Source organism: Salmonella sp. SAL00653, assembly GCF_046552515.1.
Lineage (GTDB): Bacteria > Pseudomonadota > Gammaproteobacteria > Enterobacterales > Enterobacteriaceae > Salmonella > Salmonella enterica.
Map to the genome: position 1 here is coordinate 172,106 of NZ_JBGDTY010000005.1, position 55,957 is coordinate 228,062.

Sequence of the window (55,957 nt, forward strand, 5' to 3'; positions counted from 1 at the left end):
TGCCTGACGAGCCGTTTATTGATACTGCGGGCCTTAACGTGGTTGTGCTGGGCGGCGGTGACACCGCAATGGACTGCGTACGTACGGCGCTGCGTCATGGCGCTGCTAACGTCACCTGCGCTTATCGCCGCGATGAGGCAAATATGCCGGGGTCGAAAAAAGAGGTGAAAAACGCGCGGGAAGAGGGCGCGAACTTTGAATTTAACGTTCAGCCGGTTGAGTTGGTGCTGGATACGCACGGGCGCGCCAGCGGTATTCGCTTTTTGCGTACGCGGCTTGGCGAACCGGATGGTCAGGGGCGACGCCGCCCGGTACCTGTACCGGACAGCGAGTTCGTGATGCCGGCGGATGCGGTCATTATGGCGTTTGGTTTTCATCCGCATGGTATGTCGTGGCTGGAATCGCATGGCGTGAAGGTGGATAACTGGGGACGTATTGCCGCCAGCGTCGAGAGCGAGTTTCGTTACCAGACGTCCAACCCGAAAATTTTCGCCGGCGGAGATGCGGTGCGCGGCGCCGATCTGGTGGTGACGGCGATGGCAGAAGGCCGACATGCCGCGCAGGGGATACTCGACTGGTTAGCTAAATAAGCATATTTGTAGGCCGGTTAAGGCCTGGAACGGTTAAATGATTGAGTGATAAAAAATCTTAAACTTATTGGCTAACCTTACTCCGTTTGCAGAAATGTTGACGCTCGCAGGGCTGGACGCCCTGCGATAAACATTTTCCCGTCGGGTCGACGTTTAACAGGCCTGATGAGGCCAATCTTAGTATTGAAAATAGAGTGTAAATTGAAGGAAGGGACGCTATCAGAATCCCTTCTTAGAGCCTATCCCATTAGGGCTATTTTACTTGCCATTTTGGACCTGGGCAGTGCTCGCCAAAACGCATTAGCGTTTTGAACGCCGCTAGCGGCGGCCCGAAGGGCGAGCGTAGCGAGTCAAACCTCACGTACTACGTGTACGCTCCGGTTTTTGCGCGCTGTCCGTGTCCAAACTGGCTGCGCCAATAACGCCTACAGAGATAGGCTCTTAATTTTTATTTTAAGGAACCATATATCTGGTCAACAATCCAGCCATACGTCGCCGCAGGTAATAATCCACTGACAAAAACATTCGGATTCACTTTAGGATTTGCTACCGGCGAGTGCGGCCTGTTACCTAAAATCACAATCGCCATATGATTAACCGGATCGATAGACGTCAGCGTTCCGGTCCATCCGGTATGTCCATACGTTTGCGGACTGGCTAATACCCCGAACGTGGGGGTCATTGAGGCGTTGCCGTTAACGCGCCACCCCAGACCAAAGGTAGCGTCTTCTGGCGAGCGGCGAGTAAACTGCGCAACCGTTTTGTCGTCGAATAGCTTCACGTTACCGTAGCCGCCCCCATTGAGCATGACTTGCATTAACACAGCCATATCATGGGTGTCAGAAAACAGTCCGGCGTGTCCTGAAACGCCGCCCATTGAGTACCAGGCTTTTTCATCATGCACCTGGCCCCATAGTGTATTGGTGCGAATATTGGGGAAATGAATCACGCCGTCACGCGTGTTGCCATGTAGTTCCGTTGCGGCGATTTGCGGCGGCGTGAAGCCTTTCATCAGCGGGTTAAAGACGGTATGTTTTAATCCGAGCGGTTTATAAATGGTGGTTTCGACGTAGCGATCTAATGGCATTGCCGTTATCGATTCAATGATAAAACCAAGAATCATATAATCCACGTCGCTGTAGATATGCTTCGACCCAGGTTGATATTCCAGCGGTGTCTTTTTAATCATCTCCAGAGTAGTGCTTTTACTCTGTGAGAATAATTTACCGGCGACGTTTTTATTAGGATATTGTGGGTCGGCAGGAAAGCCCGCGACGTGATGAAGAATATCAATAATGCGGAGTTTATCTTTGCCTTTTATTTTATCCCCTGGCATATCCTTAAAGCCGGGGATATATTTTGATACCAAATCATTGACATCTATTTTTCCTTCATACACTAGTTTTTGCAATGCGAAGTTAGTGGCATACATTTTTGTGTTTGAAGCCAGATCATACATCGTGTTAGTGGTCGCCCGAATGGGATGGGCTAACAGTGTGGAACCGTCATATTTTTTGGCATAGCCCCAGGCTTTTTGTAGAACAATATGATTATCTTTTATCACCAGAAGATTGATGCTGGGATATCCGGCATCAATTTGATTTTGAATCCAGCCATCAAGTCGGTGAAGTTTTTGGCTATCAAACCCTACCTGATCAGGGCTCGCGGTGGTCAATACCGGATACTCAACGGCAAAAGCTGAAAGGGAAAACGTCAGTAGAACCGTCGCAACGAGAGTAAATTTCATGATGATTCCCTCAGTCTCACTCCGGCCGTCAAATCATATCGCGAGCATGGACTCTGCGGCCCGGAGAAGCAGAATATGGTCATGGCAGTGACAGAAAAATATGGCTGTACATCCGTTCAGTCGGCATTAAGGATTAACCCTTCAGCAGACAAAACCGACCTCACGGCGTAATATTAATGCTCTTTTTACACCCTGGAGCCAGCATGTCGCAAACCATTACGCTTATTAAGGATAAAATTCTTTCTGATAATTATTTTACTCTGCGCAACATTACCTATGACCTGACCCGTCGTAATGGCGAGGTTATCCGTCACAAGCGTGAGGTTTACGATCGCGGGAATGGCGCAACCATTCTGCTTTACAACTCAACTAAAAAAACCGTGCTTCTGGTTCGCCAGTTTCGCGTGGCGACATGGGTCAATGGTAATCAAGACGGTATGTTAATTGAAACCTGCGCTGGCCTGCTTGATAACGACGAGCCGGAGGTCTGTATCCGTAAAGAGGCCATTGAAGAGACAGGGTATGACGTTGGCGAGGTACGCAAGATATTTGAGCTGTATATGTCGCCAGGCGGCGTCACGGAGCTGATTCATTTCTTCATTGCCGAATATCATGATAGCGAGCGCGCCAGCATCGGCGGCGGCGTGGAGGATGAAGAGATTGAGGTGCTTGAACTGCCGTTTTCCCGGGCGCTGGAAATGGTGCGCTCAGGCGAGATTCGGGACGGTAAGACCGTGTTATTGCTTAACTATTTACAGACGTCTCATCTAATGGACTGAAAAAAAAGAAATATATTTCTTTACACAAAAAAGACCAATCCGATAAATCTGATTGAGAACCCTGAGGCGCGCAAGGAAGATACCGCCTTAGCTGTGTTGTTCTGAATCTGGGGTTATTCCGTTCATGCGCTACCGCGTTATTCTTTTTTGTCTGTTTGGCCTGTTGCCGGTCCAGCTACTGTGGGCTGCGCCAGCGCAACGGACTTTTTCCGACTGGCAGGTCACCTGCAATAACCAAAATTTTTGCGTAGCGCGCAATACTGGCGAACATCATGGGCTGGTGATGACATTAAGCCGCAGCGCCGGGGCGCGTACCGATGCGGTACTGCGTATCGATCGCGGCGGTTTGGCTCCGCCCGACGCTAAAGAAGCCGCAATTGCGCCTCGCTTATTGCTGGATGGCAAACCGCTTTCGTTCAACAGTCCACACTGGCGCGTGTCGCCCTGGCATCTCATGACCGGCGATCCTGCCACCATCACCGCATTTTTACAGACGATTCAGGATGCGCAGGCCATCACCTTAAAAAACGGCGTTCAGACGCTTTCGCTGGCGGGATTAAAAGCGGCATTACTGTTTATCGACGCGCAACAAAAACGTGTGGGCAGCGAAACCGCCTGGATTGAAAAAGGAAACGAACCGCCGCTCAGCGTGCCCCCGGCGCCGGCATTAAAGGGGATCGCCGTGATTAATCCAACGCCCGTACCGCTGAGTGAGGAAGAACGCGACGATCTGCTGGACTACGCAGCATGGCGGGTAAACGGCATTCGTTGTTCGCTTGACCCGCTGCGTCGCGAGACGCAGGTCAGCGCGTTGACGGATGATAAAGCGTTATTGATTGTTAACTGCGAAGCCGGCGCCTATAACACTATTGATCTCGCCTGGGTAGTTTCACGCAAAAAAACGCTCGCCTCGCGCGCCGTACGTTTGCAGCTGCCGTTTAATCGCGGCGTCGAAAGTAATGACATGGAGTTGATGAACGCTTTCTTTGACGAGAAAACGCGCGAGCTGGTGACGTTGGCGAAAGGGCGGGGGTTAACCGACTGTGGTATCCAGACGCGCTGGCGTTATGATGGCGATCGTTTTCGTCTGGTACGTTATGCCGAAGAACCGAGCTGCGATAACTGGCATGGGCCGGATGCCTGGCCTACGCTGTGGATCACGCGTTGAATCCTGGTTGTTATCCCCTTTTCAGAATAGGGATACACCTATTGAGGTTTCATTTATGGTATAGAGATTGCTATGTTACGGTGGGATTGTTACTTTACCCGATAGCCTCACCACAGTAGGAAATAGTATGAAAATAAATAATGGCCCCGTATTATGCCCCCATTGTGGCTGCCTGAGCGCTTATTATGAAATAGATCGGCTGGCGGCGATAAGAGAAAAAGTGAATAAAGAAGGCGGATCAGCGGCGTGGGATTCAACATTGCAGGCGCATAAAAAAAAGGCCTTTTGCCTGATGTGCCATAAATCCATTGATGAGGTCGTCATCGGGCAGTCAGATGCGCCTGAGTCTACGAAGTAATTTTGCACAGCCTACAGAACAGGTCTGCAGACTGCGCAAAGTCTGTGTTGCTAACGCTCGCCTTAGCCTTTGATGTTCAGCACCCGGCGGGCTTTTTCTACAATATTTTCCACGGTAAAGCCAAAATACGGGAACAGTTTGTCAGCCGGGGCGGATTCACCGTATCCCGTCATGCCGATAATTGCGCCTTTTAGGCCAACATATTTATACCAGTAGTCGGCTATACCGGCTTCCACCGCGACGCGGGCGGTCACGTGCGCCGGTAGCACTGATTCGCGATATGCCTCGTCCTGCGCATCGAAAATATCCGTTGAAGGCAACGACACCACGCGAACGTTATGCCCCTCGCCAGTCAATTTTTCCGCCGCCTGGAGGGTAATTTCCATTTCCGATCCGGTAGCGATCAGAATGATATCCGGCTTGCCGCCGCTATCTTTCAGAATATAACCGCCGCGAGCAATCGCTTTCACCTGTTCCGGCGTGCGTTCCACCTGCGCCAGATTCTGTCGCGAGAGAATCAACGCCGTCGGCCCGTGCTGACGTTCAATGGCCAGCTTCCAGCCGACCGCCGCCTCAACCTGATCGCAGGGACGCCAGGTGCTGAAGTTTGGCGTTAAGCGCAGGCTCGCCAGTTGTTCCACGGCCTGGTGCGTCGGGCCATCTTCGCCCAAACCGATGGAGTCGTGGGTATAGACCATAATCTGCCGGGCTTTCATTAAGGCCGCCATACGTGCCGCGTTACGCGCATATTCGACAAACATCAGAAACGTGGCGGTATACGGTACAAAGCCGCCGTGGTGGGCGATGCCGTTGGCAATGGCGGTCATGCCGAATTCGCGCACGCCATAGTGGATGTAATTACCTGCCGGATCCTCTTTCAACGAGGTCGAACCTTTCCAGATAGTCAGGTTGCTCGGCGCCAGATCCGCCGATCCGCCCAACAGTTCCGGCAACAGGGGACCGTAGGCATTGAGCGTATTTTGCGATGCTTTACGGGTGGCGATTTTGGCCGGATTAGCCTGCAAGTCGTTAATAAATTTTTGCGTGGCGGACTCCCATGTCTCCGGCAGTCCGCCGCTCATCCGGCGGGTAAACTCCGCGGCCAGCTCAGGATAAGCCTTCTCATAAGCAGCAAACTTTTCCTGCCACTGCTGCTGCGCTTTCTCGCCTTTTTCACGGCCATCCCACGCGCGGTAAATCTCTTTTGGGATCTCAAACGCCGGATGATGCCATCCCAGCTTCTGGCGGGTCAGCGCCACCTCTTCTTCGCCCAGCGCCGCGCCGTGCGACTCCTCCTTCCCGGCTTTATTCGGCGAGCCAAAACCTATCACCGTCTGACAGATAATTAGCGAAGGTTTGTCTTTTACGCTCTGGGCTTCGAGAATGGCTTTTTTCACCGCTTCCGGATCGTGCCCGTCAATGTCATGTACGACATGCCAGTGGTAGGCTTCAAAACGTTTGGCGGTATCGTCGGTAAACCAGCCTTCGGTTTCGCCATCAATGGAGATGCCGTTGTGATCGTAAAAGCCGATCAGTTTGCCCAGCCCCAGAGTACCAGCCAGCGAACACACCTCATGCGAGATCCCCTCCATCAGACAGCCGTCGCCCATAAAGACATAGGTGTAGTGGTCGACAATCTCATGGTCCGGCCGGTTGAACTGTGCGCCTAACGTACGCTCGGCAATCGCCAGCCCGACGGCATTCGCCAGCCCCTGGCCCAGCGGTCCGGTGGTGGTTTCAACGCCGGGCGTATAGCCAATCTCCGGGTGACCTGGCGTTTTAGAGTGCAGTTGACGGAAGTTTTTTAACTCCTCCAGCGGCAGGTCATAACCGGTTAAATGCAGCAGACTATAGAGCAGCATGGAGGCGTGACCGTTGGAAAGGATAAAACGATCACGGTCATACCAGGTCGGATCGGTGGGGTTATGTTTAAGAAAATCGTTCCATAGCACTTCAGCGATATCCGCCATCCCCATCGGCGCGCCGGGGTGCCCGGAATTGGCTTTTTGAACGGCATCCATGCTCAGCGCACGAATCGCATTGGCAAGGTCTTTACGGGACATAAATCACTCCATGCAAGGTTTATAGTTTGGCGGCAAGCAGGTCTTCCAGTTTGCGCTGGTCAACGGCAAAAAGACGGATACCTTCCGACAGCTTCTCTACGGCCATCGCGTCCTGATTATGTTCCCAGCGGAACTCCGCTTCCGTCATTGGCGTAGGACGGTGGAACATCTGCGAGGAAGGCACCAGTTTACGGATTACCGGTTCTTCTTTTTCTTTCAGCTCTTTAAGCAGGTTAGGGGAGATAGTCAGTCGATCGCAGCCGGTTAGCGCGAGGATTTGCTCAGTACGGCGGAAACTTGCGCCCATCACGATGGTTTCATAGCGATGCTGTTTAAAGTAATCGTAGATATTGCGTACCGATTTCACGCCGGGATCTTCCTCCACGACATACGGCTCCAGCGGACTACGCGCCTGATACCAGTCGTAAATTCGGCCCACGAACGGAGAGATTAAATAGACGCCCGCTTCGGCGCAGGCGCGCGCCTGGGCAAAAGAGAACAACAACGTCAGGTTGCAATTAATGCCTTCTTTTTCGAGCTGTTCGGCGGCGCGAATACCTTCCCAGGTCGCGGCGAGCTTGATCAGAATGCGTGATTTATCAACATCCTGCTGCTGGTAGAGATCCACCAGATGGCGTGCTTTCTCGATACTTTTTTCTTTATCGAACGATAACCGCGCGTCGACTTCAGTGGAGACGCGACCGGGAATACTTTTCAGTATTTCCGCGCCAAAATTGACCGCCAGTTTATCGCTGGCTGCCGCAACCTGTTGTTCCTGCGTACCGCCGTGTTTTTTTCCCCAGGCAATCGCATCCTCAATCAAATGACCATACTGCTCAAGCCCGGCGGCTTTCAGCAGTAAAGAGGGATTTGTCGTGGCATCCTGCGGCTGGTAGTGGCGGATGGACTCGATGTCGCCGCTGTCGGCGACGACGGTAGTGAATTGTTTGATGCCGTCTAGCTGGTTCATAGGAAATACTCCTTGAAAAGTAAAGTGTTAGATGAGTGTGTTGATTCACACTTCTGAAAGATTGATACACTACATAACCAAAAAGCATAGCAGACAGGCATGGTATTGCTGGTATAAGCAGGTAACATGGCCGTTATAAGTTGATAACAAACTCTTGCGCCGCATCGTGATAGTTTGCAGACCTTCAAAGTTTGTGTTGCGCAGTACGGTGATAATGTGCGGCGCACCAGGCCGCGTCACTTTTTGAACGATACGTGAAAGGAACAACAAGATGGATGAGCAGTTAAAACAAAGCGCCCTTGATTTCCACGAATTTCCGGTACCCGGTAAAATTCAGGTTTCTCCGACTAAGCCCCTTGCCACCCAACGCGATCTGGCGTTGGCTTACTCGCCAGGCGTGGCGGCACCCTGCCTGGAAATCGAAAAAGATCCGCTGGCAGCCTACAAATACACCGCGCGCGGCAACCTTGTCGCGGTCATTTCCAACGGTACAGCGGTGTTGGGGTTAGGCAACATCGGCGCGCTGGCCGGCAAGCCGGTCATGGAAGGCAAAGGCGTTCTGTTTAAAAAATTCGCCGGCATCGATGTGTTTGACATTGAAGCCGATGAGCTTGACCCGGACAAATTTATCAACGTGGTCGCGGCGCTGGAGCCGACCTTTGGCGGCATTAACCTCGAAGACATTAAAGCGCCGGAATGTTTCTATATTGAACAGAAACTGCGCGAGCGCATGAACATCCCGGTTTTCCATGACGATCAGCACGGAACGGCGATCATCAGTACGGCCGCCATTCTTAATGGTCTGCGAGTCGTAGAGAAAAATATTTCCGACGTACGGATGGTCGTCTCCGGCGCAGGGGCGGCGGCAATCGCTTGTATGAACCTGCTGGTCGCGTTGGGGATGCAAAAGCACAACATCGTGGTGTGCGACTCTAAGGGCGTTATTTACAAAGGCCGTGAGCCGAATATGGCGGAGACCAAAGCGGCCTATGCGGTAGACGACAGCGGCAAGCGCACGCTGGATGAGGTCATTGACGGCGCGGATATTTTCCTCGGCTGTTCAGGCCCGAAAGTGCTGACTCAGGAGATGGTGAAGAAAATGGCCCGCGCGCCAATGATTCTGGCGCTGGCCAACCCGGAACCGGAAATTCTGCCGCCGCTGGCGAAAGAAGTGCGTCCGGACGCCATCATCTGTACCGGTCGTTCCGACTATCCGAACCAGGTGAACAACGTATTGTGCTTCCCGTTTATCTTCCGCGGCGCACTGGACGTCGGCGCGACGGCGATCAACGAAGAGATGAAACTGGCGGCGGTCCGTGCGATTGCCGAGCTGGCGCACGCCGAACAGAGCGAAGTGGTGGCCTCGGCCTATGGCGATCAGGACCTGAGCTTTGGGCCGGAATACATTATTCCGAAACCGTTTGACCCGCGTCTGATTGTCAAAATCGCTCCGGCGGTCGCGAAAGCGGCAATGGATTCCGGCGTGGCGACGCGCCCGATTGCTGACTTTGATGCCTATATCGATAAACTGACCGAGTTTGTCTACAAAACCAACCTGTTCATGAAGCCGATCTTCTCGCAGGCACGCAAAGATCCGAAGCGTGTAGTGCTGCCGGAAGGGGAAGAGGCGCGCGTGCTGCACGCAACCCAGGAGTTGATAACCCTGGGGCTGGCGAAGCCCATCCTGATCGGACGTCCGAGCGTGATCGAAATGCGTATCCAGAAACTGGGGCTACAGATCAAAGCGGGCGTTGATTTCGAGATCGTGAATAATGAATCCGATCCACGCTTCAAAGAGTACTGGAGCGAGTATTACCAGATCATGAAGCGTCGCGGGGTAACTCAGGAACAGGCGCAGCGTGCGATGATCGGCAACCATACGGCCATTGGCGCGATCATGGTGCAGCGTGGGGAAGCGGATGCGATGATCTGCGGCACCATCGGCGACTACCATGAGCATTTCAGCGTCGTGAAAGCCGTCTTTGGCTACCGTGACGGCGTGCATACGGCAGGGGCGATGAACGCCTTACTGCTGCCAAGCGGCAACACTTTTATCGCCGACACTTATGTTAACGAAGATCCCACGCCGGAACAGTTGGCGGAGATCGCCGTAATGGCGGCGGAAACCGTTCGCCGCTTTGGTATTGAGCCGAAAGTCGCGCTGTTGTCGCACTCTAACTTTGGTTCCTCAAATTCGCTGTCCGCCAGCAAAATGCGCGAAACCCTTGAGCGGGTACGCGAACGAGCGCCCGATCTGATGATTGACGGTGAGATGCACGGTGATGCGGCGTTGGTGGAAAGTATTCGTAATGACCGGATGCCGGATAGTCCGCTGAAGGGAGCCGCCAATATTCTGGTGATGCCGAATATGGAAGCCGCCCGCATTAGTTACAACTTACTCCGCGTCTCCAGTTCCGAAGGCGTCACGGTCGGCCCGGTCCTGATGGGCGTGTCTAAACCGGTACATGTATTAACGCCGATCGCCTCTGTACGCCGTATCGTGAATATGGTGGCGTTAGCGGTAGTTGAAGCGCAAACCACGCCGCTTTAATAACGCATTACTCTCTCTTCTGGCGCAGGTTCTCCTGCGCTTTTTTTATGCGCCGCTGGGCTTCGCCATGGTATGAAAGGCTCGGGTGGGGATATTCTGGAACCTATTGCGTTACCCCTACTTATTTCACTGAATCTGTACTATGCACAAATCGAGTGATACGCATTATTTTTATCAATAGTAGTAATACAAAGAATAGCCGGTGGGTATTTATTGCGGAACAAGCTTAAATTCAGAATGACGCCTGAAAATGTGATGCACCACGATATTTATCGTTAACACCTTCGACAGAAGTCCCTTTTATTTTCTTTCTCTTAGTGATCTACCTCACCTTTTACATCACCTTGCCGAGTTTTGTTATTTACTCCGACAAAAAATTGCCACGATGACGGCAGTTTCAGTGGAGACGGTGAGCAATGAATAAAGAACGCATTATTCAGGAATTTGTGCCGGGCAAACAGGTCACGCTGGCGCATCTCATTGCGCACCCTGGTGAAGAACTGGCGAAAAAGATCGGCGTTCCCGATGCTGGCGCGATTGGCATTATGACCTTAACGCCGGGAGAAACGGCGATGATCGCTGGCGATTTAGCGATGAAGGCTGCGGATGTACACATCGGTTTTCTCGACAGATTTAGCGGTGCGCTGGTGATTTATGGCACCGTCGGCGCAGTAGAAGAAGCGCTATTACAGACGGTCAGCGGGCTGGGGCGATTATTAAACTTTACCCTGTGTGAGTTAACAAAAAGTTAATTGGTGGCGGTAATGAAACGTATTGCTTTTGTCGGCGCGGTCGGTGCCGGAAAGACAACGCTTTTTAACGCGTTACGGGGAAATTATTCCCTCGCCAGAAAAACGCAGGCCGTGGAATTTAATGATCATGGCGATATCGATACGCCGGGTGAATATTTTAGCCATCCCCGTTGGTATCACGCCTTAATTACCACGTTGCAGGATGTGGACACGCTGATTTATGTCCACGCGGCAAACGATAAAGAAAGTCGCTTACCTGCCGGGTTATTGGATGTTGGAACCCGTAAACGACATATCGCCGTTATCAGCAAAACGGACATGCCGGATGCCGACGTCGCCGCTACGCGGCAGTTGCTTTGCGAGATTGGGTTCCGGGAGCCGATTTTCGAGCTCAACGGCCACGACCCGCAAAGCGTGCGGCAGTTGGTGGATTATCTGGCGGCTCTCAGTGAACAGGAGGAAGAGGCAGGTGAAAAAACTTATCACAGCTAACGATATTCGTGCGGCCCACGCCCGCGGCGAACAGGCGATGTCGGTAGTGCTGCGCGCCAGCATTATTACCCCGGAGGCTCGCGAAGTGGCGGAACTACTGGGCTTCACGATTACCGAATGCGACGAGTCCGTCCCGGCATCCACATCGGCGCAGGCGTGTAAAAGCGAAAGCCAGCGCATTCGGGAAGCCATCATCGCGCAGCTCCCGGAAGGGCAGTTTACTGAAAGCCTGGTGGCGCAATTGATGGAAAAAGTGCTGAAGGAAAAGCAGTCGCTGGAACTGGGGACGATGCAGCCGAGCTTTACCTCCGTCACGGGTAAAGGCGGCGTGAAAGTCATTGACGGCAGCAGCGTGAAATTTGGCCGCTTCGACGGCGCCGAACCGCACTGCGTCGGCTTAACCGATCTGGTTACAGAGCAGGACGGCAGCAGCATGGCCGCCGGGTTTATGCAGTGGGACAACGCCTTTTTCCCGTGGACGCTGAACTACGACGAAATCGACATGGTGCTGGAGGGTGAACTGCACGTACGCCATGAAGGCGAAACCATGATTGCCAAAGCCGGAGATGTCATGTTCATCCCTAAAGGCTCCAGCATTGAATTTGGCACGCCAACGTCCGTGCGCTTTCTGTACGTCGCCTGGCCTGCAAACTGGCAATCCGTATGAACGATTTCATCACCGAAACGTGGCTCAGAGCGAATCATACGCTCAGCGAAGGATCGGAAATCCATCTGCCCGCTGATGCACGACTGACGCCCTCGGCCCGGGAGCTGCTGGAAAGCCGCCGCCTGCGCATTAAGTTTCTGGATCCGCAAGGCCGGCTGTTTGTCGATGATGACGAACAGCAGCCGGTACATGGCTTAACCAGTAGCGATACGCACCCACAGGCCTGCTGTGAACTGTGCCGCCAGCCGGTGGTGAAAAAGCCCGATACGCTGACCCATCTGACGGCGGACAAAATGGTCGCCAAAAGCGACCCGCGCCTCGGCTTTCGCGCCGCGCTCGACAGCGCCATCGCGCTGACCGTGTGGCTACAAATCGAACTGGCGGAACCCTGGCAGCCGTGGCTTTTCGATATCCGCTCGCGGCTGGGCAACATTATGCGCGCCGACGCTATAGATGAACCACTGGCGGCGCAGTCTATCGTCGGGCTGAACGAGGATGAGCTGCATCGGCTTTCCCACCAGCCGCTGCGCTATCTCGACCACGATCACCTGGTGCCGGAGGCCAGCCACGGTCGCGATGCGGCGCTGCTTAATCTGCTGCGAACCAAAGTCCGCGAAATGGAAACCCTCGCCGCACAAGTGTTTATTACCCGTAGTTTTGAGGTCTTGCGCCCGGACATTTTACAGGCGCTGAACCGTCTCTCCAGTACGGTTTACGTGATGATGATTTTGAGCGTGGCGAAACATCCGCTGACGGTCGCCCAAATTCAACAACGGTTGGGAGAGAAGCCATGATCATTGAACGCGCCCGCGAACTGGCGGTACGCGCCCCCGCCAGAGTCGTCTTTCCCGATGCGCTGGACGAACGCGTGCTGAAAGCGGCGCATTACCTGCAACAGTACGGTCTGGCTCGCCCCGTTCTGGTCGCCAGTCCGTTTGCGCTGCGTCAGTTTGCCCTGAGTCATCGTATGGCGATGGATGGCATTCAGGTCATCGACCCAGACAGCAACCTGAGTATGCGCCAGCGTTTTGCGCAACGCTGGCTTGCCCGTGCCGGAGAAAAAACGCCGCCGGACGCAGTGGAAAAGCTTAGCGATCCGCTGATGTTCGCTGCCGCCATGGTGAGCGCCGGTGAGGCTGATGTGTGTATCGCAGGCAACCTGTCGTCAACGGCGAACGTGTTGCGCGCAGGGCTGCGGGTGATTGGCCTGCAACCCGGGTGCAAAACATTGTCGTCTATTTTCCTGATGCTGCCGCAGTATGCCGGTCCGGCATTAGGGTTCGCCGATTGCAGCGTAGTGCCGCAGCCGACGGCGGCGCAGCTGGCGGATATCGCTCTCGCCAGCGCCGACACCTGGCGGGCCATTACCGGCGAAGAGCCGCGCGTGGCGATGCTGTCATTTTCAAGCAACGGCAGCGCCCGTCACCCCAATGTTGCCAACGTGCAGCAGGCGACAGAGCTCGTTCGCGAACGTGCGCCGCAACTGCTTGTGGACGGTGAATTGCAGTTTGACGCCGCTTTCGTACCGGAGGTCGCCGCGCAAAAAGCGCCTGACAGCCCGCTGCAAGGCCGCGCCAACGTGATGATTTTCCCGTCGCTGGAGGCGGGCAATATTGGCTACAAAATCGCTCAGCGTCTGGGAGGCTATCGCGCTGTTGGGCCGCTAATTCAGGGGCTTGCCGCGCCGCTTCACGACCTCTCCCGAGGCTGTAGCGTGCAGGAAATTATCGAACTGGCGTTGGTGGCAGCCGTGCCGCGCCAGGCTGACGTGAGCCGCGAACGCAGCTTACACACACTGGTTGAATGAACGGTCCCGTTCTGGACCCCTTTAATGAGAGGAAAACACGATGGAAGCATTAGGAATGATTGAAACCCGGGGCCTGGTTGCGCTGATTGAGGCCTCCGATGCGATGGTAAAAGCCGCGCGCGTGAAGCTGGTCGGCGTGAAGCAGATTGGCGGTGGCCTGTGTACGGCCATGGTGCGTGGCGACGTGGCGGCGTGCAAAGCCGCAACCGATGCTGGCGCCGCTGCGGCGCAGCGCATTGGCGAGCTGGTCTCCGTACACGTGATTCCACGCCCGCACGGCGATCTGGAAGAAGTGTTCCCGATCAGCTTCAAAGGCGACAGCAACATTTGATGGTAGGCCGGATAAGACGCGCAGCGTCGCCATCCGGCATGAATGCGCGCCATTGCCTGATGGTGCGCAGATTCAAGGCCTACGACCCAACGGGCAATCCATGGAGGCGGATATGAAACTGGCAGTCGTCACAGGACAAATCGTATGTACCGTCCGCCATCAGGGACTGGCGCATGACAAATTGCTGATGGTGGAAATGATCGATGCCCAGGGCAACCCCGACGGGCAGTGTGCCGTCGCTATCGACAGTATCGGGGCGGGAACCGGAGAGTGGGTACTGCTGGTCAGCGGCAGTTCCGCACGCCAGGCGCATCGCAGCGAATTATCACCGGTCGATCTGTGCGTCATTGGCATCGTCGATGAAGTGGTGGCTGGCGGGAAAGTGGTTTTCCATAAATAGGACTGAACATCATGAATCAACAGGATATTGAACAGGTGGTGAAAGCGGTACTGCTGAAAATGAAAGACAGCAGCCAGCCGGCCAGCACTGTTCATGAGATGGGCGTTTTTGCCTCCCTGGATGACGCAGTGGCGGCAGCAAAACGGGCCCAGCAGGGGCTGAAGAGCGTGGCGATGCGCCAGCTTGCCATTCATGCCATTCGCGAAGCGGGCGAAAAACACGCCCGAGAATTAGCGGAGCTTGCCGTCAGCGAAACCGGCATGGGACGCGTTGACGATAAATTTGCTAAAAACGTGGCGCAGGCGCGCGGCACGCCGGGCGTCGAGTGTTTATCTCCGCAGGTGCTGACCGGCGATAACGGCCTGACGCTGATTGAAAATGCGCCTTGGGGCGTGGTGGCCTCGGTCACGCCGTCCACCAATCCGGCGGCGACGGTGATTAATAACGCCATCAGCCTGATTGCCGCAGGCAACAGCGTCGTGTTTGCCCCGCATCCGGCGGCGAAAAAGGTCTCTCAGCGGGCAATCACCCTCCTCAATCAGGCGGTGGTCGCCGCCGGCGGCCCGGAAAATCTGCTGGTCACCGTGGCGAACCCGGATATCGAAACCGCCCAGCGGTTGTTCAAATATCCCGGTATTGGCCTGCTGGTGGTGACTGGCGGCGAAGCGGTGGTGGACGCGGCGCGTAAACATACTAATAAACGCCTGATCGCCGCCGGTGCCGGTAATCCCCCGGTGGTGGTGGATGAGACCGCCGACCTGCCGCGCGCTGCACAATCCATCGTTAAAGGCGCGTCGTTTGATAACAACATCATCTGTGCCGACGAAAAAGTGCTGATTGTGGTGGATAGCGTCGCCGACGAGCTGATGCGTCTGATGGAAGGTCAGCACGCGGTGAAACTGACCGCCGCTCAGGCCGAACAGCTCCAGCCGGTGCTGCTGAAGAATATTGATGAGCGCGGCAAAGGCACCGTCAGCCGTGACTGGGTCGGTCGTGACGCGGGCAAGATCGCCGCAGCCATCGGCCTGAACGTCCCGGATCAAACGCGCCTGCTGTTTGTGGAAACGCCAGCTAACCATCCGTTTGCCGTCACTGAAATGATGATGCCGGTACTGCCGGTGGTGCGGGTCGCCAACGTTGAAGAAGCCATTGCGCTGGCGGTCCAGCTTGAGGGCGGCTGCCACTACACCGCGGCAATGCACTCGCGCAATATCGACAATATGAACCAGATGGCGAACGCCATTGATACCAGTATTTTCGTCAAAAACGGTCCGTGCATTGCTGGTCTCGGACTGGGCGGTGAAGGCTGGACCACCATGACCATCACCACGCTAACCGGCGAAGGGGTGACCAGCGCGCGTACCTTTGTGCGGCTGCGTCGATGCGTGCTGGTGGATGCGTTTCGCATTGTATAAGGGATGACTCATGGCGCACGACGAACAACTCTGGCTCACCCCAAGACTGCAAAAAGCGGCGGCCCTGTGTAACCAGACGCCCGCCGCCAGCGATACACCGCTGTGGCTGGGCGTCGATTTGGGCACCTGCGACGTGGTGTCGATGGTGGTCGACGGCAACGCCCAGCCGGTGGCGGTGTGCCTTGACTGGGCCGACGTTGTGCGTGACGGCATCGTCTGGGATTTCTTCGGTGCCGTCACCCTCGTGCGCCGCCATCTCGACACCCTTGAACAGCAGCTCGGCTGCCGCTTCACCCACGCGGCGACCTCGTTCCCACCGGGTACTGACCCGCGTATTTCGATCAACGTGCTGGAGTCTGCTGGGTTAGAAGTCAGCCACGTACTGGATGAACCGACGGCGGTGGCGGATCTGCTGGCGCTTGATAATGCAGGCGTGGTGGATATTGGCGGCGGCACTACCGGCATTGCCATCGTCAAACAGGGCAAGGTGACTTACTCCGCCGATGAAGCCACTGGCGGGCACCATATCTCCCTGACGCTGGCGGGCAACCGACGTATTCCCCTGGAAGAGGCGGAACAGTACAAGCGCAGCAACGCGCAGGAGATTTGGCCGGTAGTGAAGCCGGTGTACGAAAAGATGGCGGAAATCGTCGCTTGCCATATTGCCGGGCAGGGAGTGACAGATTTATGGCTGGCGGGCGGTTCCTGTATGCAGCCGGGCGTGGAGGCGTTATTTCGCCAGCGTTTCCCGGAGTTACAGGTGCATTTACCGCAGCACAGCCTGTTTATGACCCCGCTGGCGATAGCCAACAGCGGGAGAGCGAAAGCGGAGGGACTCTATGCAAGCTGAACTACAGACGGCGCTGTTTCAGGCATTCGACACCCTGAATCTGCAACGGGTGAAAACGTTCAGCGTACCGCCGGTCACGCTGTGCGGACTTGGGGCGCTCGGCGCCTGCGGCCAGGAAGCGCAAGCGCGAGGCGTAAGCCATCTGTTTGTGATGGTCGACAGCTTCCTGCATCAGGCGGGAATGACCGCGCCGCTGGCACGCAGCCTGGCGATGAAAGGCGTGGCGATGACAGTCTGGCCGTGTCCGCCAGGCGAGCCGTGCATCACCGATGTTTGCGCGGCGGTGGCGCAACTGCGTGAGGCGGCGTGCGACGGCGTAGTGGCCTTTGGCGGCGGTTCGGTGCTGGACGCGGCGAAAGCGGTCGCCCTGCTGGTGACTAACCCTGACCAGACGCTGAGCGCCATGACCGAGCGCAGTACATTACGCCCGCGTCTGCCGCTGATTGCGGTGCCGACCACCGCCGGAACCGGTTCTGAAACCACCAACGTGACGGTGATTATCGACGCGGTCAGCGGGCGCAAGCAGGTGCTGGCACACGCGTCACTAATGCCGGACGTGGCGATTCTTGATGCTGCCGTGACCGAAGGCGTTCCGCCAAACGTGACGGCGATGACCGGTATCGATGCGTTGACGCATGCGATTGAGGCCTACAGCGCGCTCAACGCCACGCCGTTTACCGACAGCCTGGCGATTGGCGCGATAGCGATGATTGGCAAATCGCTGCCGAAAGCCGTGGGGTACGGCCACGATCTGGCGGCGCGTGAAAATATGTTGTTGGCCTCCTGTATGGCGGGAATGGCCTTTTCCAGCGCCGGTCTGGGGCTGTGTCACGCGATGGCGCACCAGCCAGGGGCGGCGCTGCATATTCCGCACGGCCAGGCCAACGCCATGCTGCTACCGACGGTCATGGGCTTTAACCGGATGGTTTGCCGCGAACGCTTCAGTCAAATCGGTCGGGCGTTAACCAATAAGAAATCGGACGATCGCGATGCGATTGCGGCGGTGAGCGAGCTGATTGCCGAAGTGGGCCAGAGCAAACGGCTGGCTGACGCTGGCGCCAAACCCGAACACTACAGCGCGTGGGCGCAAGCCGCGCTGGAGGATATTTGTCTGCGCAGTAACCCACGCACCGCCACACAGGCACAGATTATCGACCTGTACGCGGCTGCCGGGTAATGCCTGTAGGCCGGATAAGGTGCTCGCACCGCCATCCGGCAATAACACGGCGTTAATGCCGGAGGCGACGTAAACGTCTTATCCGGCTTACAAATCAAAAATGACAGGGAGTAGGGGCTATGGGAATTAACGAAATCATCATGTACATCATGATGTTCTTTATGCTGATTGCCGCCGTGGACAGGATCCTGTCGCAGTTCGGCGGGTCGGCGCGCTTCCTCGGTAAATTTGGCAAGAGTATCGAGGGGGCTGGCGGCCAGTTTGAAGAGGGCTTTATGGCGATGGGCGCGCTGGGACTGGCGATGGTCGGTATGACCGCGCTGGCGCCGGTGCTGGCGCATGTACTGGGGCCGGTTATTATCCCGGTATACGAAATGCTGGGCGCGAACCCATCCATGTTCGCGGGTACGCTGCTGGCCTGTGATATGGGCGGATTCTTCCTCGCCAAAGAGCTGGCCGGCGGTGATGTCGCGGCGTGGCTATACTCAGGGTTAATACTTGGGTCGATGATGGGGCCGACCATTGTGTTCTCCATTCCGGTGGCGCTCGGCATTATCGAACCGTCTGACCGCCGCTACCTGGCGCTTGGCGTACTGGCGGGTATCGTCACCATTCCCATTGGCTGCATTGCGGGGGGATTGATCGCCATGTACTCAGGCGTGCAGATCAATGGTCAGCCAGTGGAGTTTACCTTCGCGCTGATCCTGATGAACATGATCCCGGTATTGATTGTCGCGGTGCTGGTAGCGCTGGGGCTGAAGTTCATCCCGGAAAAAATGATCAACGGTTTCCAGATTTTCGCCAAATTTCTGGTGGCGCTGATCACCATCGGTCTGGCGGCTGCGGTGATTAAATTCCTGTTGGGCTGGGAGTTGATTCCGGGACTCGACCCGATCTTTATGGCGCCAGGCGACAAACCCGGCGAAGTGATGCGCGCCATTGAAGTGATCGGCTCTATCTCCTGCGTGCTGCTTGGCGCGTATCCGATGGTGCTGTTACTGACCCGCTGGTTTGAAAAACCGTTGATGAATGTCGGTAAACTGCTGAACGTAAATAATATTGCGGCGGCAGGCATGGTAGCGACCCTGGCGAACAATATCCCCATGTTCGGCATGATGAAGCAGATGGATACCCGCGGCAAAGTGATTAACTGCGCATTTGCCGTCTCTGCGGCGTTCGCGCTGGGCGACCATTTAGGCTTCGCCGCTGCCAACATGAACGCCATGATCTTCCCGATGATTGTCGGCAAGCTGATCGGCGGCGTGACGGCGATTGGCGTGGCGATGATGCTGGTGCCGAAAGATGACGCCGCCCAGGTGAAAACCGAAGCGGAGGCGCAATCGTGAACACTCGCCAGCTACTGAGCGTCGGTATCGATATCGGCACCACCACCACGCAGGTGATCTTCTCGCGCCTGGAGTTGGTTAACCGTGCGGCGGTGTCGCAGGTGCCGCGCTACGAATTCATCAAACGCGACATTAGCTGGCAAAGCCCGGTCTTCTTTACGCCCGTGGATAAGCAGGGCGGTCTGAAAGAGGCCGAACTTAAAGCGCTGATTCTGGCCCAGTATCAGGCCGCAGGCATCGCGCCTGAATCGGTGGACTCAGGGGCTATCATTATCACCGGCGAAAGCGCCAAAACCCGCAACGCCCGTCCGGCGGTCATGGCGCTCTCGCAGTCGCTGGGCGACTTTGTGGTCGCCAGCGCCGGGCCGCATCTGGAATCGGTCATTGCCGGTTACGGCGCCGGAGCGCAAAGCTTGTCTGAGCAGCGGATGTGCCGGGTGCTGAATATTGATATCGGCGGCGGCACGTCTAACTACGCGCTGTTTGACGCGGGAAAAGTCAGCGGCACCGCTTGCCTTAACGTCGGTGGTCGCCTGCTGGAAACCGACGCTCAGGGGCGCGTGGTTTATGCCCATCAGCCGGGGCAGATGATTATCGATGAGGTGTTCGGTTCGGGTACTGATGCTCGCGCCTTAGCTGCCGCACAGTTGGGACAGGTGGCGCGGCGGATGGCGGATCTCATCGTCGAGGTTATCACTGGCGCGCTCTCGCCGCTGGCGCAATCGCTGATGCAAACCGGGCTGCTGCCCGCCGATATTACGCCAGAGGTGATCACCCTTTCCGGTGGGGTAGGTGAATGCTACCGCAACCAACCTGCCGATCCGTTCTGCTTTTCTGATATCGGGCCGCTGCTGGCGACCGCGCTGCATGAGCACCCGCGTCTGCGCGAGATGAACGTGCAGTTTCCGGCGCAAACCGTGCGCGCCACGGTGATTGGCGCGGGGGCCCATACGCTCTCGCTTTCCGGCAGTACTATCTGGCTGGAAGACGTCCAACTGCCGCTGCGCAACCTGCCGGTGGCGATCCCGCAGGATGACGCCGATCTGGTGAACGCCTGGCGGCAGGCGCTTCTCCAGCTTGATCTCGACCCGCAAACCGACGCTTACGTGCTGGCGCTTCCCGCCACGCTTCCGGTGCGTTACGCCGCATTACTCACGGTCATCAACGCGCTGACGGCTTTTGTCGCGCGTTATCCCAATCCACATCCCCTGCTGGTGGTGGCCGAGCAGGATTTTGGTAAAGCGCTGGGCATGTTATTGCGCCCATAGTTACCGCAACTTCCGCTGGCGGTCATCGATGAGGTGGTCGTGCGGGCGGGAGACTATATCGACATTGGTACGCCTCTTTTTGGCGGATCGGTTGTGCCGGTGACGGTGAAATCACTCGCATTTCCTTCCTGAGGGAACGACTTATGAAACTAAAGACCACATTGTTCGGCAATGTTTATCAGTTTAAGGATGTAAAAGAGGTACTGGCTAAAGCCAACGAACTGCGTTCGGGGGATGTGCTGGCCGGGGTTGCCGCGGCAAGTTCGCAGGAGCGCGTAGCGGCAAAACAGGTACTGTCGGAAATGACGGTGGCGGATATCCGCAACAATCCGGTGATTGCCTATGAAGAGGACTGCGTGACGCGCCTGATTCAGGATGACGTCAACGAAACGGCCTATAACCGGATTAAAAACTGGAGCATCAGCGAACTGCGCGAATACGTACTGAGCGATGAAACCTCCGTGGACGATATCGCGTTTACCCGCAAAGGGCTGACCTCCGAAGTGGTGGCGGCAGTGGCGAAAATCTGCTCCAACGCCGACCTGATCTACGGCGGCAAGAAAATGCCGGTGATCAAAAAAGCCAATACCACCATCGGTATTCCGGGCACCTTTAGCTGCCGTTTGCAGCCGAACGATACCCGTGACGATGTACAGAGTATCGCCGCGCAAATCTACGAAGGGCTTTCTTTCGGCGCAGGCGATGCGGTGATCGGCGTTAACCCGGTGACCGATGACGTGGAGAACCTGACCCGCGTGCTCGACACCGTTTACGGCGTTATCGATAAATTCAATATTCCGACCCAGGGCTGCGTGCTGGCGCACGTCACCACCCAGATCGAAGCGATTCGTCGCGGCGCGCCGGGCGGACTGATTTTCCAGAGCATTTGCGGCAGCGAGAAGGGCTTAAAAGAGTTCGGTGTGGAACTGGCGATGCTCGACGAAGCGCGGGCTGTGGGCGCGGAGTTCAACCGCATCGCCGGGGAAAACTGCCTGTACTTTGAAACCGGGCAGGGCTCGGCGCTGTCGGCTGGCGCGAACTTTGGTGCCGACCAGGTGACGATGGAAGCGCGTAACTACGGGCTGGCTCGCCACTACGATCCGTTCCTGGTGAACACCGTGGTGGGCTTTATCGGGCCGGAGTATCTCTACAACGACAGGCAGATTATCCGCGCCGGTCTCGAAGATCACTTTATGGGCAAGCTGAGCGGCATCTCGATGGGCTGCGACTGCTGCTATACCAACCATGCCGATGCCGACCAGAACCTTAACGAAAACCTGATGATTCTGCTCGCCACTGCCGGCTGTAACTACATCATGGGGATGCCGCTCGGCGACGACATCATGCTCAACTACCAGACCACCGCTTTCCACGATACCGCCACCGTCCGTCAGTTGCTGAATTTACGGCCGTCGCCGGAGTTTGAACGCTGGCTGGAAACGATGGGCATTATGGCAAACGGTCGTCTGACCAAACGGGCGGGCGATCCGTCACTGTTCTTCTGATGACGCGGGGATAACACCATGGATCAAAAACAGATTGAAGAAATTGTACGTAGCGTGATGGCGTCAATGGGACAGGACGTACCGCAGCCCGCCGCGCCGTCAACGCAGGAAGGCGCAAAGCCGCAGTGCGCCGCGCCGACGGTGACCGAAAGCTGCGCGCTGGATTTAGGTTCCGCGGAGGCAAAAGCCTGGATTGGCGTCGAGAACCCACATCGTGCGGACGTGCTGACCGAACTGCGTCGCAGTACTGCGGCACGCGTCTGTACGGGGCGCGCTGGCCCACGTCCACGTACCCAGGCGCTGCTGCGCTTTCTGGCGGATCACTCCCGTTCGAAAGACACCGTGCTCAAAGAAGTGCCGGAAGAGTGGGTCAAAGCGCAAGGGCTGCTGGAAGTACGTTCGGAGATCAGCGACAAAACCTGTACCTGACGCGCCCGGATATGGGGCGTCGCCTGAGCCCGGAAGCCATTGACGCGCTGAAGTCGCAGTGCGTGATGAACCCGGATGTGCAGGTAGTGGTCTCTGATGGCCTCTCTACGGATGCGATCACCGCCAACTATGAAGAGATCCTGCCGCCGTTGCTTGCCGGTCTGAAGCAGGCCGGGCTGAACGTCGGCACGCCGTTCTTTGTGCGCTATGGCCGCGTGAAGATTGAAGATCAGATTGGCGAAATTCTCGGCGCGAAGGTCGTCATCCTGCTGGTGGGCGAACGTCCGGGGCTGGGGCAGTCGGAAAGTCTTTCCTGCTACGCCGTCTATTCCCCGCGCGTGGCGACCACCGTCGAGGCCGACAGAACCTGTATTTCAAACATTCATCAGGGGGGGACGCCGCCAGTAGAAGCCGCCGCCGTGATTGTGGATTTGGCCAAACGGATGCTGGAGCAGAAAGCGTCCGGCATCAACATGACCCGTTAAGGAGACATCATGCCTGCATTAGATTTAATTCGACCTTCAGTGACTGCCATGCGCGTGATTGCCTCCGTGAATGACGGCTTTGCGCGGGAACTTAAATTACCGCCACATATACGTAGTCTCGGACTCATCACGGCAGATTCTGATGATGTGACCTATATTGCCGCTGACGAAGCGACAAAACAGGCGATGGTGGAAGTGGTCTATGGCCGCTCCCTCTATGCCGGGGCGGCTCACGGGCCGTCGCCTACCGCTGGTGAGGTGTTGATTATGCTGGGCGGACCGAACCCGGCGGAAGTGCGCGCCGGTCTGGATGCAATGGTCGCCAGCATTGAAAACGGCGCGGCGTTCCAGTGGGCGAACGATGCGGAAAATACCGCGTTCCTGGCGCATGTGGTTTCGCGTACCGGCTCGTACCTCTCGTCTACCGCAGGTATTGCGCTGGGCGATCCAATGGCCTATCTGGTGGCGCCGCCGCTGGAAGCGACATTCGGCATTGACGCGGCGATGAAATCCGCTGACGTTCAGCTGGTGACTTACGTGCCGCCGCCGTCGGAAACCAACTATTCGGCCGCGTTCTTAACGGGAAGCCAGGCCGCGTGTAAAGCCGCCTGCAACGCCTTTACCGACGCCGTGCTGGATATCGCCCGTAACCCTGTCCAGCGTGCGTAACGGAGGCTGCCAATGATCAATGCCCTGGGATTACTGGAAGTGGACGGAATGGTCGCCGCCGTCGATGCGGCGGATGCCATGCTGAAAGCGGCCAACGTGCGTTTGCTCAGTCATCAAGTGCTCGACCCTGGCAGGCTAACGCTGGTGGTGGAGGGCGATCTGGCGGCGTGTCGTGCGGCGCTGGATGCCGGAAGCGCCGCCGCGCAGCGCACAGGCCGTGTGATTAGTCGCAAAGAAATTGGTCGTCCGGAAGAGGACACCCAGTGGCTGATTGGCGGGTTTGCGCGTGCGACAACGCCGACTGAGAAAGCGCCCCAGGTACCCGCAACGCCTGAGTTCGCTGAAGCGTTACTGGCGCTGCTGGCATCAGTACGCCAGGGAATGACGGCGGGAGAGGTTGCCGCGCATTTTGGCTGGCCGCTGGAGCAGGCCAGAAACGTGCTGGAACAACTCTTTTCTGACGGAGCGTTGCGTAAACGCAGTAGTCGCTATCGCATCAAAAATTAATCTGTCGGAGGGCCGGGCGTCCTGGCGGGCGTCCGGCATAGAAGATCATGAAAAAGACCCGTACAGCGAATTTGCACCATCTTTATCATGAAGCGTTACCCGAAGACGTTAAACTTACGCCCAGAGTCGAGGTGGACAATGTTCATCAGCGACGGACGACGGATGTCTATGAACATGCTCTGACTATCACCGCCTGGCAGCAGATCTACGATCAGTTACACCCGGGTAAATTTCATGGCGAGTTCACGGAAATCCTGCTTGATGAGATTCAGGTGTTCCGTGAATACACCGGCCTGGCGCTGCGTCAGTCGTGTCTGGTTTGGCCAAACTCTTTCTGGTTTGGTATTCCGGCGACGCGCGGCGAACAGGGATTTATCGGCGCGCAGGGGCTCGGCAGCGCCGAGATTGCCACCCGACCGGGAGGCACCGAGTTTGAACTGAGCACGCCGGATGATTACACCATTCTGGGTGTCGTTATCTCGGAAGATGTTATTTCCCGTCAGGCCACTTTTTTGCATAACTCGGAAAGGGTGCTGCATATGCTGCGTAACCAGTTAGCGCTGGAGGTAAAAGAGCAGCATAAAGCGGCGCTGTGGGGCTTTGTGCAGCAGGCGCTGGCCACCTTCAGCGAGAGTCCTGAAACCCTGCATCAACCTGCGGTGCGTAAGGTCTTGAGTGATAATTTGTTGCTGGCGATGGGCACGATGCTGGAAGAGGCGAAGCCGATTCATAGCGCCGAAAGCATCAGCCATCAGGGATATCGTAGGCTACTGTCGCGGGCGCGGGAATATGTGCTGGAAAATATGTCGGAGCCGCTGACGGTGCTCGACTTATGTAACCAGCTACACGTAAGCCGTCGCACGCTGCAAAATGCGTTTCACGTCATTTTGGGCATTGGCCCCAATGCGTGGCTGAAACGTATTCGCTTAAACGCAGTACGCCGGGAACTGATTAGCCCGTGGTCGCAGAGCGCCACGGTCAAAGATGCCGCGATGCAGTGGGGATTCTGGCATCTGGGGCAATTTGCCACCGATTATCAGCAATTATTTGCCGAAAAACCGTCGTTGACGTTGCATCAACGGATGCGGCAATGGGCTTGATATTGATGGGGAGGCTCTCCGGTTGCTGATAACGTGCGCGTGTCGGAAATTGCCCGGTGGCGGCTGGCGCCTTACCGGGCCTACGGATTCGCTGCCGTCTGTGGTTGGTAGCCCGGACAAGGCGCGCCAGCGCCGCCTCCGGGGAAGCGCGCGCAATTTTGTCTCCGCAGATAAACCCGTAAAGCATACCATCGGCATATTTCTCAATATCTTCATAACTTATTTGTGCGAGGAACATCATCGTTTGCGCGCACGTTGGGCACGTTGGATATTCCGCATCCTGAACCCAGGCCGGGTGGCCACCGAGCTGTGAGAAGGTCGTGGGTAAATTAGGAACGGCCGTGGCGAAAACGGTGTTATATGCCGTACAACGCTACCAGGTCAGAATGCGAATTACCGAGTTCTTTATCTACAATGAACTCGTTTATTTCTACGAGCCTGCTTTTACTCAACGGCCAACCGGATAGGCGATAAACAAACCGGCTATCGTCAAAATACATGCCAGTAGGCATAGCAAGATGCAGTTAACGCTTTTACGCGGAATATGAATAATAAAGCAGAGTAATGCTATCAGGGCCATGACCACAGGGATGGTCACCATATTGATAACCAGAAGCACGATCAGACCGAAGCTCACCCCTCCGCTATGAGGGATGAATATTCTTTCTTCAAAATATATTTCTAGTGTAATGGCAAGCAGGCAGCCAATAAAACTTATACCCAGATGGGGATGCCATTTGGCGTCACTGGTTACTACTTTCCGTGTATTTGTTTGCATTGTTTTACTTTATAAATAAGTTAAATCCAGTCGCGTACCTGAATAAACTCGCTCAGCGCCGCTTCCGGGCTACCCGCTTCTGGCTGCCAGTCGTACTCCCAGCGCACCAGCGGCGGCATCGACATCAGGATAGATTCAGTGCGCCCGCCGGTTTGCAGACCAAACAGGGTGCCTCTGTCCCACACCAGATTGAACTCCACGTAGCGCCCGCGGCGATAAAGTTGAAAATTACGCTCCCGCTCGCCCCAGACCATCGCTTTGCGTCGTTCGACAATCGGTAAATACGCCCGGGTGTAGCCGTTGCCGACCGCCTGCATAAAGTCGAAGCAGTGGTCGAAATCCGGCGTATTCAAATCGTCAAAAAACAGGCCGCCGATACCGCGCTGCTCGTTGCGGTGTTTGAGAAAAAAGTAGTCGTCGCACCACTTTTTATAACGCGGATACACATCGTCACCAAACGGCTGGCACAGGTCGCGGGCGGTGCGGTGCCAGTGAACGGCATCCTCTTCAAAGCCGTAGTAGGGCGTTAAATCGAACCCGCCGCCAAACCACCATACCGGATCGGAGCCCGGTTTTTCGGCAATAAAAAAGCGCACGTTAGCATGGCTGGTGGGAATATACGGATTGTGCGGATGCACCACCAGCGATACGCCCATCGCTTCAAAGCTACGCCCGGCGAGTTCTGGCCGATGCGCGGTGGCGGACGCGGGCATTGCATCGCCGTGAACGTGAGAGAAATTAACGCCCGCCTGTTCGAAAATCCCGCCGTTGCGTAATACCCGGCTGCGTCCGCCGCCGCCCGCTTCGCGTCGCCAGCTATCTTCGACAAAGTTTGCGCCATCCACAGCGGATAACTTTTGGCAAATATCATCCTGCAGGCGTAGCAGAAACTGTTTTACGTGATGTGCATCGGGTTTCATGATTACCGTTTCTTCGTGTGTGCTTTCTGATTATCAAACCAGTGAAAATAACTGATGATGCCGTTGGCGATCGCCGTAGCGATTTTCTGGCGAAACGCCGTCGTGCCCAGCAGGCGTTCTTCTTCCGGATTGGTAATAAACGAGGTTTCGACCAATACCGACGGAATTGACGGTGATTTTAGCACCACGAAAGCCGCTTGTTCGGTAGTGCGGCTGTGTAATTTATGTATAGGTTTGATTTTCTTGAGAATATGCGAACCCAGCGTCAGACTGTTTTTAATCGTATCGGTTTGCACCAGATCAAACAAAACTTGTTGTAATAGATGATCTCGGTCAGTGGCTTTTTTACCCGCCACTTCGTCCGCGCGGTTTTCACGCTCGGAGAGATACTTCGCCATGGCGCTACTGGCCCCGCGGTTGGAAAGCGCAAAAACGGAAGCGCCTGCCGCTTTCGGGTTGGTAAAACCATCGGCATGAATAGACATAAACAGATCCGCGCCGTGCTTATGGGCGATTTCCACCCGATCGTACAGCGGAATAAAGGTATCCCCTGTCCGGGTTAAACGCGCATCGATTCCGTGATTTCGCAAAATAGCGCGCACGTTTTTGGCAATTGCCAGTACGACGTGTTTTTCCTGAGAACCGTTGCGGCCAATCGCGCCGGTATCGATGCCGCCGTGTCCGGGGTCGAGCATCACCAGCCGTTTACTGCCGGTTTTTTTGGTTTTGGGTTTGCTGTGACCATTACTGGTTTTTAGCGTTTCTTCTTTGGCTATTGCGTGCGACATACCTGACAGCGTCAGGGCCGCCAGACCTGTTTTGAGTACCTGGCGGCGCGATGTGAGAGTTTTTAGGAGTTTAAAAGTGCTCATACGGCCTGAGTTGTGAAAATTAAGTTCAAGATGTTATATCGTATCGCGTAATCCGTTACGACGGTTGGTGATGAGAATTGTTTTACTTTTCATTTCAATACGTGACACATCGCCATTATGCCATTTTTTCCGCTACATCGCGTCAGATATTGGCTGAATCAGATGTTTGCGCCATAATCTTGGTTTTTCCACCCGAAAAGGCAACGAATACCATGGAAATACGCGTTTTTCGCCAGGAAGATTTCGAAGAGGTGATTACCCTCTGGGAGCGTTGCGACCTGCTGCGTCCATGGAACGATCCTGAAATGGATATTGAACGCAAGGTGAATCACGATGTCAGCTTGTTCCTCGTTGCGGAAGTTAGCGGCGAAGTCGTCGGTACGGTAATGGGCGGTTATGACGGGCATCGCGGCTCGGCGTATTACCTAGGCGTTCACCCGGAGTTCCGCGGGCGCGGCATTGCGAATGCGTTGCTTAACCGGCTGGAAAAAAAACTCATCGCTCGCGGGTGTCCGAAAATCCAAATTATGGTGCGCGATGATAACGACGTTGTGCTGGGCATGTATGAACGTCTGGGGTATGAGCATTCTGACGCCCTAAGTTTGGGTAAACGCCTGATTGAAGATGAAGAGTACTGAGTTTCATCCAGCCGATTATGATGTACACGGACGTTTACGCCTGCCGTTTCTGTTCTGGTGCGTACTGCTACTTCAGGCGCGCGCCTGGGTACTCTTTGTCATTGCCGGTTCATCCCGTGGACAGGGTAATACTTTGTTAAACTTTTTTTATCCCGACCATGACAATTTTTGGCTGGGGCTGTTGCCCGGCGTTCCGGCGGTAGTGGCGTTTTTGCTCAGCGGGCGGCGTGAAGCGTTTCCTGGTGTGTGGCGCTGGCTGCGCGGACTCCTGATTCTTGCTCAACTGGTGTCGTTGTGCTGGCTGCCGGTGATGTGGCTGGGTGGCGACCCGGTCAACGGCGTCGGGCTGGCGCTGCTGCTGGCGGACATCGTCGCGCTGATCTGGCTGTTAACCAATCAACGTTTGCGTGCCTGTTTTTCCCTTGAGAAAGAATAACGGCACTTTTTGGCGAACCCGTACTCCAACCAACGTTAATTAATAAAAGAAAGGAAGTGAGATGAAATCGCTGCGTTTGACTTTACTCGCACTGCCGCTGGCGCTGACTGGTTGTTCGACGCTCTCCTCGGTCAACTGGTCTGCCGCAAATCCATGGAACTGGTTTGGTTCCTCGACAGAAGTCACTGAGCAAGGCGTGGGAGCGCTGACCGCCGCCACGCCGCTGGAAGAGCCGGCTATTGCAGAGGCATTAGATGGCGATTATCGCCTGCGTAGCGGTATGAAAACCGATAACGGCAACGTGGTGCGCTTTTTCGAAGCGATGAAGGGCGACAATGTCGCGATGGTGATCAACGGCGAGCAGGGAACCGTGAGCCGTATTGATGTGCTGGACAGCGATATCCCAACCGCCGCGGGGGGCAAAATCGGTACGCCGTTTAGCGACCTTTACAGCAAAGCGTTTGGTCACTGCGAGCCGGTTTCCAGCGATAGCCATACCAGCGTCGAATGTAAAGCCGAGGGAAGTCAGCATATTAGCTATGTTTTCTCCGGCGAGTGGAGCGGACCGGAAGGCTTAATGCCTCCTGATGACGTCTTAAAAAACTGGGACGTGCGCAAAATTATCTGGCGTCGTTAATTTGCGCCTGAACAAACCGCTTCGCTTAAAAACAAGGTAAAATAGCCTCCATTAATGCCACGACTGCGTGGCATTCTCATTTTCAGGAGGAATCATGTCTCAGGTTCAAAGTGGCATTTTGCCGGAACATTGCCGTGCGGCAATTTGGATTGAAGCCAATGTAAAAGGCGACCTGGACGCCCTGCGCGCGGCCAGCAGAACATTTGCCGATAAACTGGCGACCTTCGAAGTCAAATTTCCGGACGCCCATCTTGGGGCCGTTGTGGCGTTTGGCAACAATACCTGGCGTGCCCTGAGTGGCGGCGTCGGGGCGGAAGAACTGAAAGATTTTATTCCTTATGGTAAAGGGCTGGCGCCGGCCACGCAGTATGACGTGCTGATCCATATCCTTTCCCTGCGCCACGATGTGAATTTTTCTGTTGCCCAGGCGGCGATGGAAGCCTTCGGCGACTGTATCGACGTGAAAGAAGAAGTTCACGGCTTCCGTTGGGTGGAAGAACGCGATCTGAGCGGCTTTGTCGACGGGACAGAGAACCCGGCGGGCGAAGAGACGCGTCGTGAAGTGGCGGTGATCAAAGATGGCGTGGATGCCGGCGGCAGTTATGTGTTCGTGCAGCGTTGGGAACACAATCTCAAGCAACTTAACCGGATGAGTATTCACGATCAGGAGATGATGATCGGGCGTACCAAAGAAGCCAATGAAGAGATTGACGGCGATGCGCGTCCGGCAACGTCTCACCTGAGCCGCGTCGATCTCAAAGAAGATGGCAAAGGGCTGAAGATTGTGCGCCAGAGCCTGCCATACGGCACCGCCAGCGGTACTCATGGTCTCTATTTCTGCGCTTACTGCGCACGTCTGCACAATATCGAACAGCAGCTTCTGAGTATGTTCGGCGATACCGACGGTAAACGCGACGCGATGCTGCGCTTCACCAAACCGGTGACTGGCGGCTACTATTTTGCGCCGTCGCTGGATCGCCTGTTAGCGCTATAAGGTAAAACCCTGTCGGATGGCAGCGCAAACGCTTTATTCGACCTACGATTGGTAGGCCTGATAAGCGCAGCGCCATCAGGCAGAACAGCATGAAACAGCATGAAAATGCCCATCCCCGCCTCCGCGGGGATTTTTTTACCTAATATTTACCTGAATTAGTGAGCTATTCCTCAGCACTTATTTGTTATTACTGTATTTTCAGTGTTAATGGAGTGTAAGACTCCATATTCAAAAGGAGACATTGAAAATGGGTAAACTCACGGGCAAGACAGCATTGATTACGGGCGCATCGCAGGGCATTGGCGAAGGGATCGCTCGCGTATTCGCACGCCACGGCGCGAACTTAATCTTGCTGGATATCTCCGATGAGATTGAAAAGCTGGCGGATGAGTTGGGCGGGCGCGGACATCGCTGTACTGCCGTTAAGGCTGACGTCAGAGATTTTGCTTCGGTGCAGGCGGCGGTTGCGCGCGCCAAAGAGACTGAAGGTAGAATTGATATTTTGGTGAATAACGCTGGCGTGTGCCGTCTGGGCAACTTCCTCGATATGAGTGAAGAAGATCGCGATTTCCACATTGATATTAATATTAAAGGTGTCTGGAACGTCACCAAAGCCGTCCTGCCGGAGATGATTAAACGTAAAGATGGCCGCATTGTGATGATGTCTTCCGTCACGGGAGATATGGTGGCGGACCCGGGTGAAACGGCCTATGCGCTGTCAAAAGCCGCCATTGTCGGTTTAACCAAATCGCTGGCGGTAGAGTATGCGCAGTCCGGTATTCGCGTGAATGCCATTTGCCCCGGTTATGTAAGAACGCCGATGGCGGAAAGCATTGCCCGTCAGTCTAATCCTGACGATCCGGAGTCGGTATTAACGGAAATGGCAAAAGCCATTCCGCTACGCCGCCTTGCCGATCCGCTGGAAGTAGGGGAACTGGCGGCATTTCTGGCTTCCGATGAGTCCAGCTATCTTACCGGAACGCAAAACGTCATTGATGGCGGCAGTACCCTGCCTGAAAGCGTAAGCGTAGGCGTCTGATTGATGCCGGTCTCCTCCCCGCGCCGCGTGGGGAGGGATTCTCTTATTCCCTTTTCAACTTTCAAATCAACAAACGGTATATAAAACCGTTACTCCTTTAGCGCTGGTTATAAATATGATGACCATAAGAAAGTCATTAAATTTATAAGGGTGCGCAATGGCCGTTAACTTCCTGAAAAAAAATGCTCTGACGCTGGCGGCGTCTCTGTTACTGGTCGGTCAGGTACAGGCGACGGAACTGCTGAACAGCTCATACGATGTCTCCCGCGAGCTGTTTGCCGCCCTTAACCCACCGTTTGAGCAACAATGGGCGAAGGATAACGGCGGCGATAAGCTGACGATTAAGCAGTCTCATGCCGGGTCATCAAAACAGGCGCTGGCGATTTTGCAGGGACTGAAGGCAGACGTCGTGACCTACAATCAGGTGACCGATGTACAGATTCTCCATGATAAAGGCAAACTGATCCCTGCCGACTGGCAAAGCCGTCTGCCGAACAACAGTTCGCCATTCTATTCCACGATGGGCTTCCTGGTGCGCAAGGGGAACCCGAAAAATATTCACGACTGGAGCGATCTTGTACGTTCCGACGTGAAGCTGATTCTCCCTAACCCGAAAACCTCCGGCAACGCCCGTTACACGTATCTGGCGGCATGGGGAGCGGCGGATAACGCGGACGGCGGCGATAAAGCCAAAACCGAACAGTTTATGACCCAGTTCCTGAAAAACGTCGAAGTGTTTGATACCGGCGGTCGCGGCGCTACGACTACCTTTGCCGAGCGTGGTCTGGGCGATGTGCTGATTAGTTTTGAATCGGAAGTGAACAACATCCGCAAACAATATGAAGCCCAGGGATTTGAAGTGGTGATCCCGAAAACGAACATTCTTGCTGAATTCCCGGTTGCCTGGGTGGATAAAAACGTGAAGGCCAACGGCACAGAAAAAGCCGCCAAAGCTTACCTGAACTGGCTGTATAGCCCGCAGGCGCAGACCATCATCACCCATTACTACTACCGCGTGAATAACCCGGAAATCATGGGCAAGCAAGCAGATAAATTCCCGCAGACCGAACTGTTCCGCGTGGAAGAAAAGTTTGGTTCCTGGCCGGAAGTGATGAAAACGCACTTTGCCAGCGGCGGCGAGCTGGACAAACTGTTGGCGGCGGGGCGTAAGTAATGCTTGCCGTTTCTTCCCGACGCGTGCTGCCCGGCTTTACGTTAAGCCTCGGCACCAGTTTGCTGTTTGTCTGCCTGATCCTGCTGTTGCCGTTGAGCGCACTGGTGATGCAGCTCTCACAGATGAGCTGGGCGCAATACTGGGATGTTGTGACCAACCCACAGGTGGTGGCTGCCTATAAAGTGACGCTGCTGGCGGCATTTGTGGCGTCGATTTTTAATGGCGTGTTTGGCCTGCTGATGGCGTGGATTTTAACCCGCTACCGTTTTCCGGGGCGCACGTTGCTGGATGCGCTGATGGATCTGCCGTTTGCGCTGCCGACAGCGGTAGCGGGGTTAACGCTGGCCTCACTGTTCTCAGTGAACGGTTTCTACGGTCAGTTTTTCGCGCAGTTTGATATCAAAGTGACCTATACCTGGCTCGGTATTGCGGTGGCGATGGCCTTTACCAGCATTCCATTTGTGGTGCGCACCGTCCAGCCGGTACTGGAAGAGCTGGGGCCGGAATATGAAGAAGCGGCACAAACGCTGGGGGCCACCCGGCTGCAAAGTTTTCGCAAAGTCGTGCTGCCTGAGCTGTCGCCTGCGCTGATTGCCGGCGTGGCGCTCTCTTTTACCCGTAGCCTGGGCGAGTTTGGCGCGGTGATTTTTATCGCCGGAAATATCGCCTGGAAAACAGAAGTGACCTCGCTGATGATTTTTGTGCGTTTGCAGGAGTTTGATTACCCCGCCGCCAGCGCCATTGCCTCAGTGATCCTTGCGGCATCACTGCTGCTGCTGTTCTCAATTAACACTCTGCAAAGTCGCTTTGGTCGACGTGTGGTAGGTCATTAATGGCGGAAGTGACTCAATTGAAGCGATACGACGTCCCCCGCATTAACTGGGGAAAATGGTTTTTGATTGGCGTCGGGATGCTGGTTTCGGCGTTTATCCTGCTGGTGCCGATGATTTACATCTTCGTGCAGGCGTTCAGCAAAGGGTTAATGCCGGTACTGCAAAATCTGGCCGATCCGGACATGCTGCACGCCATCTGGCTGACGGTGTTGATTGCCTTGATCGCAGTGCCGGTGAATCTGGTGTTCGGCATTCTGCTGGCGTGGCTGGTGACGCGCTTTAACTTTCCCGGACGTCAGCTACTGCTGACCCTGCTGGATATTCCCTTTGCCGTCTCGCCGGTGGTGGCCGGTCTGGTCTATCTGTTGTTTTATGGCTCCAACGGCCCGTTGGGCGGCTGGCTGGATGAACATAATTTGCAAATGATGTTCTCCTGGCCGGGGATGGTACTGGTTACTATTTTTGTCACCTGTCCGTTTGTGGTGCGCGAACTGGTGCCGGTGATGCTCAGCCAGGGCAGTCAGGAAGATGAGGCGGCGATTTTACTGGGCGCATCCGGCTGGCAAATGTTTCGCCGCGTGACGTTGCCGAATATTCGCTGGGCGCTACTCTACGGCGTGGTATTAACCAACGCCCGCGCGATTGGCGAGTTTGGCGCGGTGTCGGTGGTGTCCGGCTCGATTCGCGGCGAAACGTTATCGCTACCGTTACAGATTGAATTACTGGAGCAGGACTACAACACCGTCGGCTCCTTTACCGCCGCCGCATTGTTGACGCTAATGGCGATTATTACCCTGTTTTTGAAGAGCATGTTGCAATGGCGTCTGGAGAATCAGAAAAAACGCGCGCAACAGGAGGAAAATCATGAGCATTGAGATCGCCAGAATTAAGAAATCGTTTGGTCGTACTCAGGTACTGAATGATATCTCGCTGGATATTCCTTCCGGCCAGATGGTTGCCTTGTTGGGGCCGTCAGGTTCCGGCAAAACGACGCTGCTGCGCATTATTGCCGGGCTGGAACATCAGTCCAGCGGCCATATTCGTTTCCACGGTACGGACGTTAGCCGTCTGCACGCGCGTGAGCGTAAAGTCGGTTTTGTGTTTCAGCACTATGCGCTGTTTCGCCATATGACGGTGTTTGACAACATTGCTTTTGGTCTGACGGTGCTGCCGCGACGCGACCGCCCAACTGCGGCGGCGATTAAAACGAAAGTGACGCAATTGCTGGAGATGGTGCAACTGGCGCACCTCGCGGATCGTTTCCCCGCCCAGCTTTCCGGCGGACAAAAACAGCGCGTGGCGCTGGCGCGCGCGCTTGCCGTGGAACCGCAAATTCTACTGCTGGATGAACCCTTTGGCGCGCTGGATGCCCAGGTACGTAAAGAGTTACGTCGCTGGTTGCGCCAGCTACATGAAGAACTGAAATTCACCAGCGTCTTTGTCACCCACGATCAGGAAGAAGCGACGGAAGTGGCGGATCGGGTAGTGGTGATGAGTCAGGGCAATATCGAACAGGCTGATGCGCCGGATCGGGTGTGGCGTGAACCGGCAACCCGCTTCGTACTGGAGTTTATGGGCGAGGTGAACCGCCTGACAGGCACCGTCCGCGGCGGGCAGTTTCACGTTGGCGCGCATCGCTGGCCGCTGGGTTATACGCCCGCGTACCAGGGGCCGGTCGATCTGTTCCTGCGTCCGTGGGAGGTGGATATTAGCCGCCGCACCAGCCTGGATTCTCCGCTACCAGTACAGGTCATTGAGGCCAGCCCGAAAGGTCACTATACACAGCTAGTGGTGCAGCCGCTGGGGTGGTATCACGATCCGCTGACGGTGGTGATGGCGGGTGACGACGTCCCGCAGCGCGGTGAGCGTTTGTTTGTTGGACTGCAAAAAGCGCGTCTGTATAACGGCGACCAGCGTATTGAAACGCGTGAAGAGGAACTTGCTCTGGCGCAATCGGCCTGATAGGTTAATTTGTATAGTTATCGCCCGGTGGCGCTACGCATACCGGGCTTTTTTACGAGCTGAAAACGTGAATACATTAGAACAAACCATCGGCAATACGCCGCTGGTCAAATTACAACGTCTGGCGCCGGATAACGGCAGTGAAATCTGGGTTAAGCTGGAAGGCAATAATCCGGCAGGATCGGTGAAAGATCGCGCGGCGCTATCGATGATTGTCGAGGCGGAAAAGCGCGGGGAAATTAAACCGGGCGATGTCCTGATTGAAGCGACCAGCGGCAACACGGGCATTGCGCTGGCGATGATCGCCGCGCTGAAAGGTTATCGCATGAAGCTGTTGATGCCGGACAACATGAGCCAGGAGCGTCGGGCGGCAATGCGGGCCTATGGCGCAGAGCTGATTCTGGTCACTAAAGAGCAGGGAATGGAAGGGGCGCGCGATTTAGCGCTCGCTATGTCTGAACGTGGAGAAGGTAAACTGCTCGATCAGTTTAATAACCCCGATAACCCATATGCGCACTACACCACCACCGGCCCGGAAATCTGGCGGCAAACGTCAGGTCGCATCACCCATTTTGTCTCCAGCATGGGCACGACCGGCACCATTACCGGCGTGTCGCGTTTTCTGCGCGAGCAGGAAAAACCGGTCACTATCGTTGGCCTACAGCCGGAAGAGGGCAGCAGTATTCCGGGCATTCGCCGCTGGCCAGCGGAATATATGCCGGGCATTTTCAACGCCAGCCTGGTGGATCAGGTGCTGGATATTCATCAGAATGATGCCGAAAACACCATGCGTGAACTGGCAGTTCGTGAAGGGATTTTCTGCGGCGTCAGCTCTGGCGGCGCGGTAGCGGGTGCGTTACGCGTCGCACGTGCCACGCCCGGCGCGATAGTGGTGGCGATCATCTGCGATCGCGGCGACCGTTACTTGTCTACCGGCGTGTTTGGTGAAGAGCATTTCAGCCAGGGGGCAGGGATTTAAACTAACAGGTTTAGCTGGTTGGGATATACACAGGCAACGGCGCCTTTGACAGGCGGGAATATCTTGCCGATTTTCTATGTGCGCCAGCGCATTACCGCCGTCTTTTATAATAAAAGCTCGTCTGTTGTTCTTATTGTTGTATTTGTTCCTGGCAAAGCGTCATGTAATGCTTGCTGCTTTCTACCAGCCTGGCTGAACCAGGCCGGTAAAGTGACGGCGCTTTAAACATATAAATCAGTTGTACTTGTTGCTGGCAGGTCATCTCTGTCACTGGTACGTGAAATAACGTTAACGCTGCATTTTTCGTACCGTAAACCGCGTTACCCTGCGAATCCCGGCCATAATACGCTTGCGCCAGCATCATGGCATACAGCTCGTCGTCGCGGTACAGGCTGTCCAACCAGAACACCCAGATCGCGGTCCTGAAATGCCCATCCACGCCAGCTTGGGTATAGAGTAATCTGGCAGTATAAGATTTGGGATGTATTTTGGCTGCAGCGCGGCGCAAAAAACGCGTCTGCGGCGATTCGGACAACCAGAAAGAGGCGCTCTGTAATGCGGTCTGGGCTATGGGACGAATTTCCAGATAATAGTAAACGATTAACCCTACAGCAAACGCTAACAGAAGCGCGATAACGCCTTTAAAAAACCACAGTAACACGCCTGGCATTATGATTTTTTCTTACTCAACATTCTTATCCGTTTCCGCAATAAGCGCATGTAAATAAGGCTGCGCGTTTTCATCGCTTTTACTGGGAATTTTAACGATATAGGGTTTTCCGGTGATGGACGACGACGACGCGAATTTATCGATAAACTGTTCGGCGGTGTCGATACGATTGCGCGTGTTACCCAGTTTTAAGCGCAGGTGCGATACGGCTTCCTCGCAGTTATGCGCATCACCGTTACGAACGAATGTCAGATCCTTTTTCTGCGCCAGCGCATTAAGCATGGCGTTAATGCGCGCTTCTTCATGGGCGTTTAGCTTCGCCCAGGCGGGGAGGGTCAGCAGGAGCGCAACGACGGCGCAGACAATTTTCTTCATGGTAAAATCCTTTTTCATGCGATAATCACTGCACCTCAGACCGTTAGCCGGGTAATAAGTTGCACTCCTGGTGGGGTTATTTCTGTGAGTGCGCCAGCGTGAGTTCATCCAGAAAACGCCACAGCTTTTCATTCATCTGCTGGTAATTCCATGCGCGCATCTCGGCGACCGAGCGGATAAAACGCTTCCCTTGCGCGTCGGCCAGCTCCTGCTGCGAATGTTGGATTAATCCTTCAACCGTCTCGACGGTAAATTCCATATGACACTGGAAGCCGTAGACAAAATTGCCGTACTGCACTATCTGACGTGGACAGCCTTCGCTTTCGGCCAGCACGGTCGCCTGATCGGTGAGTCCTGGCATATCGTTGTGCCAGTGGCCGACGGTTAACGGGGAGCCAAAGTGGGCGATAAGCGGATGCCGCAGACCGGCTTCAGTGAGCGTAATAGGGTAGTGACCAATCTCTTTTTCCGGACTTTGGCACACAGCGGCGCCCAGCGCCTCGCCAATGAGCTGCGAACCAAGACAAATGCCGATAACCATTCGCCGGGCCGTAATCGCCTGATTAATTAAGTGCTGTTCGGCGCGAGAGTCAAAGTACGGGCACTCTTCGCGGGTGGTGCGCGGCGACTGCGGACCGCCAAATACCACGAGCATATCGAACTCATCGGCATTGGGCGGTAGCGCTTCTCCGGCATAGACGCGCGACCATGAAATGGTATAACCGCGATCTTCAGCCCATTTCAGATAAGCGCCAGCGGATTCAAACGACTCATGGACAACAAAATGAACTCGCACGTTATTTTCTCCTGTTAGCGATTTAGCGCCTGATGGATATCAGCCGCCAGCGTGTTGATCTCGCTGTCATTTAATGTCGACAGCGTGATACGTAGACCGTGAGACGGCGCGCTTACGCCAAAGGCTTCTCCCTCACGTACCAGCCAGCCGGATTTTGCCAGCGTAAACGCGGTAGCCTGGCTATGGGTGTCCAGCGGGAGCCAGGCATTCACGCCGTCGCCGGGAGAAATGGCGATGCCATATTGCTGTAGGGCGCGGGCCAGTTTTTGTTGCCGGGCGGCGTAAAACAGCCGCGTTTGCGCCAGCCTGTGCTGATACTCAGGGTCGGTCAGGCAGGCGTAGACCAGATCCTGTAACAGATGGCTGACCCACTGACTACCGGCATTTAGCCGCAGCCGAAGTTTTGCCGAGGTCGCGCTGTCGCTGGCGACAATAGCAAGACGTAAATCGGGGCCGAGGGCTTTGGAAACGGAGCGTATCACCGCCCAGTGTTGCGTTGTCTGCGCAATAACCGGCTGCCAGGGCGACGAAGAAAGCAGGGCGAAGTGATCGTCGATAATGACCACTACCTGAGGGTAACGCGCCAGCATATTTTGCAGCGCAGCGGCACGGCGAGCGCTCAGGCTACAGCCGGTAGGGTTGTGCGCGCGCGGCGTTAAGATCACTGCCCGCGCGCCCTGATTTAGCGCCCGTTCCAGCTTTTCAGGCTGCATTCCTTCGCTATCTACGCTGACCGGGCTGGCGCTAAAACCGGCATAGCGCAGCATATTGATACTGCTTAAAAAACAGGGATCTTCCACCGCGACGCTGTCGCCCGGCAGCAGATGCGCGCAAAGCAGTCTTTCAATGCCGTCGATAGCTCCGCTGGTGATATCAATTTCGCCTGCGACGGGGGTGGCATCCCGTAGCCAGCGCGCCGCCCAAGCGTGTAGTTTAGGGGAAACGGGCGCATCGCCGTAGAGATGCGGCGTGCGGCTGAGACGGGCAAAATAACGGCTAAGGTCAGGCAGACGCTGCGGATCGGGATTGCCGCCGGAAAGGTCGTGCAGAGGCGTATGCGGATCGCCGCCTTCCAGCGCTACGGGAGACGGACTGCCTTTAATCACCGTCCCATTGCGGCCTAAACTTTGCGCCAGTCCCGCCGTTATCAGCCGTTTATACGCCGCTGCGACGGTATTGCGGTTCACCTTTAATTCGCTTGCCAGCTCCCGTACCGGCGGGAGCGAATCCTCCGCCCGTAACGTACCGGCGATAATGTGTTGACGGATACTGTCAAAAATTTCGTTAGCGGTTTTTCCGTCGATCATTATTGACCTATGACAAAATGAATTTTAGCATATGACAATGATAATGAGGCGGTAGCCTGCTGTCCAGCGAGAGGAAAATTTTATGGGACAAGAGAGTGATATTCAGTCAGTGCTCTTCGACGACAACCATCGGGCATTACAGACCGATATCGTCGCCGTCCAGTCACAGGTCGTGTACGGCAGCGTAGGCAACAGCATCGCTGTTCCGGCCATTAAAGCGCAGGGACTACGCGTGACGGCGGTCCCGACGGTGCTGTTCAGCAATACGCCGCACTATAAAACCTTTTATGGCGGCATTATTCCCGCCGAGTGGTTTGCAGGCTACCTTACGGCGTTGAATGAGCGCGATGCGCTACGTGAATTAAAAGCGATTACCACCGGTTACATGGGCAGCGCAGACCAAATTGTCTTGCTTTCGAAGTGGCTAATGGCGATCCGGGCTTCGCATCCGGAGGTGTGTATTCTTGTTGATCCGGTCATTGGCGATACCGACAGTGGAATGTATGTGCAGGCGGAAATTCCGCAGGCTTATCGCACACATTTGTTGCCGCAGGCGCAGGGGCTAACGCCGAACGTATTTGAGCTGGAGATGCTGAGTGGTAAACCGTGTCGCACGCTGGAAGAGGCGGTGGCGGCGGCGCAATCGCTGCTTTCCGATACGCTGAAATGGGTGGTTATCACCAGCGCGCCGGGCGAATCTCTGGAGACCATAACGGTTGCCGTCGTTACCGCGCAGGTCGTGGAGGTCTTTGCTCATCCGCGGGTGGCGACGGAGTTAAAAGGGACGGGAGATCTCTTCTGCGCCGAGCTGGTCAGCGGTATTGTGCAGGGAAAAAAACTGACGACCGCGGCAAAAGATGCGGCGCAGCGCGTGCTGGAGGTGATGACCTGGACACAGCAGTGTGGCTGTGATGAGTTAATTCTGCCGCCGGCAGGGGAGGCGCGATGAAGAGTTATCGGCTGGTGGTTCGCCAGCAGGGGCGTATCGTGGGGCATTTTGAAACGAGCGGGCTGGACGCGCTGGAAGATATTTGCGTAGCGCGGGCGATGTTTGGCATCACTGGCGGCTATCAGTGCGAGTTGCAAGTGTCCGATTCCGAACGCAGGATGCTGGAGAGTGGCCCGGATGGGATGAAGATCCTGATGCGCGAGAAGTGCTTTCGCCCGGTGACCTCGCAGTTGTAACCCGTGGATTGGCGCTGAAATGTTCGCAACCTTGTAGGCCTGATAAGCGTAGCGCCATCAGGCAGTGCGCCGCACCATCGCCGGATGGCGGCGCAAGTACAGGCAAAAAAAATGGCGCCCAAAGGCGCCATTCTTCACTGCGGCAAGAATTACTTCTTAATGCGGATAACCGGAGTTTCACCCACGGTCACGCTACCGGACAGTTTGATCAGTTCTTTGATTTCATCCATGTTGGAGATAACAACCGGAGTCAGGGTAGACTTGGCTTTTTCCTCCAGCAACGGCAGATCGAACTCGATGACCGGATCGCCAACTTTCACGCGCTGACCTTCTTCAGCAATACGCTTGAAGCCTTCGCCTTTCAGCTCAACGGTGTCGATACCGAAGTGAACGAACAGCTCAATGCCGCTATCGGATTCGATAGAGAACGCATGGTTGGTTTCAAAGATTTTGCCGATGGTACCGTCAACAGGGGCGACCATTTTGTTACCGGTTGGTTTGATAGCGATGCCATCACCAACGATTTTTTCAGCAAAAACTACATCCGGCACGTCTTCGATGTTGACGATCTCGCCAGAGAGCGGGGCAACAATCTCAATAGTTCCGGTGTCTTTCTTATCATCAGAAACCAGAGATTTTAGTTTATCGAACAAACCCATGATCTTCTCCTAAGCAGTAAATTGGGCCGCATCTCGTGGATTAGCAGATTGTTTTTTCTTCAATGAACTTGTTAACCAGCGTCATTAACTCGTCCGTTGTCGGTTGAGCAAGAGCCTGCTCTGCTAACACCTTCGCATCTTCGAAGTTCGTGTTACGGATAATCTTCTTAATGCGCGGGATAGAAATGGCGCTCATAGAGAATTCGTCCAGACCCATCCCCAGCAACAGAAGTGTAGCACGTTCGTCGCCTGCAAGCTCACCACACATGCCAGTCCATTTACCTTCTGCATGAGAAGCATCAATAACTTGCTTGATCAAGTTCAGTACGGATGGTGACATTGGCTGGTAAAGGTGTGAAATCATATCATTACCACGGTCAACTGCCAGGGTGTACTGCGTTAAATCATTGGTGCCGATACTAAAGAAATCAACTTCTTTGGCTAAATGACGCGCAATTGTCGCCGCAGCCGGTGTTTCCACCATTACGCCAATCTCAATGCTTTCGTCAAATGCTTTACCTTCGTCACGCAGTTCCTGTTTGTAGATTTCAATCTCTTTGCGCAGCGCGCGAACTTCTTCAACAGAGATGATCATCGGGAACATAATGCGCAATTTACCGAAAGCGGAGGCACGCAGAATCGCGCGAACCTGGTCACGCAGGATCTCTTTGCGATCCATGGCGATACGCACGGCGCGCCAGCCCAGGAACGGGTTCTCTTCTTTCGGGAAGTTCATGTACGGCAGCTCTTTGTCGCCGCCAATGTCCATGGTACGGACGATAACCGCCTGCGAGCCGCACGCTTCAGCGACCGCTTTATAGGCGGCAAACTGCTCTTCTTCCGTCGGCAGCGCGTCGCGATCCATGAACAGGAATTCAGTACGATACAGACCAACGCCTTCCGCGCCGTTGCGCTCAGTGCCTTCAACGTCACGAACGGTACCGATGTTGGCGCAAACTTCGACCTGATGTCCATCCAGCGTGATTGCCGGCAGATCTTTCAGTTTTGCGAGTTCCGCTTTCTCGGTCGCAACCTGCTCCTGGACGGCGCGCAGTTGCTCAATAACATCGTTGGTCGGGTTGACGTAAACCTGGTTGTTTACGGCATCCAGAATCAGATAGTCGCCGTTTTTCACCTGAGCGGTGACGCTACCGGTACCTACGATCGCTGGCAGTTCCAGAGAACGCGCCATGATGGAGGTATGAGACGTGCGTCCGCCCGCGTCGGTGATGAAGCCCAGCACTTTCTGCAGGTTCAGCTGTGCAGTTTCTGACGGCGTCAGGTCAGCGGCAACCAGGATAACTTCTTCCTGAATCGCGCTCAGATCGATAATGGCCAGACCCAGGATGTTGCGCAGCAGGCGCTTACCAATATCACGTACGTCAGCCGCACGCTCTTTCAGGTATTCGTCATCCAGTTCTTCCAGGGCAGTGGCCTGACCTTCGATAACTTCATGCGCGGCTGCGTCAGCCGTCATGTGCTTATCTTTAATCAGGGCTATGATTTCCTGCTCCAGCTCCTCATCTTCGAGCAGCATAATATGCCCTTCAAAGATGGCTTCTTTTTCTTCACCGAACGTTTCACCAGCTTTTGTCTTGATCGCTTCCAGTTGCGCAGATGCCTTGGCACGACCGCTCAGAAAACGTTCAACTTCCTGATCAACCTTGTCGGCAGAAATTTTTTTCCGGTCAATGACGATTTCGTCTTCTTTCAGCAGCAGTGCTTTGCCGAAAGCGATACCCGGGGATGCTAAAATGCCTGAAATCATAACCCTACCTTACTTGTGACTGATTTTTAAAAGAACCCGGAAAAAAACTTACTCGAGTTCCGCCATCAGTTTGACCAGATGTTCAACCGCTTTCTGCTCATCTTCACCTTCTGCGGAGATGGTGACGACGGTGCCTTGAGTCAGGCCCAGAGTCTGCAGTTTAAACAGGCTTTTCGCGCTGGCGCTTTTGCCGTTGGAAGTCACAGTAATCTCAGAAGTGAAGCCTTTTGCTTCTTTAACAAACTGAGCAGCAGGGCGGGTGTGCAGACCGTTCGGAGCGGTAATGGTAACTTCTTGCTGGAACATTGTATTTCCCCAACTTATAGGTTTAGTGTTGTGGAACTAAAGTCTAGCCTGGCGGCTCAACTTTAGCCTGTATTGTTAGCGCCGGCGTAAACGGGACGCGACACAAAAGGTGTTCTACGCAATCCGTTGCTGGCAACTTATGGCCGCTGACGTTTCGCTCGTCATTAAACATTATGCCGCGAAAGGAAGAGTTGAACCAAATCATAAAATCGATTCAGCTAACGCTTTTCCTGTAACGATTAATTTCGCGCATCAAAATAATTAGTCTGGTTAAATACCAGTTCCGGCAGGGTGAATCAATGCCAGGTGAGGTGAAAGTTTGAAGCAGGCCACAAAAAAGCACCCAAAAAGGTGCTTTTTTACGCGTTTTTAACATGCTGGCATCACTGTTGCAGTTCTTTCTCAGTAAAGAGATCGGCGAACAACGCGGTGCTCAGATAACGCTCACCTGATGAGGGTAGGATAACCACAATATTCTTATTGGTAAAGCTTTCATCTTCCTGCAGCTTAAGCGCTGCAGCAACCGCGGCGCCGGAAGAAATTCCTGCCAGAATACCTTCCTCTTCCATCAGACGGCGCGCGGTAGAAATGGCTTCTTCATTGGTGATGCCAACCACTTTATCAATCAGTTTCAGATCCAGGTTGCCCGGGATGAAGCCTGCGCCGATACCCTGAATTTTATGCGGGCCCGGTTTGATCTCTTCACCAGCCAGCGCCTGGGCGATAACCGGGGAGTCAGTGGGTTCTACCGCAACGGTGATAAGATCGGTTTTACCCTTCGTCCCTTTGATATAACGCGTGACGCCGGTTAACGTACCGCCAGTGCCGACGCCGGAGATAAACACATCCACCTGACCATCGGTGTCTTCCCAGATTTCCGGGCCGGTGGTTTTTTCATGGATTTCCGGGTTGGCAGGGTTGCTGAACTGCTGGAGCAGGAGATATTTTTGCGGATCGCTGGCGACAATTTCTTCGGCTTTCTGAATAGCGCCTTTCATCCCTTTCGCCCCTTCGGTCAGCACCAGATTCGCGCCTAATGCTTTGAGTAGCTTGCGGCGTTCAATGCTCATGGTTTCCGGCATGGTCAGGGTGAGTTTGTAACCGCGCGCGGCGGCGACATACGCCAGCGCAATACCGGTGTTGCCGCTGGTCGGCTCCACCAGTTCCACGCCAGGTTTCAGTACGCCACGCTTTTCGGCATCCCAAATCATATTGGCGCCGATACGGCACTTGACGCTGAAGCTCGGGTTGCGCGACTCCACCTTCGCCAGAATGCGTCCATTACCGATACGGTTCAGTCGAACCAGCGGCGTATGACCGATAGTCAGCGAGTTATCTTCATAAATCTTACTCATGGCCTGTCCTTAACTGTATGAAATTGGGATACCTTCCCAGCATACCTTCCAGCCAGATATGGGGAAGTAAGGATTTCGCATATCTATATGCTGATGGGGAATAATGGTTATCAGTATGGAATAAGAGACAGCATAAGAGCTTATCCCATTAGGGCTATTTTACTTGCCATTTTGGACCTGGGCAGTGCTCAAAATCCTCACGTACTACGTGTACGCTCCGGTTTTTGCGCGCTGTCCGTGTCCAAACTGGCTGCGCCAATAACGCCTGGTGGGATAGGCTCTAAGCCATCTCTTATTTATACATTTTTACGTTATTTCCATAACGCGTGCTTAGCACGCCAGCAATCAACCCACATTGCCGTCGCGCCACAGACGGCGACAGGCATAATGAAAAGGTTAAGCACCGGAATCATCGTAAAGAGGCTGGTGAGCGCGCCAAATTGCATATTCGCCACCTTCTGCGTGCGCAACGCGGCGCGCATCGTTTTAAACGGCACTTTGTGGTTATCAAACGGGTAGTCGCAATACTGGATCGCCAGCATCCAGGCGCTGAACAAAAACCACAGCACCGGCGCGATGGTTTGGCCAATGCCAGGAATAAAATAGAGAACCAGCAGCACAATAGCGCGCGGCAGATACCACGCCAGCTTTTGCCATTCACGTTTCATAATGCGCGGTACATCTTTCATGATGCCGAGTATGCCGGTATCTGGCGGCGTGGCGCCGGTTAACCGCGCCTCAAGCTGTTCGGCTAAAAGGCCGTTAAACGGCGCGGCGATCCAGTTGGCGAGGGTAGAGAAAAAATAGCCAAAGACCAGCAGAACAGAGATAACCGCAATCGGCCACAGCAGATAGCTCAGCCATTGCAGCCAGTCCGGCACATGACTCATCAACGAAGGTATCCAGGCGTCAAGCTGGGTAAACAGCCACCAAAATGCGCCGCCCATCAGCACAATGTTGACCAGCAAAGGTAAAATAACAAAGCGGCGGATTCCCGGTAGGGTGACTAACTTCCATCCTTGCGAGAAATAATAGACGCCGCTACATGGTACGGTTGTGGATGATGAAACCATATTCAGGACATACTCCTTTTTCTTAAAGCCCTGGGTAAACGTGGGATATCTTACCCGGTTATCAGACGGTGGATAGTTCGGAAATGTTCGAAAAAACAGCAAAAAGCACATTTTCCTTCATCTTTATGCTGCGAAAGCCAACAGTACACTTGCACTTGACGTAATCGGCAAATACTCTTAGTGAGTAAATGTTTGCCGTGGTGGCAAGGTGTTAGAACAACAGAGAATATAATGATGCAGGATTTGCGTCTGATATTAATCATTGTTGGCGCGATCGCCATAATCGCTTTACTGGTACATGGTTTCTGGACCAGCCGTAAAGAACGATCTTCTATGTTCCGCGATCGTCCACTAAAACGCATGAAATCGAAACGCGACGACGACTCGTATGACGACGATGTCGAAGAAGACGAAGGCGTGGGTGAAGTTCGTGTTCACCGCGTAAATCATGCCCCCGGCCAGTCGCAGGAGCATGATGCCCCTCGTCAGTCGCCGCAACACCAGTACCAGCCGCCTTATGCGTCTGCGCAACCGCGTCCAGCGGCGCCGCCGCAGCCGCAAGCGCCGATGCAACAGCCGGTTCAGCAACCGGTCCAACCTGCGCCGCAGCCTCAGCAGGTTCAGCCATCTGCGCCGCCGGTACAGCCGCCGCAACAGCAGCCTGCACCGCCGTCGCAAGCGCCGCAGCCTGTTGCGCAGCCCGCGCCGCCGCCATCAGCGCAAACCTTCCAGCCTGCGGAACCTGTGGTTGAGGCGGAACCGATAGTGGAAGAAGCGCCGGTTGTGGAAAAACCGCAGCGTAAAGAGGCGGTCATCATTATGAACGTCGCGGCCCATCATGGCAGCGAGCTTAATGGTGAAGTGTTACTGAACAGTATTCAGCAGTCAGGCTTTAAATTTGGCGATATGAATATTTTCCATCGTCATTTGAGCCCGGACGGCAGCGGCCCGGCCTTGTTCAGTCTCGCGAATATGGTCAATCCGGGAACGTTCGATCCTGAAATGACGGACTTCACTACGCCTGGCGTCACTATCTTTATGCAGGTACCGTCTTACGGCGATGCGCTGCAGAACTTCAAGCTGATGCTGCAATCCGCGCAGCATATCGCTGATGAGGTCGGCGGCGTCGTGCTGGATGACCAGCGTCGGATGATGACGCCGCAGAAACTGCGCGAATATCAGGACCGCATCCGCGAGGTGATGGACGCTAACGCCTGAGGTTAACGCAGGTGTGACATTTTTAACGTAACCCCCGCCTGTCGGGGGTTTTTTATCATTGATGGTGTGATATGGAACCAATCGAACAACAACTGACAGAACTGCGAACCACGCTTCGCCATCATGAATATCTGTATCATGTGATGGATGCGCCCGAGATTCCCGACGCCGAATATGACCGCCTGATGCGGGAACTGCGAGAGCTGGAGGCGCAACGTCCGGACCTTATCACGCCGGATTCGCCCACGCAGCGCGTTGGCGCGGCGCCGCTGACGGCATTCAACCAGATTCGCCATGAAGTACCGATGCTGTCGCTCGATAACGTATTTGATGAAGAAAGCTTCCTGGCGTTTAACAAGCGAGTGCAGGATCGTCTAAAAAGCACGGAAAATGTCATCTGGTGCTGCGAGCTAAAGCTGGATGGTCTGGCGGTCAGCATTCTGTATGAAAACGGCGTGCTGGTGAGCGCTGCGACGCGTGGCGACGGCACCACCGGTGAAGATATCACTTCAAACGTGCGCACGATTCGCGCCATTCCGTTAAAGCTGCACGGCGATAACATTCCGGCGCGTCTTGAAGTTCGCGGAGAGGTATTTTTACCGCAGGCCGGGTTCGAAAAGATCAATGAAGACGCGCGCCGCACTGGCGGCAAAGTGTTTGCTAACCCGCGTAACGCGGCGGCGGGCTCGTTGCGTCAGCTCGATCCGCGTATTACGGCGAAGCGACCGCTAACATTTTTCTGCTACGGCGTCGGTATTCTGGAAGGCGGCGAGTTGCCGGATACGCATCTGGGACGTTTGCTGCAATTTAAAGCGTGGGGGTTACCGGTCAGCGATCGCGTGACGCTGTGCGATTCTCCCCAGGCGGTTCTGGATTTTTATCGCAACGTCGAAAAAGATCGCCCCACGCTCGGTTTTGATATCGACGGCGTGGTGATTAAGGTCAACTCGCTGGCTTTGCAGGAACAGCTGGGCTTTGTGGCCCGCGCGCCGCGCTGGGCGGTGGCGTTTAAATTTCCTGCTCAGGAGCAGATGACTTTTGTGCGCGATGTTGAGTTTCAGGTCGGGCGCACCGGGGCGATTACGCCGGTGGCGCGTCTGGAACCGGTTCAGGTGGCTGGTGTGCTGGTCAGCAATGCCACGTTGCATAATGCCGATGAAATTGAGCGACTTGGCTTGCGCATTGGCGATAAGGTGGTTATCCGTCGGGCAGGCGATGTGATCCCTCAGGTGGTCAACGTGGTTCTGTCCGAACGCCCTGAAGAGACGCGTCCGATTGTGTTTCCAACGCACTGTCCGGTGTGCGGATCGGACGTAGAGCGCGTTGAAGGCGAAGCCGTTACCCGTTGTACCGGCGGGCTGATTTGCGGCGCGCAGCGTAAAGAGTCGCTGAAACATTTTGTGTCGCGCCGGGCGATGGATGTAGACGGGATGGGCGATAAGATCATCGACCAACTGGTGGAAAGGGAGTATGTCCATACGCCAGCGGATCTGTTCCGTCTGACGGCGGGTAAACTGACCGGCCTGGACCGAATGGGGCCAAAGTCCGCGCAAAATGTTGTAAACGCGCTGGAAAAAGCCAAAGCGACGACCTTTGCGCGTTTTCTCTATGCGCTGGGCATCCGTGAAGTGGGTGAAGCGACGGCGGAGGGGCTGGCGGCGTATTTCGGCACGCTGGAGGCGCTGCAGGCTGCCACCATTGACGAGTTGCAGAAAGTACCCGACGTGGGGATTGTGGTCGCTACGCACGTCTTTAACTTTTTTGCCGAAGAGAGTAATCGTGACGTGATTGTGCAGCTACTGGCGGAAGGGGTTCACTGGCCCGCGCCGGTAGTCATTAATGTGCAAGAGATCGATAGCCCGTTTGCCGGTAAAACCGTGGTACTAACCGGTAGCCTGAGCCAGATGTCCCGCGATGACGCTAAAGCGCGTTTAGTGGCGCTGGGAGCGAAAGTGGCAGGCAGCGTATCGAAGAAAACCGATCTGGTGATTGCCGGTGAAGCGGCGGGCTCCAAACTGGCCAAAGCGCAGGAACTGGGTATTACCGTGATTGATGAAGCGGAAATGATCCGCTTACTGGGTGCCTGAGATGGAAAAAGAGCAGCTGGTTGAAATCGCCAACACCGTGATGCCCTTTGGCAAATATCAGGGACGTCGATTGATCGACCTTCCGGAAGAGTATTTGCTGTGGTTTGCCCGTAAAGATCAATTTCCGGCGGGTAAACTAGGGGAGTTGATGCAAATCACGCTGCTGATTAAAACCGAGGGGCTGACGCAACTGGTGCAGCCCCTGAAACGCCCGCTTTAAGCTTTCGCGGCGCGGCTTTCCTGCTGCGCCTGTAACTTCTCGGTCTGGCGTTTGTAGCGCCGCGCCAGCCCTGCGCAGACCATCAGTTGGATCTGGTGGAAGATCATCAGCGGTAATACCATCATACCCAGCACTGACGTCGGAAACAGAATATTGGCCATCGGGATCCCGTTGGCCAGGCTTTTTTTCGAACCGCAGAAGACAATAGTGATTTCGTCGGCTTTATTGAAGCCGCATTTACGGGCGACAAAGACGTTAATGGCTATGACGATCGCCAGCAGTACGAGGCTGACCACAACGATAAACAGCAGCGACCCCCAGCCGACTTTGTGCCAGATGCCGTTGACCACCGCTTCGCTGAACGCCGAGTAGACCACCAGCAGAATAGAGGTCTGATCCGTTTTCGCGATCCACTTTTTGTTGCGCGCGACCCAATTGCCGATCCACGGGCGAGACAGGTGTCCCAGCACAAAAGGCAGCAGCAGTTGCAGCATAATTTTGCCCACCTCTTCCAGACTGCCCTGCGTGCCATGAATATTCATTACCAGACCGACCAGCAGCGGCGACAGGAAAATGCCCAGCAGACTGGACGCAGACGCTGAGCACACCGCGGCCGCGACGTTACCGCCCGCGAGTGAAGTAAACGCAATCGCAGACTGCACGGTGGCGGGCAAAATGCACAGATACAGAAAGCCGCTGTAGAGCATAGGGTCGACATTGACAGGCGCCCACCAGGCAAACAGTACGCCGAGGACAGGAAAGAGCACAAAAGTGCTACACATGACCCACAGATGCAACCGCCAGTGGCTGCCGCCAGCGATGATCGCTTCACGCGAAAGCTTCGCGCCATGCATAAAAAACAGCAGAGCGATGGCCGCTGTCGTAATGCCTTCAACGACAGGCACAAAGCCGCCTTCCGCCGGGAAAAAAGAGGCCAGTAGTACCACGGTGATAAGTGTCAGCGTGAAAGGGTCAAGGATACGAAAAAGTTTCATAAAAACTCCTGAAAGTCGGTGCAGCTATTTTGCGTTTTTCGCTTTGAGAAATAAAATTGATTTATTGCATCTATATATGAATCTAGTCGATGAACTATTCACTGCGTCAACTGCGTATTTTTATTACCGTCGCCCAGGCCAAAAGTTTCAGTCGGGCAGGGGACAGGATTGGACTGAGCCACTCTGCGGTCAGTCATAGCGTAAAAGAGCTGGAGCGGCAAACCGGCGTCAGACTGTTGGATCGCACTACGCGTGAGGTGGTGCTGACCGAGGCGGGGCAACAACTGGCGACGCGTCTGGAGCGGGTGCTTGATGAACTGAACAGCATACTGCGCGATGCAGGCAGAGTAGGGACACAATTAACCGGCACCGTGCGCGTTGCCGCGAGCCAAACCATTTCTGCGCATCTTATTCCGCAATGCATTGCCCAAAGTAATTCACTTTATCCCGCTATTGATTTTGTATTGCACGATCGTCCGCAGCAGTGGGTGCTGGAGAGCATCCGCCAGGGTGAAGTGGATTTTGGCATCGTTATCGATCCCGGCGCAGCGGTGGATTTACAGTGTGAAGCCATCTTATCAGAGCCTTTTTTACTGTTGTGTCGCCAGGATCATCCGCTGGCGCATCAGGAATGGGTAAGCTGGCAGGATCTTAAACAGGCCTCGCTGGTCTTACAGGATTATGCTTCCGGCAGTCGACCGCTGATTGATGCGGCGCTGGCCCATTTTGCTATTGAGGCGGATATCGTGCAGGAGATTGGTCACCCGGCCACGCTGTTTCCAATGGTGGAAGCGGGAATCGGCATCAGCGTGCTGCCCGCGCTGGCGTTACCGCTCCCGCAGGGCAGCCACTTACAGGTTAAACGGCTGACGCCCGTAGTTGAAAGGCAGCTCATGCTGGCGCGGCGAAAAAACCGATCGCTCTCCACGGCGGCGCAGGCGTTGTGGGACGTGGTGCGTACTCAGGCCAGCGAATTAACCGCCGCGAGGGCGAAAGATCCGCTGTATCAGCTATAAATATCTATCTGTCCGTGTGTGAGGTGCGGTCTTGCCCTGCCATTTTTGACAGGGCAGTGTGTTAAAACAGGTATTTGATGGAATAAATAATGCCATCCTGCAGGAAGGATTCTCCTAACTTATTATCAGCGTAACGATATTGTACTCCTGCGGTCAGGTGAGGAGTCGCATTCCACCACAGCGCTACTGCGCCATTAATGCCATCTTTCCCGCCATTGCCCGCAGCGTAGGACGCATCGCGGTCAAACTCATACTCATTCCAGTTCGTTACGCTGAATTTCTCACTACCCAACGAGAAGCTATAGCCGGCCACCCAACCTAATACATAACCATTATCGCCTGTGTAGTAGGTCTGATCGGTATAACGTTTGGCAAAGAAGGGTTTAAACCAGTAACCGTTACCTGTGAAGTTATAGCCTAAACCATAGAGAAACATGTCATCATGGAAATTAGCGCGATGAGGTGAACCGTACGTCCCGTAGGCATGGAGATAGAGGTTTAATCCTGTATCGCCCAGATAAATACGGTTGGTATTTTTAAAGGTGTAACGCTGTTCGCTGCCTGGTTTAGCGTGGCGGCCATTGTAAAAATTTTCCCAGTCGAAGAACCCGTACATTTCTCCCCAGCTAAAATTCGCTCCGCCTTCCAGTTCCAGGTACCCAAAATCATCTTTATGGGATTTTTTACTGGTTTTTTCCGTGGTGTCTGATGTCCAGTCGAGGTAATGGAGGCCGATATCGGCGAACCCGCCTTTAAATTCCGCATGGGTGAGTGCGGGAATAATGAGTAAAGAAGAAAGCGTCAGAGTAAGAATTTTTTTCATAGCATATTTCCCTATGCCGATAATTATTAATGGGTTAATTAAAAAGAGGCAATTTATAAATATGAAAGCGGCATATTGTTAATATGAAGTGCAAGCAAAAACCAATACTGTTTTCCCTCTGTATTAATACAGAAGCGATCTAAATCTATCGATATTAAATGGCTATTGATGACACGTGAAAAGTGTATTGGTCAGCAAGGGGCGATGGTCGTTATAAAAAGGAGTCAAATTAAATCCGATAGAACAAGGAAACTTATGCCTCACGCTCTTTTTTCTCATAATCCTGAGTATTGTATTGATATTATTCATGCACATAAACCGGCATTTACCCCGCGAGTCGCGTTTATTTTAGGCTCCGGGTTGGGTGCTCTGGCGGATCAAATCGAAGATGCGGTAGCCATTTCTTACGAGAAATTGCCGGGATTTCCCGTCAGCACCGTACACGGCCATGCTGGTGAACTGGTGCTCGGCCATCTGGCGGGTGTTCCGGTGGCCTGTATGAAAGGTCGCGGACATTTTTATGAAGGGCGTGGAATGGCGGTGATGACCGATGCCATTCGCACGTTGAAATTACTGGGCTGTGAAGTGTTGTTCTGCACCAATGCGGCAGGATCTCTGCGTCCGGAAGTGGGGCCGGGTAGCCTGGTTGCGCTTAGCGATCACATTAATACGATGCCCGGTACGCCGATGGTGGGGCCAAACGATGATCGTTATGGCGATCGCTTCTTCTCGCTGGCTAATGCTTATGACGCAGATTATCGCGCCATGCTTCAGTCCGTTGCGGCAGAGGAGGGATTCCCCCTCACTGAAGGCGTATTTGTTTCTTATCCGGGTCCGAACTTCGAAACGGCGGCAGAAATCCGCATGATGCAGATTATTGGCGGCGATGTGGTCGGAATGTCCGTTGTCCCTGAGGTGATTAGCGCACGTCATTGTGGCCTCAAAGTTGTTGCCGTCTCAGCGATCACCAATCTGGCGGAAGGGCTGGGCGATGTAAAACTCTCCCATGCGCAAACGCTGGCGGCGGCTGAACTTTCCCGGCAGAACTTTATAAATCTGATTTGCGGCTTTTTACGTAAGCTGGCCTAAACACAATGACTACGGCCCCGTATTGGGGCTTTATCTCACGGCAAGGAATAAAAAATGGGTATTACGTCCCGCTTAAAAGTCATGTCGTTCTTGCAATATTTTATCTGGGGGAGCTAGCTGGTTACCCTGGGCTCTTACATGATCAACACTCTGGATTTTACCGGCGCGAATGTCGGTATGGTCTACAGCTCAAAAGGACTGGCAGCGATTATCATGCCGGGCATTATGGGGATCATTGCTGATAAATGGCTGCGCGCTGAGCGAGCCTATATGCTTTGCCATCTGGTTTGCGCGGGGGCGTTATTGTACGCCACCACCGTTACCGATCCCCAGACGATGTTCTGGGTGATGTTGGTTAATGCGATGGCGTATATGCCAACGATTGCATTATCCAATAGCGTTTCGTACTCCTGTCTGGCGAAAGCAGGTCAGGATCCGGTAACGTCATTTCCGCCCGTGCGCGTTTTCGGCACAATAGGTTTTATTGTTGCGATGTGGACGGTGAGCCTGATGGGGCTGGAACTGAGCAGTGCGCAATTATACATCGCTTCTGGCGCATCGTTATTGCTGGCCCTGTATGCGCTGACGTTACCGAAAATTCCGGTAGCCGAGAAGAAGGCGAACACCACGCTTGCCAGTAAGCTCGGACTGGATGCTTTTGTTCTGTTTAAAAATCCACGCATGGCAATCTTCTTTTTGTTTGCGATGATGTTGGGGGCGGTGCTGCAAATTACCAATGTCTTCGGTAATCCGTTCCTGCATGATTTTGCCCGTAATCCTGAGTTTGCCGACAGCTTTGTGGTGAAGTATCCCTCTATCTTGCTTTCAGTTTCGCAGATGGCGGAAGTGGGCTTTATCCTCACCATTCCGTTCTTCCTTAAACGCTTTGGTATTAAAACGGTAATGCTGATGAGTATGCTGGCGTGGACGCTGCGTTTCGGCTTCTTTGCCTTTGGCGATCCATCCCCGTTTGGCTTTGTGCTACTGCTGCTGTCGATGATTGTTTATGGCTGCGCATTTGATTTCTTCAACATCTCAGGGTCAGTATTTGTAGAGCAGGAGGTGGACTCAAGTATTCGCGCCAGCGCGCAGGGGTTGTTTATGACCATGGTTAACGGCGTGGGGGCGTGGATTGGGTCTCTTTTAAGCGGTATGGCCGTGGATTATTTTTCTATTGATGGCGTAAAAGATTGGCAAACCATCTGGCTGGTCTTTGCCGCCTACGCTCTGGCATTGGCCGTTATTTTTGCATTGTTCTTTAAATATCAGCACCATCCAGAAAAACTGTCGACCAAATCATTAGCACATTAATTTTATTTGACTGGCGAGAGGATGTTCGCCAGTCCATTTTTATGAACAAGGACACAGTATGAAAGAAATTATTCTCTCCTCCGGTATTGGATTTGGTATTGGCGCATTTTTTACTTTATGCCGTATACCTATTCCTGCACCAAATGTTTTACCCGGGGTTTTATCTATTGTATTTATGTATATTGGGTATCTTGTCGTTAAATCTATTTTTTACTAGGTAATATGGTAAATTCCAGACGTTATCCCTTATTCCTGGAGTGCGATAGTGATGGAACGAGCCCATCGTATTGATCTAAAGCTATTACGTTATTTCCTCGCTGTTGCAGAAGAATTACATTTTGGCCGGGCTGCTGCCCGGTTAAATATGTCACAACCTCCCTTGAGTATCCATATCAAAGAACTTGAACAGCAACTGGGTACATTGCTGTTTATTCGTCATTCCCGCAGCGTTGCATTAACCCATGCCGGGAAAGTTTTGATGGAAGAGTCACGTCGCTTGTTAGCCAATGCAAATCAGGCTCTGGCGCGAGTGGAGCAGATTGGTCGCGGTGAAGCGGGGCGCATTGAACTGGGTGTGGTTGGTACGGCGCTGTGGGGAAGAATGCGTCCTGCGATGCGTCACTTTTTGAAAGCGAATCCCAATGTTGAAGTACTTTTTCGCGAAAAGTCTCCAGGTATGCAAATGGCGTTGTTAGAGCGTCGGGAACTTGATGCAGGGATCTGGCGTATGGCTATCGAACCAGCAGTCGGTTTTACCAGCATACGTTTGCATGAATCTGCATTCATGGTTGCAGTTCCGGAAGATCACGATCTGGCATCCAGAGATTCTGTGCCGTTGGCGGCGTTGCGCAATGAATATTTTGTTACGTTGCCTTCCGTACATTCTGATTGGGGATTTTTACAACGTGTATGCCAACAGGCGGGTTTCTCGCCAATGATTATTCGGGAAGTGGTTGAGCCGCAAACGGTGTTGGCGATGATCAGTATGGGGATCGGGATTACGTTGATGGCTGATG

56 protein-coding genes and 4 pseudogenes (2 of these 60 cut by a window edge) are annotated in these 55,957 nt (G+C 54.5%); 42 read left to right on the forward strand and 18 right to left on the reverse strand.

All coding sequences use genetic code 11. The annotated features are described in order from the left end of the window. Positions 1 to 590: the 3' portion of a formate-dependent uric acid utilization protein AegA gene (gene aegA / locus ACLJRU_RS08485; RefSeq protein WP_023235126.1), read on the forward strand. It extends 1,378 nt beyond the left edge of the window; 590 of the gene's 1,968 nt are visible here — the last part of the coding sequence; the start codon falls outside the window, past its left edge; its stop codon occupies positions 588 to 590. 448 nt (positions 591 to 1,038) lie between these two features. On the opposite strand, the gene pbp4b is transcribed toward aegA, so the two are convergent. After that, positions 1,039 to 2,337 (reverse strand): penicillin binding protein PBP4B, encoded by a 1,299-nt coding sequence (pbp4b, locus tag ACLJRU_RS08490; protein ID WP_000673293.1) that lies wholly within the window; start codon positions 2,335 to 2,337, stop codon positions 1,039 to 1,041. 203 nt (positions 2,338 to 2,540) lie between these two features. Here pbp4b and nudK point away from each other — a divergent pair, with 203 nt between their 5' ends. From nudK to ACLJRU_RS08505, 3 genes are all read left to right on the forward strand, one after another. After that, the gene (gene nudK / locus ACLJRU_RS08495) at positions 2,541 to 3,116 is read left to right on the forward strand and encodes a GDP-mannose pyrophosphatase NudK (RefSeq protein ID WP_000084033.1); all 576 of its coding nucleotides are present in this window, start codon (positions 2,541 to 2,543) and stop codon (positions 3,114 to 3,116) included. A 124-nt stretch (positions 3,117 to 3,240) separates the two neighbouring features. Continuing rightward, positions 3,241 to 4,284 (forward strand): DUF1176 domain-containing protein, encoded by a 1,044-nt coding sequence (locus tag ACLJRU_RS08500; protein ID WP_001540587.1) that lies wholly within the window; start codon positions 3,241 to 3,243, stop codon positions 4,282 to 4,284. Between the two features lie 127 nt (positions 4,285 to 4,411). After that, positions 4,412 to 4,642, forward strand: coding sequence for a hypothetical protein (locus tag ACLJRU_RS08505; protein WP_000700635.1), 231 nt, complete (start codon positions 4,412 to 4,414; stop codon positions 4,640 to 4,642). A gap of 62 nt (positions 4,643 to 4,704) precedes the next feature. Here the strand turns inward: ACLJRU_RS08505 and tkt are convergent, their stop codons facing one another. Together tkt and tal are read right to left on the reverse strand one after the other, a co-directional pair. Beyond that, positions 4,705 to 6,705, reverse strand: coding sequence for a transketolase (gene tkt / locus ACLJRU_RS08510; protein WP_000087322.1), 2,001 nt, complete (start codon positions 6,703 to 6,705; stop codon positions 4,705 to 4,707). A 19-nt stretch (positions 6,706 to 6,724) separates the two neighbouring features. Next, positions 6,725 to 7,675: a transaldolase gene (gene tal / locus ACLJRU_RS08515; protein ID WP_001072436.1), complete on the reverse strand. Its 951-nt coding sequence runs from the start codon at positions 7,673 to 7,675 to the stop codon at positions 6,725 to 6,727. 271 nt (positions 7,676 to 7,946) lie between these two features. Between tal and maeB the strand changes: the two genes are divergently transcribed. The 18 genes and pseudogenes from maeB to eutR all read left to right on the forward strand — a co-directional run bounded on the left by maeB (position 7,947) and on the right by eutR (position 25,426). Continuing rightward, positions 7,947 to 10,226, forward strand: coding sequence for an NADP-dependent oxaloacetate-decarboxylating malate dehydrogenase (maeB, locus tag ACLJRU_RS08520; RefSeq protein WP_000344290.1), 2,280 nt, complete (start codon positions 7,947 to 7,949; stop codon positions 10,224 to 10,226). Between the two features lie 416 nt (positions 10,227 to 10,642). After that, on the forward strand, positions 10,643 to 10,978 hold the full coding sequence (gene eutS, locus ACLJRU_RS08525) for an ethanolamine utilization microcompartment protein EutS (RefSeq protein ID WP_001031445.1): 336 nt from the start codon (positions 10,643 to 10,645) through the stop codon (positions 10,976 to 10,978). A gap of 12 nt (positions 10,979 to 10,990) precedes the next feature. Continuing rightward, complete coding sequence (gene eutP / locus ACLJRU_RS08530) at positions 10,991 to 11,470, forward strand: ethanolamine utilization acetate kinase EutP (protein WP_000820751.1); 480 nt, start codon at positions 10,991 to 10,993, stop codon at positions 11,468 to 11,470. Beyond that, a complete protein-coding gene (gene eutQ, locus ACLJRU_RS08535; protein ID WP_000733867.1) occupies positions 11,448 to 12,137 on the forward strand; it encodes an ethanolamine utilization acetate kinase EutQ in 690 nt (229 codons plus the stop codon). The genes eutP and eutQ overlap by 23 nt, the downstream gene beginning before the upstream one ends. Then, on the forward strand, positions 12,134 to 12,931 hold the full coding sequence (eutT, locus tag ACLJRU_RS08540) for an ethanolamine utilization cob(I)yrinic acid a,c-diamide adenosyltransferase EutT (RefSeq protein WP_023235124.1): 798 nt from the start codon (positions 12,134 to 12,136) through the stop codon (positions 12,929 to 12,931). The genes eutQ and eutT overlap by 4 nt, the downstream gene beginning before the upstream one ends. Further along, a complete protein-coding gene (pta, locus tag ACLJRU_RS08545; RefSeq protein WP_001540577.1) occupies positions 12,928 to 13,944 on the forward strand; it encodes a phosphate acetyltransferase in 1,017 nt (338 codons plus the stop codon). Before eutT ends, pta begins: the two co-directional genes overlap by 4 nt. Positions 13,945 to 13,984: 40 nt before the next feature. Next, positions 13,985 to 14,275 (forward strand): ethanolamine utilization microcompartment protein EutM, encoded by a 291-nt coding sequence (gene eutM / locus ACLJRU_RS08550; RefSeq protein WP_000387716.1) that lies wholly within the window; start codon positions 13,985 to 13,987, stop codon positions 14,273 to 14,275. Positions 14,276 to 14,387: 112 nt separating this feature from the next. Next, complete coding sequence (gene eutN / locus ACLJRU_RS08555) at positions 14,388 to 14,675, forward strand: ethanolamine utilization microcompartment protein EutN (protein WP_001522340.1); 288 nt, start codon at positions 14,388 to 14,390, stop codon at positions 14,673 to 14,675. Positions 14,676 to 14,686: 11 nt separating this feature from the next. Then, a complete protein-coding gene (locus ACLJRU_RS08560; protein WP_023235123.1) occupies positions 14,687 to 16,090 on the forward strand; it encodes an aldehyde dehydrogenase family protein in 1,404 nt (467 codons plus the stop codon). Positions 16,091 to 16,100: 10 nt separating this feature from the next. Further along, on the forward strand, positions 16,101 to 16,940 hold the full coding sequence (eutJ, locus tag ACLJRU_RS08565) for an ethanolamine utilization protein EutJ (protein ID WP_000929673.1): 840 nt from the start codon (positions 16,101 to 16,103) through the stop codon (positions 16,938 to 16,940). Continuing rightward, positions 16,930 to 18,117, forward strand: coding sequence for an ethanolamine utilization ethanol dehydrogenase EutG (eutG, locus tag ACLJRU_RS08570; RefSeq protein ID WP_001147505.1), 1,188 nt, complete (start codon positions 16,930 to 16,932; stop codon positions 18,115 to 18,117). Before eutJ ends, eutG begins: the two co-directional genes overlap by 11 nt. A 119-nt stretch (positions 18,118 to 18,236) precedes the next feature. After that, positions 18,237 to 19,463 (forward strand): ethanolamine utilization protein EutH, encoded by a 1,227-nt coding sequence (gene eutH, locus ACLJRU_RS08575; protein WP_000512344.1) that lies wholly within the window; start codon positions 18,237 to 18,239, stop codon positions 19,461 to 19,463. After that, positions 19,460 to 20,863, forward strand: a pseudogene (eutA, locus tag ACLJRU_RS08580) (ethanolamine ammonia-lyase reactivating factor EutA). Before eutH ends, eutA begins: the two are co-directional and overlap by 4 nt. Positions 20,864 to 20,874: 11 nt before the next feature. Then, positions 20,875 to 22,236, forward strand: coding sequence for an ethanolamine ammonia-lyase subunit alpha (gene eutB, locus ACLJRU_RS08585; RefSeq protein WP_000769990.1), 1,362 nt, complete (start codon positions 20,875 to 20,877; stop codon positions 22,234 to 22,236). Positions 22,237 to 22,254: 18 nt separating this feature from the next. After that, positions 22,255 to 23,150: pseudogene (gene eutC, locus ACLJRU_RS08590) on the forward strand (ethanolamine ammonia-lyase subunit EutC). 9 nt (positions 23,151 to 23,159) lie between these two features. Then, positions 23,160 to 23,819: an ethanolamine utilization microcompartment protein EutL gene (gene eutL / locus ACLJRU_RS08595; protein WP_001111056.1), complete on the forward strand. Its 660-nt coding sequence runs from the start codon at positions 23,160 to 23,162 to the stop codon at positions 23,817 to 23,819. Between the two features lie 12 nt (positions 23,820 to 23,831). Further along, positions 23,832 to 24,326 (forward strand): ethanolamine utilization microcompartment protein EutK, encoded by a 495-nt coding sequence (eutK, locus tag ACLJRU_RS08600; RefSeq protein ID WP_000606266.1) that lies wholly within the window; start codon positions 23,832 to 23,834, stop codon positions 24,324 to 24,326. A 47-nt stretch (positions 24,327 to 24,373) separates the two neighbouring features. Then, the gene (gene eutR, locus ACLJRU_RS08605) at positions 24,374 to 25,426 is read left to right on the forward strand and encodes an HTH-type transcriptional regulator EutR (RefSeq protein ID WP_001540575.1); all 1,053 of its coding nucleotides are present in this window, start codon (positions 24,374 to 24,376) and stop codon (positions 25,424 to 25,426) included. Positions 25,427 to 25,592: 166 nt separating this feature from the next. Here the strand turns inward: eutR and ACLJRU_RS08610 are convergent. From ACLJRU_RS08610 to amiA, 4 genes and pseudogenes are all read right to left on the reverse strand, one after another. Next, a pseudogene (locus ACLJRU_RS08610) lies at positions 25,593 to 25,796 on the reverse strand (DUF1963 domain-containing protein); the annotation flags it as partial. Positions 25,797 to 25,874: 78 nt separating this feature from the next. Further along, positions 25,875 to 26,204 (reverse strand): hypothetical protein, encoded by a 330-nt coding sequence (locus ACLJRU_RS08615; protein WP_001194343.1) that lies wholly within the window; start codon positions 26,202 to 26,204, stop codon positions 25,875 to 25,877. A gap of 20 nt (positions 26,205 to 26,224) precedes the next feature. Then, a complete protein-coding gene (hemF, locus tag ACLJRU_RS08620) occupies positions 26,225 to 27,124 on the reverse strand; it encodes an oxygen-dependent coproporphyrinogen oxidase (RefSeq protein WP_038394026.1) in 900 nt (299 codons plus the stop codon). A gap of 2 nt (positions 27,125 to 27,126) precedes the next feature. Next, on the reverse strand, positions 27,127 to 27,996 hold the full coding sequence (amiA, locus tag ACLJRU_RS08625; protein WP_000102880.1) for an N-acetylmuramoyl-L-alanine amidase AmiA: 870 nt from the start codon (positions 27,994 to 27,996) through the stop codon (positions 27,127 to 27,129). 212 nt (positions 27,997 to 28,208) lie between these two features. Here amiA and ACLJRU_RS08630 point away from each other — a divergent pair, with 212 nt between their 5' ends. The 10 genes from ACLJRU_RS08630 (at position 28,209) to cysM (ending at position 36,688) form a co-directional block, all read left to right on the forward strand. Beyond that, positions 28,209 to 28,634, forward strand: a complete 426-nt coding sequence (locus ACLJRU_RS08630; RefSeq protein WP_000406008.1) for a GNAT family acetyltransferase — start codon at positions 28,209 to 28,211, stop codon at positions 28,632 to 28,634. Next, positions 28,621 to 29,070: a DUF2919 domain-containing protein gene (locus ACLJRU_RS08635; protein WP_000842938.1), complete on the forward strand. Its 450-nt coding sequence runs from the start codon at positions 28,621 to 28,623 to the stop codon at positions 29,068 to 29,070. Before ACLJRU_RS08630 ends, ACLJRU_RS08635 begins: the two co-directional genes overlap by 14 nt. Before the next feature lie 61 nt (positions 29,071 to 29,131). Beyond that, positions 29,132 to 29,707, forward strand: a complete 576-nt coding sequence (locus ACLJRU_RS08640; RefSeq protein WP_000838968.1) for an RpoE-regulated lipoprotein — start codon at positions 29,132 to 29,134, stop codon at positions 29,705 to 29,707. A 94-nt stretch (positions 29,708 to 29,801) separates the two neighbouring features. Then, the gene (yfeX, locus tag ACLJRU_RS08645) at positions 29,802 to 30,701 is read left to right on the forward strand and encodes a porphyrinogen peroxidase (RefSeq protein WP_000084583.1); all 900 of its coding nucleotides are present in this window, start codon (positions 29,802 to 29,804) and stop codon (positions 30,699 to 30,701) included. A 247-nt stretch (positions 30,702 to 30,948) separates the two neighbouring features. After that, positions 30,949 to 31,740 carry an SDR family oxidoreductase UcpA gene (ucpA, locus tag ACLJRU_RS08650; RefSeq protein ID WP_000517460.1) on the forward strand — a complete coding sequence of 264 codons (792 nt, stop codon included), beginning with the start codon at positions 30,949 to 30,951 and terminating at the stop codon, positions 31,738 to 31,740. A gap of 157 nt (positions 31,741 to 31,897) precedes the next feature. Continuing rightward, the gene (gene cysP, locus ACLJRU_RS08655) at positions 31,898 to 32,914 is read left to right on the forward strand and encodes a thiosulfate/sulfate ABC transporter substrate-binding protein CysP (protein WP_023235120.1); all 1,017 of its coding nucleotides are present in this window, start codon (positions 31,898 to 31,900) and stop codon (positions 32,912 to 32,914) included. Continuing rightward, positions 32,914 to 33,747 (forward strand): sulfate/thiosulfate ABC transporter permease CysT, encoded by an 834-nt coding sequence (gene cysT, locus ACLJRU_RS08660; protein WP_000881742.1) that lies wholly within the window; start codon positions 32,914 to 32,916, stop codon positions 33,745 to 33,747. Before cysP ends, cysT begins: the two co-directional genes overlap by 1 nt. Continuing rightward, positions 33,747 to 34,622, forward strand: a complete 876-nt coding sequence (cysW, locus tag ACLJRU_RS08665) for a sulfate/thiosulfate ABC transporter permease CysW (protein WP_000852706.1) — start codon at positions 33,747 to 33,749, stop codon at positions 34,620 to 34,622. The genes cysT and cysW overlap by 1 nt, the downstream gene beginning before the upstream one ends. Then, complete coding sequence (gene cysA / locus ACLJRU_RS08670) at positions 34,612 to 35,709, forward strand: sulfate/thiosulfate ABC transporter ATP-binding protein CysA (protein WP_000021071.1); 1,098 nt, start codon at positions 34,612 to 34,614, stop codon at positions 35,707 to 35,709. Before cysW ends, cysA begins: the two co-directional genes overlap by 11 nt. 67 nt (positions 35,710 to 35,776) lie before the next feature. Next, positions 35,777 to 36,688, forward strand: coding sequence for a cysteine synthase CysM (cysM, locus tag ACLJRU_RS08675; protein ID WP_001093876.1), 912 nt, complete (start codon positions 35,777 to 35,779; stop codon positions 36,686 to 36,688). A 130-nt stretch (positions 36,689 to 36,818) separates the two neighbouring features. Here cysM and ACLJRU_RS08680 read toward each other — a convergent pair whose 3' ends face one another. The 4 genes from ACLJRU_RS08680 to ptsJ are packed head-to-tail and all read right to left on the reverse strand — an operon-like array spanning position 36,819 to position 39,836. After that, positions 36,819 to 37,358 carry a transglycosylase domain-containing protein gene (locus tag ACLJRU_RS08680; RefSeq protein WP_001540567.1) on the reverse strand — a complete coding sequence of 180 codons (540 nt, stop codon included), beginning with the start codon at positions 37,356 to 37,358 and terminating at the stop codon, positions 36,819 to 36,821. Positions 37,359 to 37,370: 12 nt separating this feature from the next. Further along, positions 37,371 to 37,751 (reverse strand): YfeK family protein, encoded by a 381-nt coding sequence (locus ACLJRU_RS08685; RefSeq protein ID WP_023235119.1) that lies wholly within the window; start codon positions 37,749 to 37,751, stop codon positions 37,371 to 37,373. A 58-nt stretch (positions 37,752 to 37,809) separates the two neighbouring features. Then, positions 37,810 to 38,529 carry a GMP synthase gene (locus ACLJRU_RS08690; RefSeq protein WP_001263754.1) on the reverse strand — a complete coding sequence of 240 codons (720 nt, stop codon included), beginning with the start codon at positions 38,527 to 38,529 and terminating at the stop codon, positions 37,810 to 37,812. A 14-nt stretch (positions 38,530 to 38,543) separates the two neighbouring features. After that, complete coding sequence (gene ptsJ / locus ACLJRU_RS08695) at positions 38,544 to 39,836, reverse strand: transcriptional regulator PtsJ (RefSeq protein ID WP_000565124.1); 1,293 nt, start codon at positions 39,834 to 39,836, stop codon at positions 38,544 to 38,546. 82 nt (positions 39,837 to 39,918) lie between these two features. On the opposite strand from ptsJ, the gene pdxK reads away from it, so the two are divergent. Both pdxK and ACLJRU_RS08705 read left to right on the forward strand, forming a co-directional pair. Further along, a complete protein-coding gene (pdxK, locus tag ACLJRU_RS08700) occupies positions 39,919 to 40,785 on the forward strand; it encodes a pyridoxine/pyridoxal/pyridoxamine kinase (RefSeq protein ID WP_000529613.1) in 867 nt (288 codons plus the stop codon). Further along, positions 40,782 to 41,021, forward strand: coding sequence for a hypothetical protein (locus tag ACLJRU_RS08705; RefSeq protein ID WP_000844541.1), 240 nt, complete (start codon positions 40,782 to 40,784; stop codon positions 41,019 to 41,021). The genes pdxK and ACLJRU_RS08705 overlap by 4 nt, the downstream gene beginning before the upstream one ends. A gap of 149 nt (positions 41,022 to 41,170) precedes the next feature. Here the strand turns inward: ACLJRU_RS08705 and crr are convergent, their stop codons facing one another. The 5 genes from crr to cysZ all read right to left on the reverse strand — a co-directional run bounded on the left by crr (position 41,171) and on the right by cysZ (position 46,182). Continuing rightward, a complete protein-coding gene (gene crr / locus ACLJRU_RS08710; protein ID WP_000522253.1) occupies positions 41,171 to 41,680 on the reverse strand; it encodes a PTS glucose transporter subunit IIA in 510 nt (169 codons plus the stop codon). Between the two features lie 40 nt (positions 41,681 to 41,720). Further along, positions 41,721 to 43,448, reverse strand: a complete 1,728-nt coding sequence (ptsI, locus tag ACLJRU_RS08715; protein WP_001540565.1) for a phosphoenolpyruvate-protein phosphotransferase PtsI — start codon at positions 43,446 to 43,448, stop codon at positions 41,721 to 41,723. 48 nt (positions 43,449 to 43,496) lie between these two features. Further along, positions 43,497 to 43,754, reverse strand: coding sequence for a phosphocarrier protein Hpr (ptsH, locus tag ACLJRU_RS08720; RefSeq protein ID WP_000487600.1), 258 nt, complete (start codon positions 43,752 to 43,754; stop codon positions 43,497 to 43,499). 383 nt (positions 43,755 to 44,137) lie between these two features. Continuing rightward, positions 44,138 to 45,109: a cysteine synthase A gene (cysK, locus tag ACLJRU_RS08725; protein ID WP_000036904.1), complete on the reverse strand. Its 972-nt coding sequence runs from the start codon at positions 45,107 to 45,109 to the stop codon at positions 44,138 to 44,140. A gap of 311 nt (positions 45,110 to 45,420) precedes the next feature. Next, positions 45,421 to 46,182, reverse strand: coding sequence for a sulfate transporter CysZ (cysZ, locus tag ACLJRU_RS08730; protein WP_000255003.1), 762 nt, complete (start codon positions 46,180 to 46,182; stop codon positions 45,421 to 45,423). 231 nt (positions 46,183 to 46,413) lie between these two features. Between cysZ and zipA the strand changes: the two genes are divergently transcribed. The 3 genes from zipA to ACLJRU_RS08745 all read left to right on the forward strand — a co-directional run bounded on the left by zipA (position 46,414) and on the right by ACLJRU_RS08745 (position 49,707). Further along, positions 46,414 to 47,400 carry a cell division protein ZipA gene (gene zipA, locus ACLJRU_RS08735; RefSeq protein ID WP_023235118.1) on the forward strand — a complete coding sequence of 329 codons (987 nt, stop codon included), beginning with the start codon at positions 46,414 to 46,416 and terminating at the stop codon, positions 47,398 to 47,400. Positions 47,401 to 47,471: 71 nt separating this feature from the next. Next, positions 47,472 to 49,487, forward strand: coding sequence for an NAD-dependent DNA ligase LigA (ligA, locus tag ACLJRU_RS08740; RefSeq protein WP_001540561.1), 2,016 nt, complete (start codon positions 47,472 to 47,474; stop codon positions 49,485 to 49,487). A gap of 1 nt (position 49,488) precedes the next feature. Then, a complete protein-coding gene (locus ACLJRU_RS08745; RefSeq protein ID WP_001519708.1) occupies positions 49,489 to 49,707 on the forward strand; it encodes a DUF3820 family protein in 219 nt (72 codons plus the stop codon). Here ACLJRU_RS08745 and ACLJRU_RS08750 read toward each other — a convergent pair. Then, positions 49,704 to 50,702, reverse strand: coding sequence for a bile acid:sodium symporter family protein (locus ACLJRU_RS08750; RefSeq protein ID WP_023235117.1), 999 nt, complete (start codon positions 50,700 to 50,702; stop codon positions 49,704 to 49,706). The genes ACLJRU_RS08745 and ACLJRU_RS08750 overlap by 4 nt on opposite strands. 89 nt (positions 50,703 to 50,791) lie before the next feature. Between ACLJRU_RS08750 and ACLJRU_RS08755 the strand changes: the two genes are divergently transcribed. Further along, positions 50,792 to 51,718, forward strand: a complete 927-nt coding sequence (locus ACLJRU_RS08755; protein WP_001109823.1) for a LysR family transcriptional regulator — start codon at positions 50,792 to 50,794, stop codon at positions 51,716 to 51,718. 61 nt (positions 51,719 to 51,779) lie between these two features. Here the strand turns inward: ACLJRU_RS08755 and ACLJRU_RS08760 are convergent, their stop codons facing one another. Next, entirely contained in the window at positions 51,780 to 52,541 is a 762-nt protein-coding gene (locus ACLJRU_RS08760; protein WP_000722926.1) for an outer membrane protein, read from the reverse strand. 255 nt (positions 52,542 to 52,796) lie between these two features. On the opposite strand from ACLJRU_RS08760, the gene xapA reads away from it, so the two are divergent. The 4 genes and pseudogenes from xapA to ACLJRU_RS08780 all read left to right on the forward strand — a co-directional run. Next, positions 52,797 to 53,630 carry a xanthosine phosphorylase gene (gene xapA, locus ACLJRU_RS08765; RefSeq protein WP_001119748.1) on the forward strand — a complete coding sequence of 278 codons (834 nt, stop codon included), beginning with the start codon at positions 52,797 to 52,799 and terminating at the stop codon, positions 53,628 to 53,630. Positions 53,631 to 53,684: 54 nt separating this feature from the next. Then, positions 53,685 to 54,941 (forward strand): annotated as a pseudogene (locus tag ACLJRU_RS08770) (nucleoside permease). A gap of 58 nt (positions 54,942 to 54,999) precedes the next feature. Further along, the gene (locus ACLJRU_RS08775; RefSeq protein ID WP_000658727.1) at positions 55,000 to 55,158 is read left to right on the forward strand and encodes a XapX domain-containing protein; all 159 of its coding nucleotides are present in this window, start codon (positions 55,000 to 55,002) and stop codon (positions 55,156 to 55,158) included. Between the two features lie 51 nt (positions 55,159 to 55,209). After that, positions 55,210 to 55,957, forward strand: partial view of a LysR family transcriptional regulator gene (locus ACLJRU_RS08780; protein WP_000438884.1) — the 5' portion only. Its footprint extends 137 nt past the window's final position; the window shows 748 of its 885 coding nt (coding positions 1-748); its start codon is at positions 55,210 to 55,212; its stop codon lies beyond the right edge, outside the window.

Excerpts from the sequence above, each read along its gene's own strand:
- ACLJRU_RS08680 (WP_001540567.1), bottom strand. The coding sequence starts at position 37,358 with ATGCCAGGCGTGTTACTGTGGTTTTTTAAAGGCGTTATCGCGCTTCTG.
- ACLJRU_RS08685 (WP_023235119.1), bottom strand. The coding sequence starts at position 37,751 with ATGAAAAAGGATTTTACCATGAAGAAAATTGTCTGCGCCGTCGTTGCG.
- ptsI (WP_001540565.1), bottom strand. The coding sequence starts at position 43,448 with ATGATTTCAGGCATTTTAGCATCCCCGGGTATCGCTTTCGGCAAAGCA.
- ptsJ (WP_000565124.1), bottom strand. The coding sequence starts at position 39,836 with ATGATCGACGGAAAAACCGCTAACGAAATTTTTGACAGTATCCGTCAA.
- eutG (WP_001147505.1), top strand. The coding sequence starts at position 16,930 with ATGCAAGCTGAACTACAGACGGCGCTGTTTCAGGCATTCGACACCCTG.
- pdxK (WP_000529613.1), top strand. The coding sequence starts at position 39,919 with ATGGGACAAGAGAGTGATATTCAGTCAGTGCTCTTCGACGACAACCAT.
- ACLJRU_RS08755 (WP_001109823.1), top strand. The coding sequence starts at position 50,792 with ATGAACTATTCACTGCGTCAACTGCGTATTTTTATTACCGTCGCCCAG.
- cysP (WP_023235120.1), top strand. The coding sequence starts at position 31,898 with ATGGCCGTTAACTTCCTGAAAAAAAATGCTCTGACGCTGGCGGCGTCT.
- ACLJRU_RS08760 (WP_000722926.1), bottom strand. The coding sequence starts at position 52,541 with ATGAAAAAAATTCTTACTCTGACGCTTTCTTCTTTACTCATTATTCCC.
- ACLJRU_RS08500 (WP_001540587.1), top strand. The coding sequence starts at position 3,241 with ATGCGCTACCGCGTTATTCTTTTTTGTCTGTTTGGCCTGTTGCCGGTC.
- zipA (WP_023235118.1), top strand. The coding sequence starts at position 46,414 with ATGATGCAGGATTTGCGTCTGATATTAATCATTGTTGGCGCGATCGCC.
- cysZ (WP_000255003.1), bottom strand. The coding sequence starts at position 46,182 with ATGGTTTCATCATCCACAACCGTACCATGTAGCGGCGTCTATTATTTC.
- pta (WP_001540577.1), top strand. The coding sequence starts at position 12,928 with ATGATCATTGAACGCGCCCGCGAACTGGCGGTACGCGCCCCCGCCAGA.
- ptsH (WP_000487600.1), bottom strand. The coding sequence starts at position 43,754 with ATGTTCCAGCAAGAAGTTACCATTACCGCTCCGAACGGTCTGCACACC.
- ligA (WP_001540561.1), top strand. The coding sequence starts at position 47,472 with ATGGAACCAATCGAACAACAACTGACAGAACTGCGAACCACGCTTCGC.
- amiA (WP_000102880.1), bottom strand. The coding sequence starts at position 27,996 with ATGAGCACTTTTAAACTCCTAAAAACTCTCACATCGCGCCGCCAGGTA.
- ucpA (WP_000517460.1), top strand. The coding sequence starts at position 30,949 with ATGGGTAAACTCACGGGCAAGACAGCATTGATTACGGGCGCATCGCAG.
- ACLJRU_RS08745 (WP_001519708.1), top strand. The coding sequence starts at position 49,489 with ATGGAAAAAGAGCAGCTGGTTGAAATCGCCAACACCGTGATGCCCTTT.
- eutB (WP_000769990.1), top strand. The coding sequence starts at position 20,875 with ATGAAACTAAAGACCACATTGTTCGGCAATGTTTATCAGTTTAAGGAT.
- ACLJRU_RS08505 (WP_000700635.1), top strand. The coding sequence starts at position 4,412 with ATGAAAATAAATAATGGCCCCGTATTATGCCCCCATTGTGGCTGCCTG.
- eutM (WP_000387716.1), top strand. The coding sequence starts at position 13,985 with ATGGAAGCATTAGGAATGATTGAAACCCGGGGCCTGGTTGCGCTGATT.
- xapA (WP_001119748.1), top strand. The coding sequence starts at position 52,797 with ATGCCTCACGCTCTTTTTTCTCATAATCCTGAGTATTGTATTGATATT.
- eutT (WP_023235124.1), top strand. The coding sequence starts at position 12,134 with ATGAACGATTTCATCACCGAAACGTGGCTCAGAGCGAATCATACGCTC.
- ACLJRU_RS08640 (WP_000838968.1), top strand. The coding sequence starts at position 29,132 with ATGAAATCGCTGCGTTTGACTTTACTCGCACTGCCGCTGGCGCTGACT.
- crr (WP_000522253.1), bottom strand. The coding sequence starts at position 41,680 with ATGGGTTTGTTCGATAAACTAAAATCTCTGGTTTCTGATGATAAGAAA.
- eutL (WP_001111056.1), top strand. The coding sequence starts at position 23,160 with ATGCCTGCATTAGATTTAATTCGACCTTCAGTGACTGCCATGCGCGTG.
- cysK (WP_000036904.1), bottom strand. The coding sequence starts at position 45,109 with ATGAGTAAGATTTATGAAGATAACTCGCTGACTATCGGTCATACGCCG.
- tkt (WP_000087322.1), bottom strand. The coding sequence starts at position 6,705 with ATGTCCCGTAAAGACCTTGCCAATGCGATTCGTGCGCTGAGCATGGAT.
- ACLJRU_RS08615 (WP_001194343.1), bottom strand. The coding sequence starts at position 26,204 with ATGCAAACAAATACACGGAAAGTAGTAACCAGTGACGCCAAATGGCAT.
- cysW (WP_000852706.1), top strand. The coding sequence starts at position 33,747 with ATGGCGGAAGTGACTCAATTGAAGCGATACGACGTCCCCCGCATTAAC.
- ACLJRU_RS08705 (WP_000844541.1), top strand. The coding sequence starts at position 40,782 with ATGAAGAGTTATCGGCTGGTGGTTCGCCAGCAGGGGCGTATCGTGGGG.
- eutP (WP_000820751.1), top strand. The coding sequence starts at position 10,991 with ATGAAACGTATTGCTTTTGTCGGCGCGGTCGGTGCCGGAAAGACAACG.
- tal (WP_001072436.1), bottom strand. The coding sequence starts at position 7,675 with ATGAACCAGCTAGACGGCATCAAACAATTCACTACCGTCGTCGCCGAC.
- yfeX (WP_000084583.1), top strand. The coding sequence starts at position 29,802 with ATGTCTCAGGTTCAAAGTGGCATTTTGCCGGAACATTGCCGTGCGGCA.
- cysA (WP_000021071.1), top strand. The coding sequence starts at position 34,612 with ATGAGCATTGAGATCGCCAGAATTAAGAAATCGTTTGGTCGTACTCAG.
- ACLJRU_RS08630 (WP_000406008.1), top strand. The coding sequence starts at position 28,209 with ATGGAAATACGCGTTTTTCGCCAGGAAGATTTCGAAGAGGTGATTACC.
- eutK (WP_000606266.1), top strand. The coding sequence starts at position 23,832 with ATGATCAATGCCCTGGGATTACTGGAAGTGGACGGAATGGTCGCCGCC.
- maeB (WP_000344290.1), top strand. The coding sequence starts at position 7,947 with ATGGATGAGCAGTTAAAACAAAGCGCCCTTGATTTCCACGAATTTCCG.
- ACLJRU_RS08635 (WP_000842938.1), top strand. The coding sequence starts at position 28,621 with ATGAAGAGTACTGAGTTTCATCCAGCCGATTATGATGTACACGGACGT.
- cysT (WP_000881742.1), top strand. The coding sequence starts at position 32,914 with ATGCTTGCCGTTTCTTCCCGACGCGTGCTGCCCGGCTTTACGTTAAGC.
- ACLJRU_RS08750 (WP_023235117.1), bottom strand. The coding sequence starts at position 50,702 with ATGAAACTTTTTCGTATCCTTGACCCTTTCACGCTGACACTTATCACC.
- pbp4b (WP_000673293.1), bottom strand. The coding sequence starts at position 2,337 with ATGAAATTTACTCTCGTTGCGACGGTTCTACTGACGTTTTCCCTTTCA.
- hemF (WP_038394026.1), bottom strand. The coding sequence starts at position 27,124 with ATGAAACCCGATGCACATCACGTAAAACAGTTTCTGCTACGCCTGCAG.
- nudK (WP_000084033.1), top strand. The coding sequence starts at position 2,541 with ATGTCGCAAACCATTACGCTTATTAAGGATAAAATTCTTTCTGATAAT.
- ACLJRU_RS08775 (WP_000658727.1), top strand. The coding sequence starts at position 55,000 with ATGAAAGAAATTATTCTCTCCTCCGGTATTGGATTTGGTATTGGCGCA.
- eutS (WP_001031445.1), top strand. The coding sequence starts at position 10,643 with ATGAATAAAGAACGCATTATTCAGGAATTTGTGCCGGGCAAACAGGTC.
- ACLJRU_RS08560 (WP_023235123.1), top strand. The coding sequence starts at position 14,687 with ATGAATCAACAGGATATTGAACAGGTGGTGAAAGCGGTACTGCTGAAA.
- eutN (WP_001522340.1), top strand. The coding sequence starts at position 14,388 with ATGAAACTGGCAGTCGTCACAGGACAAATCGTATGTACCGTCCGCCAT.
- eutH (WP_000512344.1), top strand. The coding sequence starts at position 18,237 with ATGGGAATTAACGAAATCATCATGTACATCATGATGTTCTTTATGCTG.
- eutR (WP_001540575.1), top strand. The coding sequence starts at position 24,374 with ATGAAAAAGACCCGTACAGCGAATTTGCACCATCTTTATCATGAAGCG.
- eutJ (WP_000929673.1), top strand. The coding sequence starts at position 16,101 with ATGGCGCACGACGAACAACTCTGGCTCACCCCAAGACTGCAAAAAGCG.